A 47,896-nucleotide genomic window follows, 5' to 3' on the forward strand; every position below is an offset into this window, starting at 1 on the left:
GATATACGGTAATGCCAAGCGCGCCATCGGTGTTAAGTTCAACATTTTCAATTTCACCTAAGCGGGTTGAAACGCTTAACCCTGTGGACTTGTTGACCGCGACTTCCGCGGCATCAGCCTTTACTTTAGCGAGTGTAAGCGCTCTTTCTACCGCAGCTTCAAGTTCGGCTCGTTGCTGTGCGACGTGCTGTTTTGCATCCATAGTTGCTGATTTCCCAACTCTACCGCCAGTGATCTACATGACTGGCAAAAAAAATGTTGCGCTTAGAATAGCAAGCTTTTTCCCTACACCCTAGATTTGTTGTTAAAATAGAAACAGACAGCGAAATAAATCACAGAGTACAGATAAAGTTATGGCACGAAAAAACCAGAAAGCTCCTTGGGAAGAAGAGGAAGAGATCATTTGGGTAAGCAAAACCGAATTGAAGCGCGATATGGAAGAGTTGCAAAAGCTAGGTGAAGAGCTGGTCGGTTTAAAGCCGAGCGTACTAGAGAAGTTTCCTATCCCTGAAGATCTTGCTCACGCTATTTCTGATGCTCAACGCTTTAAAAACGAAGCGAGACGTCGCCAGTTGCAATACATTGGCAAAGTGATGCGCAACATCGATATTGAACCGCTACAGGCCGCATTAGATAAATACCGCAACAAGCACTCTCAAGCGTCAGCGGAATTGCATAAACTCGAGCAGCTTCGAGACAGCGTAGTAGAACAAGGTGATGTTGCAATCAATCAAGTCCTAGACTTGTACCCAAGCGCCGATCGTCAACAGCTAAGACAATTGGCACGTCAGGCCAATAAAGAGAAAAAGCAGAGTAAGCCACCGCGCGCGTACCGAGAAATATTCCAAATCCTCAAAGCGCTTCATGAAGGCAGCTAAGTAAACAGCTTAAGAAAAAAGCTAAGCAGTAACAGAAATCAAGGGGAGTCAGTCATTGTAGACTGACTCCTTATTTTTTAGTCGGTACCACCAACTGTCAAACTGTCTAATTTAAGAGTTGGTTGCCCAACGCCTACAGGAACACTTTGACCAGCTTTACCACACACGCCCACACCACGATCGAGCTCTAAGTCGTTGCCGACCATAGACACTTGCTGCATCGCTTCAATACCTGAGCCAATCAAAGTTGCTCCTTTGACTGGTGCGGTAATCTTACCATCTTCAATGAGGTACGCTTCTGATGCAGAAAACACAAACTTTCCAGAAGTAATGTCCACTTGGCCACCAGCAAAATTTGGTGCGTATATACCTTTCTTAACCGACGCAATAATCTCTTCTGATGAGTGTTCTCCCGCCAGCATATAGGTGTTGGTCATTCGAGGCATTGGTAGATGCGCGTATGATTCACGACGCCCGTTGCCAGTAGGCGCTACACCCATTAAGCGAGCATTAAGCTTGTCTTGCATATAGCCTTTAAGCACACCGTTTTCTATTAAAGTGTTGTATTTCCCTTGAACACCTTCATCATCAATATTGAGTGAGCCACGACGGTCCGCCATGGTACCATCATCGACAATGGTGCAGTGTTTTGAGGTCACTTGTTCGCCAACTTTTCCTGAGAATACCGACGAGCCTTTACGGTTAAAGTCACCTTCAAGTCCATGTCCTACCGCTTCGTGCAACAGAACACCTGGCCAACCCGCGCCCAAAACCACAGGCATACTTCCTGCTGGTGCGGCAATAGCTTCTAGGTTTACCAATGCCATACGAATGGCTTCATCGGCGAATTGAGTCGCGACGGTGCCGTTGCCTGCACTCTCTATAAAGTACTCGTAGCCATAACGGCCACCACCACCAGAATTTCCACGCTCGCGGCGCTCACCTTTTTGTGCCAACACACTGATAGACAATCTAACCAGTGGTCGAATGTCTGCAGCATAAGTGCCGTCTGTAGCAGCGACCAGTACTTGTTCGTACACAGCACTTAAGCTGATATTGACTTCTTGCACCAAAGGTTCTTTGGTACGGATGTAGGCATCTAGCTCTTTCAGTAGGCTGATTTTACGAACTTTGTCCAAGCTATCAAAAGGGTTGTCACTCCCATAAGCGGCACCGCTAATGGCTGGTGTTAAGGTCTTAACTCGGCCGTTCTGGCCTTGTTTCGCAATGCCACGCGCAGCAATCGCATTTTGCTTCAACCCATCAACATCAAATTGATCAGAGTAGGCAAATCCGGTTTTCTCACCCGTCACCGCCCGCACACCAACACCACGATCAATATTGAATGAGCCTTCTTTAACTATGCTGTCTTCCAAGACTAACGATTCGTGCCAGCTGCTCTGAAAGTACAAATCGGCATAATCAATATCGCGCTCAGCAATAATGGATAGCGTATTTTCCAGTGCTTGACGATCCAACCCTGTTGGGGCCAATAGTTCTTTTTCTACTTGATCTAAACTCATAATGAGTAACTACTCTTTCAAATTAGTATGAAAACGGGTGTGGTCGAGAAGTGGCATAGCCTGACGAACCTCATCCGTTTTTTGATGGTCTATTGATACCACAAAATGACCTGCAGTATCAGTCAATCTTTCGGCAATTGTGCCCCATGGGTCAATGACCATGGAGTGTCCATAGGTATTTCTGCTGTCACTGTGTGTACCACACTGTGCACTTGCTATGATCCAAGACTGGGTTTCTATAGCTCGAGATTGTAGCAAAGTCTCCCAATGAGCCTTACCGGTGACTTGAGTAAACGCTGCTGCTACGACAATTACATTTGCGCCACTCTCGCGAAGCGATTGGTATAGCGCAGGAAAACGAACGTCATAACATATCGTTATCCCAAGTCGCCCAGCAGGAGTTTTACAAGTCACAACCTCATGGCCCGCTTGATAGGTATCAGATTCTCGGTAACGCTGATGTGCATCCCCAACATCAACATCGAATAGGTGCAGTTTTTTATAGTGTGACGCCAATTCTCCGCTAGGGTTAAACAACAAACTGGTTGTGGAGAGTTTACTTGAGCTCTGCTTAATGGGAAAACTACCAATATGAAGCCAGAGCTTATAGCGTTTGGCTAATTCGGAGAGTCTATTTTGGATAGGTCCACGGTTTAGCTCTTCGGCTGCTTCTTGATAGGCGGTGGTATTTGCGAAAAGCAGCATGTTCTCAGGGGTAAATACCATCGAAACTCTTTGCTCTGAGAGTTCGACAAGTTGCTGCTCAAGAAACTGCAAGTTTAAGTGTAAATCGTCCGTTGAATTCGCTTGTATGACGCCTACGCGCGTTGAGAGCGTGTGCTCAAATATGGATGACTCCACTGCATTCGAATCCATGACTGCGCTCCTTGCGTTACTTGAACACCACTATTTTGACTGTTTACGATACTCTTCTGGAATTTCAAAATCACCTTTTTGTCGAGATTGTTCTTTGATTTGAGGGTCGTTCATCGGACCTTCAATACCGTAGGTCACCTGCGTGATAACCTCGACAACAGGTGCAATAACAGTCGTAACCGCTAACACGTATAGAGCGGTTTGCGGTGTAATCGCAAACGCTGTTAATGCTGGGATCCCAGAGGTTAAATCTGGCTTAAACGTCGCTTGTGCATCGATGATCTCCGTATTCAGGTTAACCAACCCACGAATCGACATGTCGCCCGAAATGGCATCCATTTTCAAATCATTGGTTAAGAAAATACCATTTTCGATTTTGCCTGTCCCTTTGATTGAATCAAAGGCTAAACCTTCATCAAACACATCAGAAAAGTCCAACTGCAAGCGACGAACCAATGAATCAAAGCTAAATAGCCCAAGGAATTTTGCGGCGCCGCCTACTCCTGAGATCACACCACGCCCCATTTCAGACTCAACCTTGCCATTAAGTGTGTCGATTTTCATTCCCCAAGGAGAGCCATCCCAACTCAGTTCTGATTTCATATTGAACGGCGCTCGTTGAATTCCGTTTCTAAACCCGAAGCGAGCCATAATGTCTGAGTTGTTTTCGCTGTCTAGTAACAAGTTAAATGCTGAATGGCTAGTCGCGCCATCTAACGTCCAGGTACCATCAACATTCAATTGCGAGTCCCCACTCACTACGTCTATGCGCTTCCAGTTAAGAGTGTTATCACTCTTAACGACTTCGACGTCGACCTCTCCCACTTTGTAACCTTGCACCCAAAAGTCATCGATACGTATGGTGGTATCTGGTGCTTGTGCAAAAAAGGCACGATCAAAGTCTGAAATTAGTGGCTTGTCCTTATCTAGTTTTGGTACTTCTGGGGTTTTGTCTTCATCAAGTTCAAACTCTGGGAAGTAGATATTCAAACGCTCTAAGTAAACATCCAGTTTGTTGCTGTCTAACCACTCAAGCTTTCCTGTAGATTGCGCGCTTTCAAGCTCGGCGCTCCAGCGATCTGTGCGCTTACGGGCCAAAAACTCGACGTCATTCCACTCAAGTTCACCCGCTTGCAAATTAGGTGTGGAGAGCTGAACTCTAAGTGGTTTAGGGACTTCGGGTGTTTTCATTTCACTTAAAATAGAGACATCGCCAGAAGCTTGGGGCTGGCTAATTACATCTAACCACGCATCGAGATCAAACGCGGGCATTCGCACTGCAGCATGGTGCCCAACAATAGGGCTCACTTTGAAGCCACCATTGCCTAACACCCAGTTCGTAGCTTCTAATACGGGTATCTCTCCCGTTATATCAATCTCGGTTTGAAACTTAAAATCAGGTAACTGTAAACGAGCTGATATCGATTGCTGATCACCGGACGCCTGCATACTGGCTTTGCCTTTTTCCCCAAAGCTATGCGCAAGAGGGGCAGGATATTCGCTCGCGAGAAAAGTAAGATCCGCATTAGTGTCTATCTGATAGGTGAAACCAACATCATTAATCTGAAGATCCACCCCCATGTTCCATGGAACATGTCCTTTTAAGGGCTTGATCCAGGTTTGACCAATATAATCCCCCAAGGGATCCGCATCCCAATCACCGATGACATCGATGTTCACCGCATAACCACGCGGCTGCTGCTCACCGGCAAAATCGAGTGAAATCGGCTGGCCAAGTAATTCAGCAATCAACCCTGTCGATGACACCACGTCGTTATCAAACTTGATGGTACCAATCGCATTTTTGAGGTGCATTTCTGGGGTATTAATAACGATGTCATTGCCCAAAAGCTTTGCATAACCCCAGGCTCGAGACTCTTTATTGGTACCAAAGGGGATGTCTAACTGGAATTGAGCATTAACGCGACTATCGATATCAATAGTGGTTAACGTTGCCCCAACCGAGTCGACCAATGGCGTTGCCAACATGTAGTCACGCACTTTGCGGCCATTAGCCGTCGCCGCTGCCAATATTTCAATATGGCCGTCAGAGCTCAACTCAGGGATCTTGCCCTGAATTAGCGTGGCGTCCACATCCATCAAATCGGCTTGTCGAGAGTCGAGGTACATGGCATCATTTTCAAACAGCAAATCCAGTTGCAGCTGTGTGATAGCAGGCCAATCCGTACTGAAACTAAATTGCGCTTGTTGCAAAGGAACCCATGCTTGAAAGACCCCGTCATTTTGGGCATACGGGAAATCACTTAGCTGACCATACCAAAGTAGTTTTGAGGTTTTAACCTTCCCACCTTGAATAGCAGCAGAAAGGTAATCGGTCAGGCTGCGACCTAACGCGAGCGTGGGTAAGTAGCGCCAGGTTTCTCCTGCGTTTTGCAGGTCAGCTTCGCCATAGAATGACAAGAAAGCGGGTTTATCTGTAGGAAAGTCTAAGCGAAATGCACCCAACACCTGCAGCTCAGGCGTCGCCGCAGTTACTTTTTCCGACCATAAGCGCCAACCGTGTTGATCTTGCTGCCACACGACATCGGCAAAGCCGTGACGAATGTTTAATGGCGCTTGAAAGACGTCCCCATAAGGTAAAACATCGTCAATAAATGTGAGTTTAGCTCTAGCGAAATCAGCCGTACCTGCAAGTTCTGCGGAGAGGCTAGAAAACCCAGGTAGCAACTCCCACTGATTCATTGAGGCGTTCTTTAAGGAAGCCGAGTAACGAAGCGAGTCAATCCCATCAGACATTGATACTCGAATATCCTCAACCTCCCCTTTAGGGGCGAGTGCATTAAGCGTTGCTTGTAACTCTTCACTTTGCGGAATTAATTTAACCAATGGCGTCAGTGATTCTAGAGAAACCGACGAAAGGTTTAGGGTAAAGAGCTCTGGCTGCCAATTAAATGCCGCATCTAATCCTGACCATTCCACACTATTGGTACGAGCAACAAAATCACTGGCGGACACTTTAAGACCTTGAGTTAAAGGCTCGAGTTTCAATGTGCCTGTTTCGATGACTAGGCTGTTTTCTTGTAGCGCTGTCGACCAGCTCAGTTCGGAAGGCTGCATATCGATGTAGGCATCGACTGGCTGATTGTTTTCAAGCCTCAACCAACCATTTGCAGAAACGACGGCCTCTTCGACCTCAATATTCTCAGCTACATAGGGCGCTATAAAATGGTCTAGCTGCAAAGAATGTAACGACAGATAGAAATCGCCCGTCATATCACGAAGACCATGCTGACTTTCAAAATCAGCCAATATCTCTACGCTGCGTGCGTCAACTTCCGAGGTACTCAAAATACCTTGAACTTGGTGTCTGTCGCCTGTATTTCGCCACTTTACCTGTTCAATTTGAACTTGCTGATCGCTGCCATCAATACCTGAGAAATAAACAACGGAATCGGTTAGTGAAAACTCGTGCAGGCGACGGAAAAATAGCGACTCCAGCCCATCGACACCGGGCTGTGATTCTGCTTCCTCGGTGCTTGCTTCGTCGACTTGTCCAAGGTTTCGAATATCGAACTCTACATCCGCTATGGTGAGTTCGGACAGCTGAGGTTGAAAGGTAAGAATCGATTTTACAATGTCCAGCCGAATAACGACTTGCCCTATATAGAAGTCGTCAACTTGTTGATCTTGCTGTACAGAGATATCTTCTAACGATAGCGATGGAAAGGTGTTTTTCCAATAACCACTCACTCGCCCAATATCGACGTTCATCCCCGAGTAGTCCGAGATAAACGCTTCAATTTCAGGTTGGAATTGGTCTATTTTTGGTAATGCGATGCGTAAAGACGTTACCGCCACAGCCAGTGTGACGGTAAAAAAGACAACGATCCATAATATAAAACGCCCAAAGCGCACCGCAAAAGGGGTCACTCAACCACTCCTAGAACCAATTACATCATCACAACATCAAACTGCTCTTGCACATACAGTGGTTCGCAGTTGATAGTCACTTGCTTTCCGATAAAGACTTCTAATTCTGCCAATGCATGAGATTCTTCACCCAGTAGAGTATCGGCCACTCTAGGTGCTGCGTAGACCACAAATTTGTCCGCATCATACGCCCTGTTAACTCGGGTGATTTCGCGCAATATTTCGTAGCAAACGGTCTCGACCGTTTTCACCGAGCCACGACCTTCACAAGTTGGACAACCAGAGCACAGCACATGTTCAATACTTTCTCGTGTGCGCTTGCGAGTCATCTCAACCAAGCCGAGCTGAGTAAAGCCATTAATATTAGTCTTCACGCGATCGCGATCGAGCGCGACTTCTAAAGAGCGAAGTACTCGGTCTCGATGCTCATCGTGCAACATGTCGATAAAATCAATGATGATAATGCCACCAAGATTTCGCAAACGTAATTGACGCGCAATGGCTTCAGTTGCTTCTAGGTTAGTATTAAAAATAGTTTCTTCTAAGTTTCGTCGGCCAACAAAGGCACCTGTATTGATATCGATGGTGGTCATTGCTTCAGTCTGATCAATAATCAGATACCCACCAGACTTCAACTCGACTTTACGCTCTAGGGAACGCTGTATTTCGTTCTCTGTGTCGTACATATCAAATATAGGTTTGTGACCTTCATATAACTCTAGCTTGTCCGTAAGTTCTGGAACAAACTCGGCCACAAACTCTTGCAACGTGTCATATACAATGCGTGAATCGACGGTAACTTGAGAAATTTCAGTGCCGACAAAATCGCGCAAAATTCGCTGCGCCAAACCAAGCTCTCCATAAAGCATAGATTTGGTTTTGTAGCGGCTACGTCGCTCGATCACTTTTTGCCATAATCGCTTCAAAAAAGCCGCGTCTTGAGATAGCTCATGATCGTCTGCGCCTTCTGCCGCCGTTCGAATAATGAATCCACCTAACTCATCGCAAAAAGGACTCACTAGTTGTTTTAAGCGGTTGCGCTCGTCTTCGCTTTCAATACGTTGTGACACGCCCACATGGCTTGCACCAGGCATAAATACTAGATAGCGAGATGGCAAAGTGATGTCGGTCGTCAATCGAGCGCCTTTAGTGCCTAAAGGATCCTTAACCACCTGCACCACGATATCCTGACCTTGGCGAACCAGTTCAGAGATATCTCTTACCTGAAACTGCTGCTTTTCGTTTTCAGCAACACATTCTGTATGGGGAACAATATCTGAGGCGTGCAAGAAAGCCGCTTTATCTAGCCCAATATCGACAAAAGCAGCCTGCATGCCCGGTAAAACCCGGCTCACTTTGCCTTTGTAAATATTGCCAACAATCCCTCGTTTAGCTTCACGTTCAATGTGAACCTCTTGCAGCATGCCACCTTCGATCATCGCTACACGCGTTTCACTTGGGGTAATGTTTAAGAGTAATTCTGCACTCATTGGCGCACCTCGTTAAATGTCTGTAAAATTCTGCAAGAGTTGTTCGGTTTCAAAAAGAGGCAGCCCCACCACCGCGTGGTAGCTCCCTTCAATTTTTTTGACAAACTTACCGCCAACCCCTTGTATAGCATAACTACCAGCTTTGTCTTTAGGCTCACCCGTTTGCCAGTAATGCTCAATATCTTGACCCGTCAGTTCTGTAAACCAGACAGACGTTACGACGAGTTCTGTGTGACTTGTGGCAATAACGCCCTGCTTTACAGCTACGGCACTGATCGCCGTCATGACTTGATGTTTCTGGTTTGACAGTCGCGTTAGCATCGCTCGACTATGGTCCAGATCTTGGGGTTTTTCAAAGACGATTCCGTCTAACACCACCACCGTATCTGAGCCTAAGAACACCTGATGTTCACAAGCTAACGACTCTTCGGCATGTCGTTGTATCGAAATGTCTGCAGCAGCCAGTGCTTTTTGATACGCCAGTCTGCGTACGTAACTTTCTGGACTCTCGTTGGGTTGTTGCTGCTCTTCGATGTCGGGCACCAGAATATCAAAGCTATACCCCAATTGAGTGAGCAGCTCTTGACGTCTAGGCGATCCAGAAGCGAGCACCAGTTCCATGGTTGTTACCTTATATCAATGCAGAGTTAGCGTACATGCCACATTCGACGCACTCGGCGCAGAAGTAAAAATACCCATGGCCACAATATACCATTGACTAGGCCTGCCCACAGCGAGATTGGATTGAAATACACGTCTTTAATGAGAAACTCACCAAAAAACTCCAGCACAAAGCCTAGAATAGTCAAAATACCCACTAATACGGCTTGCTGCCACAGGGCCATATTTCTGAGTACCAGAAAGTTCATTGCGACCACATAAATCACAATGGACATAACCATTCCGTGAATGCCCAAGGTTGAGCCTAAAAGTAGATCCCAAAGTAGACCCAGTACAAAAGCGGTACCAACATTCACTCGGTGCGGCAGCGCCATTACCCAATAGATTGCCACTAAAATGATCCAAGAAGGTCGAAGCAAATCGAGTGTTCCTGGCCACGGTATGATCTGCAACGTCAATGCAACTAGGAATGTGCACCAGATAACCCAACGGCCGCGGCTAAGGCTACTCGCCATCGTTCACCTCATTCTCTTCCGTAGTCGGTTGCTGTTCTTCAACGGCACCTTCTTGCTCTAGTGCAGTTACTTGTTGCGCGGTTTCTTGGGTCAGTTCCTGCTGCTCATTGTCCAATTGCAGCTCAGCTTTAATCGCTTCTGTTGGCCAAATGAGGAGTAAGTAACGAAGACGGTCAAAATCTACTGTTGGCTCTGCGGAAATCAACGCAAACTCTTTATGGGAGTCGTTAATGACTTCTGAAATGTACGCAACTGGATACCCTTCGGGGTAAACACCGCCCAATCCCGAGCTCACTAGCAAATCGCCTTGGATAATATCGGTGTTACTTGGAATATGCTGCAGTTGAATACTTTTTGCTTCTCCAGATCCAGAGGCAATAACCCGAATGTCATTACGGATCACTTGAACTGGGATCGCTGCATTTGGATCGGTGATCAGTAGCACTCGGCTGTTGTGAGCAGACACTGTCACCACTTGGCCAACGATGCCTTTCTCGTTAATCACCGGCTGCCCAACGTATACGCCGTCAACTCGCCCTTTATCAATCACAACTTGGTCTTGATAAGTGGATGAATCAACCGCCATCACTTCGGTCACAACCTTGCGCTCATCACGAACAAACGGAGAACCAAGCAGCTTACGTAGCCGCTCATTTTCCTCTTTGTACTGATCCAGCAGCGCATTATCACTTTCGAGTAGGAGTAACTTACTGCGAAGCGCTTTGTTTGTATTGAGAAGGGATTGCTTGGCACTGAAACGCTCGTAAACCCCATCAAACATGGTTCTTGGCATATTAGCCAAATATTGAATAGGGGCCACACTGCTGTTGAGTAAATAACGTACAGAAGCAAAAGCGTCTAAACGACTATCAGCCAACATTAAGCTGGCTGATAGGAGTAACGCTGTAAAGAGGCGAAATTGTAGAGAAGGGCCTCTACCAAATATCGGATTCATGGTGGGGTTCTATCGCTAAGACTTAGTCTTCGCTAAATAGATCGCCACCGTGCATGTCGATCATTTCAAGCGCTTTACCGCCGCCTCTTGCTACACAGGTAAGCGGCTCTTCCGCCACAACAACAGGAATGCCTGTCTCTTCAGTAAGTAAACGGTCAAGATCACGAAGCAGTGCACCACCGCCTGTTAGTACCATACCGTTTTCTGAAATGTCTGACGCAAGCTCTGGAGGACATTGCTCAAGTGCAACCATCACTGCCGAGACAATACCAGTAAGCGGCTCTTGCAGTGCTTCTAGAATTTCGTTGGAGTTTAGGCTGAAACTGCGAGGCACACCTTCTGCTAGGTTGCGACCACGTACTTCAATTTCTTGAACTTCATCGCCAGGGTAAGCAGAACCGATCACGTGTTTGATTTTTTCTGCCGTGGCTTCACCAATTAAGCTGCCGTAATTACGACGAACATAGTTGATGATGGCTTCATCAAAGCGGTCACCACCAATACGTACTGACGATGAGTAAACCACACCATTAAGTGAGATAACGGCAACTTCTGTTGTACCGCCACCAATATCAACCACCATTGAACCGGTAGGCTCAGAAACTCGCAGACCAGCACCAATCGCCGCAGCCATTGGCTCATCAATGAGATACACTTCGCGCGCACCTGCACCGTGTGCAGACTCACGAATTGCACGACGCTCAACCTGAGTAGAGCCACAAGGGACACACACCAGAACGCGAGGGCTTGGTTTTAATATGCTGTTGTCGTGCACTTGCTTGATAAAGTGTTGCAACATTTTTTCTGTCACGTAGAAATCGGCAATAACGCCATCTTTCATCGGACGAATTGCGGAAATATTACCAGGTGTACGACCTAGCATTTGCTTAGCATCATGACCAACGGCAGCCACACTTTTGGCTGATCCAACTCGATCTTGACGAATAGCGACAACTGACGGCTCATCCAGGACAATACCCTGGCCCTTAACATAAATAAGGGTGTTGGCGGTCCCTAAATCGATCGACAGATCGTTAGAGAACATACCACGGATCTTTTTAAACATAATTCTTAGCTCTTTTGGCTAGTATGGCGACAAAAAATTGCACTAAATGTACCAATGCCACGCTTATTGGGCAAGGCATTGACACACAAACTTGGGGTAAATCTCGCTTTTTGTCGAAGAAGACTGAGATAAGCCGGAAAAAAAGAATTTTCTTAGGTCTAATTTCCGGTTAATCCGCGCTCTCCTCGGTAAATTACACGATCATTTCCTCGGAAGGTTCCAAAGGTAATCACGGCAGATGGATCTTCATCACCAATGTTTCGCCAATTGTATCGAAGCCACGGGCGGTTAGTATAATTATTTACCGGACAATTAATCTCTGGATCGATACTAGCTACCTTTTGAGGCTCCTGGCTACCTATTCGAAGCCACATTCGTATTTGCTCCCGAACTGACGAGTCGCTATGAGAACCATATAACAGAGAAGACGAAGGAATAGATTGCTCACTCGCTTCTCCGTTGATCACTCCGCCAATCCCATTGAAGGAAGCAACACTTGCTCCACTGTCTAACCAGATTTGTTGAACGCAGTGATACTCGCCATTGTAAGTAGAACCTACCGCTAATGTAGAACCATCGCTACTGTTTTGAATAAACCTATCACCATTCCAATATTCAACCCTTAATGGAATGATCAATGCTGATCCTGTTAGCCCTTGTCCACTATTACCTGCGACATCATCTAGCACCATACGCCCATATCGAAAATCGTACGCTGACTGCAAGGCGACGAATTGCGTGATCTCATCGGTTAGTTCAATCGCCGTTTGCCATGAAGCGCCGTCAAATACACGACTCACATCCAATCCGAAATCGGTATTTGAGTCGGTATAAGGACCGTCGGTAAACGTCGTTTCAGCGAGGATAGGAGTGCGCATAAAGGAAAATGCATCGAAATTGACGGCTAATTGAGAGTAAGGCTTTTCGCCATCGCTAGGCGTGGTTTTAACCCAATTGTTGACTGGGTAAATAGTCGGTATAGCACTGCCATCATCAAACAACCTATCAACGAGATCCACTGCAGAACTTGTCTGAGCAATATATTGAATTTCCGACGCATAGCTAGGCGAAAATAGATGATAGTTTTGGACCTTTGTGCCATCAACCGCATGCGCAAATACACTAAACTGGTGTTGCAATGGCTGATTCATATACGCGAAACTGCTGTGCTCCGTGGGGTGATCGACATTATCTTCAGCACTTAGGTATTTTGGATAGAACCGTCCTATCGCTCTTACACCTGGCTTAATATCCCCTAAGAAAGCACCGCTTGCCGATACAACCAAGCTTCCTACGTCATTCCAGCTTAAATCGTTTAACACAATATTTGTTTGATCTTCATTAGTCATCTCTGTTGTGCCTAGGATACCGTCGCCAATCTCCCCTCCCGTTGGAGAGTCGATTGCGGTAGACTCCAATTTCGCGCTACCTAGGGGGGCATCAAAGCCGAAGAAGTTTTGTGTCTCTGCTTCACCACATAGTGTAGTCACATCAATAGTGGCGGAATCTGTGGCACCTGTAATGTACCTCAGAGGGTGTAAATTAAGGGTGAAAAATTCCCCCGCTGCCGCAAAAGCATCGATATCCAAGTCGCCACTGCTTGACGTTCCTGTCAGTGACTTTTCGTCGTGACATATCGCGAATGTCCAAGGGCGAGCATCAAGTTGCTGGATGCCAACAATGTCCTCACACTCTTGTTCATTGTCATCGTTGGTGATGCACACTTGATCCGTTAAGGTATAACTCACGCTACCAGCTTCAGGGTAAATCACCTCTGTTTCTGCACTAGCAGAACTGTTAAACCGCAATTCCAATGCACTGTTTGGAGCGGCTATCCAGTTATCACTTCTATCCTTCACTGAAATGACTTCTGCAACATTAAGGTCAAGAGTCGTTGGTGCTTCATAAGAAGTAATGGACAATTCTAACTCTTTGTCTCCACTATATAAATCATCAGAGATTGGAGCAGGGTTACCACTTTCGTCACATTGAAGCGCTTGAATCGTAATGGTCGTCGCCTGATTGGCGATAACAGATTGAACAGAGTCGCTAATCTCGAAACGATTGGGCACAAAGTCGTACTCGCCACGTTGCAAAGTACCCGATTCACTTCCTTCAATATAAGCTTCAACCATGACAGTACCAACCGTGTTGTCACTTAGGTCAATTTGCAGTAGCCCTTGAGTGTTCGTCTTGTAGCTATTGCCACCATTTGAACTGCCTTGTTTTACGGTTGTCACATAGGTCGAACTGTTTGAAAAGTTAGCGATTATGTTCCCCGTAAAGCTACCATCTGGTTGGTTAGATGCATTCAGCACTTGAAAGTCGAGTGTTTCTCCCGCTTCACAGGTTAGATTAACGGCTCGTTTTGGCGTCAAAAGCAACAGTCGTACACTTGGGTTGGGCGGTGAACATCCGGGTATCCCTTGCGGTTGGATAAAGCTGGTATCGCGCGCTTCAAAGTCAATATACGGAGCGGTAATCGCACCTTTCATTTGAAAACGAGCGGTATTTTCAACCTTAAAGCCTACAGTACTTTGCGAAGATACGTATACGCTAGCGCTCACTTTTATGTCTGAGCCACCAACGGGATGCCATTTCGAATCTGCCCCATGGCCAATAAAAGTCAAGTCTGTGTGTTCAAAGCCATCTAAACTGCTTGCAGCGTTCAAATACATTCGATCTCTTTGACTAAAGCTGATGGTGTTGTAGTGAATGACAACAGGCCCATCGACCAAAAGCGAGGCGTCATTTTCATTGAAGGATAACGAGCCTACCCAATATTCACCTGCAGCTAAAGTAATGCTACTTCTATTCCGACCAAACGAGAATGAGGTGTAACTGCCCGGGCTAAGATCGACATTGCCACTTTCTGGAGCCACAATATCAGGCCCCGAGGCGACAAAAGCATCAAGATCGGGCACACCATCCGGGAAATAATTAAGCGCATTACTGACCGTACAAGCCCCACCATCATTTTCACCATCTTGATATTGACAGCCGTTGTTCGAAGTAGACGCTCGGGAGACCGAAGAGCTCACAAACGCTAGCGCGTCAGTGGTGTTTTTATCATCAAAAATAATCTTATTACCACCGCCATTTCCACCAGAAATATTGAGGTATCCATCAATAGGTTCCCATACGCTGCTGCCTTGTTGATACCGATTGGATTGAATGCTATCTGGAAAATAAGGACAAATATCGGGAAGGGTAGTGTCAGGTGGGGTGACAGGTTCGTTATTACAATCTAACGACTGAATCTCAAGACCTTCTCCATTCAAGTTACCGGTTTTTAGTGGCGTATTCTTCTCTTCAATGAATCTATAATCTGCATCGCCGGGCCCTTTTAAGTAGTAATACTCTTTACCGCTGCTGCGTTGGTAATCGATTCGAACTTGGTAAGTCTCCCCCGTTATTAGAGACTGTTCATTAAATATGTAGTCAGCATCCGCAACTTCATTTTGAGTGTACCAAAGCGTTTGTTCTCGTTTGCTGCCCTGCGTGAAATAGACTTCTTGGAGAGTATCACTAGCCAGTACGTCAAAAGTTGTAATAAAGTCGTGCGAACCATTGACGTTACATGTTTGTAAAGGCTCTTGCTCTGGTAACACGGTGGTCATTTCAGCATCGCCGTAGAGCTTTATTTCATCAGCGGTCAATGTTCCCTGAAAGTCCATTCCTTGCAGGTCGATATAATTCTCAGCGACTATGTGCCCAACGAAAGAATTATCGTCTTCGTTACCCGTGATAGTGACAATACCGTCACCCACGCTGCTATCTATAGGTGAGACTAAAACAAAGTTATTTGGATCATCATTGACGACGGTAATCGTTGACTTGTCAAAGTTAAACAGTGGTGCAAAGAGCGTTACATTTTCTCCAACACTTAACCCATTACTACTGGTGAATTTTGCCTCTTTATTTGTGTAGTAAATGGTATTAGATGCTAAAGTGACTGTGCCACTTTGATCGTTGAGATTAACCAAAGTTGCATCTGCTGGAATTTGCCAATTTGGCGCTGTGGTTAACACAAGAGCTGAATTGGCCTCGCAATTTTTATTACTATTAGTTCCGCAAGGCTTATTTGGCTGCTCGATATTGTTGGATTCGGTGTAACCTAAATCAGTCGAGTCAACCGCTCCAGATATAGAATAATTATCTAATATCGATATTGTGCCGTCTGCGTCCGACCAAGTCTGAGCCGCTGTTGCTGGGAGTGATTGACTAGGCAATGGCCAGTAAGGGGCACCTTGTGCAAGGCAGGATACAAATATCAGTGCGTAAAGCCATCTAATCCAAAGATTAAGCATCGCTGTCTCCTTTCAACCAAACCTCTTGCACTCGCTCGACTTCAAACTTACTGCCATCACTACAGCGTGCTCGAGACGTCACTTTAATAAATTGAAGTTCTTCTGGAATGTAACTTGCATCTAAGTCTTGAGGAATTGCGCGGCAACTTATTATTGGGGCAGTGCAGGCTAGATCATTATTACTCACCATGTCTTCAGTTGCTGTTGAGCCGTCGATACCTTCACATAGCTCAGCGACAGTACTAGTCGAAGCCGTTAAAGGGTACAACTGCGTCATTGCCCATTCATTGGAAGAGTGCGCCAAAAACCAAGCTTGTGTGCCTAATACTTCGCGGGTCAATGTGTCTTGATTCGACCAATTCATTCGGGTGAGATTAGCGGCCAACAGCGCCAAAACCAAAATCACAAACAGTGCGACAATTAGCACACTGCCTTGTTGAGGTCTATGTGTCTGGTTTTTATTGAACATTCATCACCTGCACATCATGTTGATATTCACTTACCTCGTCGCCCAAATTGAACACGAAGTTCATATGAATGAGGCCGCCACGTTGCAATGAGGCTTGTTCATACGCAAAACTACTGTCCGTCGAATTTACGTATTCGGCTACTGTCACTGTACCCTCTGAACTGGTTTCTCTTGTTAGCAGTGAGCCGCTAATACAATAGGTGACTTTATTGTCTTCATTGAACACAAAATGTCGTCGTCCTATCGAGTGACTTTCTACTGTAGAGAGCACCTCCCCCGTACTATCTATGGCTATAGATTCGTCTTTCAAACTCAAGCGTTGGGGGCTACCACTTTCTAAGTCCTCGATCCGGCTTGGGTTGATGACCATAAAATCTTTATCATCAAAGGTTAATGGATAGCTAATTCCATCATTACCCAGCACAAACTCAAGCGTTAATATCGGATTTTCTGGATCATCTAAGTCGAGTTGCTCAATATAAAACCCCGTATATTTGATCGGGTAAAATGATAAGCATTTATTCAAGCTGGTCGTTTCAAAGCTGTTGGGGACGGCATGACGAAATTCACGCGTCATCTTTTCTAAAGCAAATCGAGCTTGATTTTGTAGCCTCTGACGATCTGCCGAATCGACATATCCACGGGCACCAAACTCTACAAACCCAGCAATAGCTAAAAATAGTACAGAAACAACGGTAATGGTGATGATCATCTCAATGAGAGTAAAACCGTTTCTTCTCATTAGTAGTTCCCTCGGTAACCAATCATCGAAACGGAGCCGTACGTGTTGTTTAATACTTCGACTGTGACTTTCTTCATTTCTGTTCCGTCGATACTTTCATATTCCACCTCAACAAAGACAGCGAAATTGGGGTAAGCGGAAACAATGCTATCACCTAAGATATCGCGTAACGCTTTAGGATCATCGCTACATAGTGATTCACTCGCCGCATTAGTTGTCCAACACCCAATGTAATCGTCAACGTCGTTGTAAAGCTTAGGGTTATTGATTTCATCACTACTATCTGGACCAAACGGCTCGGTACACGCAGGTTGGCCTGATTCACCACAGCGCAGCAATCCTCCATTGGTATCACTGTTGTCTGCATAGCCGCGAGCTAAGACTTCGGTCATAAAGCTTTGTGCAAGCGCTGAAGCCCGCACTTCGTAATGAGGTTTACCCGATTGGGCGATTTCTGGAAAAAGAAAGCTCGACAATGTCACCATGGCGATCGCAAACACGACTATAGCGACAATGCTCTCGATAAGTGTGAAACCTTTTTGAGCATACTTAGCAATCATACACATACCCCTGACTATTAATGCACACTGGGTATTTATCACCAAATTGATTAGTAATATCGATGGTAATTGGCATAGTGCAGCTGCCACTGCAAGTAGGGTTGCCTAGCAAATCAAAACTGACCTGAATGGAAGGAGAAAATGAGAGTTCAGTATTGTCTAAAAAGACTTTATCGCTAAATTGCTCACCACTGGAACTGCACGCAGCGACTGAACCTAAGCATTGGTTGGTGACCGATAATTGATAGTGCTTACAGGCAGTGCACGAAGGATCATTAATATCTTCGATGTTGGATTGCATTCGGCCAAGTTGAATTTGTCGAATAACATTGATGCTTTGATCTTGAGCTGCGTAGCCAGAGAATTCGCCTACACCTATGAACTTACTTGCCGCATAAACCGCAACAATGGCTAATAATATGACGACCACAATCAGTTCAATAAGAGTGAAACCCAGTTGCTGCTTAAGATGTGGAAAAGGCTTTATAGTCACAAGTACATCTCTAATCACTAAGTGATTATAATTATACAAGAAATACAAACTACTGCATGAATTTCGTGCAAAAGAAAGGCTAGCAAATGCTAGCCTTTATACAGTTTTACAAGCCAAAGTGACATATCAATATAGTTAGTAAGATACAGTTTAGCTTTACTCTGCACATTTACTTATTGTTATGAACTTACTAAATAGCTATATACATTGTTACCCGTTTTAGCTGCTGTAGTTACTGAGGGCATAGCACCTGACTGAACACTTTCATAGGTTGCAACGTAATCATCAATAACTATCCGATGACACAACAGCTATGTAATAATTAGCTATATTAAAATAGACAGCAATAACGAAACTGGCTTAAATAGCATAACTAAATTAGAGAACTACTATTGTTTTAGTTAATTACTAAGACTAAAAACCAGTTTAACAACCGCTAGCATCTGCTGCAGATATTGTAGGAACCCCACCCTCTACAGACGGTGCTGTATAAGAAACTACACAACTTGTGCCGTCTGAACTATCAGCAAATCTGTATACGATCTCATCACCAGTACCTGTCCCAGCACTGCCCTGAGTTGTATCAACTACCCAATCGTCGCCTGTTGTAAGTCCTTCAACGGCTCTTCCGATACCACTTTCATCTGCTGCTGGGTAACCATAAACAGTAATAATGTCGTCACCACCAGCTATTCCAGTTGGAACTGCACCAGACTCTGACCGTTCCTGACCTTCGATAGCCGACTTACCATATACAATAGAACCTGCCCCTGCCATCGCACCTTTAAGCCCTTGCAACGAGGATGCACGAGCATCAGATTGAAGATTCAAAAAACGAGGTGCTGCTGTAACAGCCAAAATACCCAAAATAACGATAACAACCACTAACTCAATAAGAGTGAAACCTTTTTGATTTTTCATAATTCAATTCTCTTGGTCTAATTAAAATTCTAGTCTTCTAGTGTAACGGTGACACTACCTTTTGTAACATCGTACTCGAAGTAATGCCCAGAATCTGTGCTTCCCTCTAACTGTGTATAACGGCAGACATTTGCATCAATACGATCCGCACGGTATTTATAGGTAGAGTCGGCCTCAACTTCAGTTGGAACGCCTACTTTAGGTGGGTTTTGCAACATAAAGTCCATTAAGTCACGACAGGTAGCATTGTTTGTAATTGATGTCGGTGAACTTCCTGTTGGTACATCCTCACCCACGTATGCTATAGGGTAACCATCCCGAAATCCATCATTGGTTGCACTTGTCAGCCAAAAGTAATCACCGTCATAATTTACATAGTTGGTGTTAGTCGCATCCAAATTAGGGCGAACTTCCGCTTCCCATTGCGCTCGTGCTGAGAGAACGGCAGTTGCATAACCGCCAGCAACGCCTTCAATACTGGCTTGCTTAGCTTGATCGGTTACATCCAAGAATCGTGGTAGTGCAGCAACAGCCAAAAGGCCTAAAACTACAATTACAATCACGAGCTCTACTAATGAGAAACCACTTTGTCTTTTCATAAACACATCACTCTTAAGTTAACGTTATTTGTACCAATCATGTACAAACTTTGTACTAAAGTTGTTTGGGCGCGCAATAATACACACCTGGTAACACTTAATCTAGCGAAACTCTGACTCTGACAGAAAATTGACTGTTGTCGATCATTAAATTTAATTGTTGCCCTGTTTTGTATTGATATTGGCACTCTATTTTGCCCGATTCATTCAGCTGAGTTATAGATGGTGAGTCATTACCAAACACAGCAATCGTCGGATGTAATATTGTTAGCCAATGCAAACAGTTAACATCATTATCTAAAGTAGGCAGCACCCACCCCTTATCATTAAAGGCAATACGCATACCTTCGGCTTCAATGTCGCTTGGTTGACCATTAACAATCCAGTACTGTTTATACTTGTTCGCCACATCTAAAATTCGCGAACCTGTCACCATTAAGGCCGTATGTTCTGCCTCTTCTTCGACACTCAATAAATTGTAAAGCAATGTTGCTGTCAAAGCTAATATTACAATTAACCAAACACTTAACCGACTTACACGTACTGTTCTGTGCGGTTCTACCATGGCAAAATACCTACCTATTTACCTTGAATGGCATCTAACATGCCCCACATAGGTAAGAAGATACCTAGCGCTAAAATAAGCACCATTCCGGCGACAATCACCAGTAATATTGGCTCGATTCGAGCGGTTAGAGTTTTTAGGTCGTAATCCACTTCACGGTCATAAAAGTCAGCGACTTCTAACAGTAACTCATCAATACGCCCCGTTTCTTCACCAACGGTGATCATCTGAACCACCAAGGGAGTAAACACACCACTATTTACCGCAGTCGCGGAAATCGCGCCCCCAGCCTCAATAGACGCTTTCATTTCGAGAAGGCGAGCCTCTAAGTATTTGTTGCCTAATGACTCTGCACTGAGCGCTATGGATTGATTTAACGGAACTCCCGACTGAAGCATCAACGAAAATGTACGAGAAAACCGAGACATCTGTGCTCGATTGACAATATTGCCAACAATAGGGAACCGCAATCGCAATTTATCCCAAGTTTCTCGACCGTCAGCAGTGTTAAGCCAGGTGCGAAACGCAAAGGCTAATGCCACAGAGACACCAATGATAAAGTGCCAGTAATTCACAAAGAAATTCGAAGTGCCTATTAATATTCTCGTTGGCAGCGGCAGCTCTACACTAAACCGCGAAAACATTGAGGCAAACTGTGGGATGACCCAAATGTTAAGCACAAACATTGCAATAACGATAAAACCAATGACGAGAGCCGGATAACGCATCGCTGTTTTAATGCGTTTACGTGTTTCTACCTCTTGTTCAAAGTGATTACTGAGTTGCAGTAACACCTGATCCAAACGACCGGTATTCTCACCCACAGCGATCATAGACACAAACAACGGGCTAAATGCCGCTGGGTGTTTTTGCATTGAAGTAGACAAGTTTCGACCATTAGTTAAGTCGGCACTGACCTCTGTGAGCGCTTGTTTTAGTTGCTTGTTGGTCGTATTAGCGGTTAGTCCACGTATTGCTCGCAGCAATGGCACGCCCGCTTTAGTCAAACTGTACATTTGACGACAAAAAATCACTAAGACTTCCAACGGTATTGCAGGGGTGAATAATTCGGATAAATCGAAACTCGAGCCACCTTTTGACTTACCAACCGTCAACGAAGTAGGAGTCACCCCTTTATTCATTAATGACTCAATAGCCAGGTCTTCAGTCGCAGCATCGACTAGCCCGCTGACCTTTTTACCGTCTAATCCTCGTCCTTGGTATCGATAAGTCGCCATAGTGCCCCGCTACAAGTAAACCGGCTCAGCGGAGCCACCGTTATCACCTTCACCAAGCGCCATGACTTCATCTAAACTCACCACGCCTTGCACAGCCAACTCCATAGCAGACGTTAGCAACGGTTTGTAATGTGAAGTCGCACGTGCTGTTCGAGCAAACCCAACCGCGTCATTGGCTCTTAAGGCATCCATAAGAGCGTTATCTAATTCAAGTAACTCAAACACACCAATTCGGCCGCGATAGCCCGTTAGGTTACAGTTTTGGCAGCCCTTTCCTCGAGAGAATCGATGAGAAACCTGATTCGGGAATCTTGATTCTAACCAAATACGCTTAGCTTCATCCGCTTCTTCTTCATGCGAGCAATCGGTACACACTCGTCGAACGAGTCGCTGTGCCAATACGGCTCGAACGGAACTGGCAACCAAATACCCAGGAGCCCCCATGTCCATCATACGAAGTGCACTGTCAACGGCATCGTTAGTATGTAAGGTGCTGAGTACAAGGTGACCGGTTAACGCGGCGCGCAAACCTATCTCAACCGTTTCTTGATCACGCATCTCACCCACTAGGATAATGTCGGGGTCTTGACGGAGAAAAGTTCTTAATACCGTCGAAAAATCTAAGTTAATTTTAGGGTTAACTTGCACTTGATTCACTCGGGGCAATCGATACTCAACCGGATCTTCAGCGGTGATGATTTTTTTACCTGGTGAGTTAAGCTCAGACAGCGCTCCATACAAGGTTGTCGTTTTACCTGAGCCTGTCGGCCCAGTGACCAAGATCATTCCGTGTGGACGCTGCAATTGCTTGCGGATCCTTGCCAATATGTCTGCTGGTAATCCTGAGTCTTCGAGTTTAAGAATACCCGCAGTTTGATTGAGTAAACGCATGACCACTGATTCGCCATATTGCACAGGCATGGTCGACATACGAATATCGACAGACTGACCTTTACTGCGAATATTAAAACGTCCATCTTGAGGCAGGCGCTTCTCTGAAATATCGAGATTCGCCATCAGTTTTAAGCGCAACACTAGCGCCGAAGCAATGTTTACTTCGTTAAGCAGCGTTTCGTGCAATACGCCATCGATACGCTGGCGTAATCGCAAAACGTTGGCGTCAGGCTCAATATGAATATCGGACGCACCGACCTGTATAGCATCTTCAAACAGCGAGTTAATAAGTTTAACAACCGTGACTTCTTCACTGTCAGCTTCGTCCTGAATCTGAAAACTAAACTCATTGGTGTCTTGGTGTTCGGCGTCGAGCTGCTCGGCAAAGGATGCGATTTCCTTTGTACGACGGTAGTAACGATCAAAGCCATCAACTAGCTGATGCTCAGCAGCAATAACAAACTGTAGGTTATAAGCGGACAGTTGGGTCGCTATAGATTCTTGAGCGAACAAGTCAGCAGGATCACTCATCGCTACATTTAAGGTGTCTGCTGATTGCCCTATTACCAGGGCCCGTAGTCGGCGTGCATGAACTTCAGGTAGCAGTTGTACAGCTTCTACATCCACCTGAAATCGGCTTAAATCAATTAACGGCAGATCAAGTTGTTGAGACAGAAACTCGAGCATTTGGTGCTCAGATAGAAACCCTAGTTGGATCAGTGTATCTCCAAGCTTACGACCGGTTTGCTGTTGTGCCGACAATGCTTGAGTGACTTGTTCCTCAGTGATGATACCTTCTTCGACTAAGAGGTCGCCGAGGCGTTTACGAAGCTTAATTGCCATCGCTACTCTCCTGCATCGACGTAAGCAATGCGATTCGTTGTCGAATGAAGTCTTGAGAGCTATTTGACACACCAACCTTGCCCAGTGCACTTTGGTAGGATGCCATTGCCAATTCAAACTCTAGTGAACGCTCTTGTTGAATGGCAAGTCCTAACCACCAACGACCATTTTGTGGCTCTCGTTCTGCCAGCATCGAATAACTTTGCTTCGCAATATCGACGTTCTTAATCTGCTGTGCCACGCCCGCACGCAATGCTAAGTAATCATTGCTTGCGTTATTGGGTAAGTAAGCCAAGGGGGAAAGTGCCGCCTCTGTTTGCTTCTCTTTAAGGAGCAACTTAGCCAGGGCTATCCTAAGAGGCTCGCCATCTTGATTAATTTGAATGCCTTGTTGCAACAAGTCCATCGCTTTACGTGTTTGACGTTTCCCATAATAAAGAGCAGCAAGGCGCTGCCTAGTTGCCTCATCTGTTGGCACAAAGCGAAGGGCTTTGGTGTATTCACTAATGGCTGTGTCCGCATCATTGGATTCAACGGCTTTTTGAGCGCGAGAAATAGCTTGCTTTGCTAAATCTTGAGGCGTCAAGTCAACCTGCTCAATGGTCATACTCTCGGTTTGCACAACCTGAGTTGCTTTCGCAATCAATATAGGTTTTTCGATAGGTTTGGCTGCAGGTGCGGGGGCCTTGGCAACCGTTTGAGGTGCGACAACTTTAGCGTTTTTTTCGGCGCTACTTTTCTTGGGTGGTACTGTATTTTTTGGTGCCACTGCTGCCGTGTTAACAACCGCTGCTTTTGTCGTGTTTTGTAGAGGAGGAGCTGTTGAGGCGCTTTTTGTCTCAACCGTTGACATAACAGGCGCTGTTGCTGTCGCGTTATTGTCTGAGGAGGTTGCTGATGCTGCTAACGAATAAACTGTAACAACGTCGGTATCCAAGGCCGTTTTCTGCGTTGGCGCTGTCGTGACTTCAACAATAGGATCGCTGTTTACTACAAGTGGCTCGACTTCAACAATAACCTTTTGCGTTTCATTCGGTTGTGAAGCGACGAGTACCTCGCTTGCAGGGCTTGATTGATTTGCTGTCATCGCCCAACTTCCAATCGCTAAGCTGACACATACGCCAATTCCAACCCAGATGAAAGGGGATACACCGCGTTTTACCGCAGGGATCTCGGCTTTCTCAATCGATTGAGGAGTTGCACCGTTTTGTTCTGATATTTTTGATAGTGCGTTATTCACTACACTCATGCTTCACTCCAGCCCCATAAAAATGGGGTTTTGTACTTTGGTTTTTGTACGACATAGGTGTCTTTCATCGCATCGTACAAACTTTCATTTTGAACACTTTGTTTATTCGCACTAAATGCCAGCAGCAGTGATTTATGACACAACTGATTTATGATCCTAGGAATGCCACCCGCGGCCTTCCAGATTGCTTTCTTTTGAGATAGAGAAAATAGATCTGGACTCCCACCACACTGCGTGATCCTATGATCTATATAGGCGATGCTTTCTTCGACACTCAACGGCCGAAGCTCGGCACTAAAAGTAATGCGCTGCCTAAACTGTCTTAGATGATGCATATTAAGTCGCTCATCAAGCTCTGGCTGTCCCAATAGAATTATTTGTAAAAGCTTTTTGTCGGTCGTTTCTAAATTGCCAAATAGGCGTAAGGTTTCAAGCGCTTCATCACTCAATGCCTGTGCTTCATCAATCAACGCTACAACTTGTTTATCTTGTTGACTCAGCGTCAATAAACGAGACTGAATTTTATCCACCAGCAACCGAGAGTCGGGCTCGTCGATTCCTAGCTCTCTAGCAATCGCAACGCGCAGCTCTAAACCGTCCAAAACAGGATTAGGCAGATAGATTAGAGCGCACTTATCTTGTAACTGCTCTATCAGCATCCGGCAGAGCATGGTTTTGCCAGTCCCAACCTCACCCACTAACTTTATAACACCCTCGCCCATCTCAACCGCTGACAGCACGGTATGAATCGCTTCATAGTGCGGTGGGAGTGCATGAAACAGCGCTGTATTGGGTGTTAGCCCAAAAGGTTGCTGATTGAAGCCATAACGGGTGTAGTACATTATTCGCCTTCAGGGAACCATTCATTAAGTAAGCTGCGCGAGCGTTCAAGCTCTTGCTGCCAAGTGTTTACGCCTACAACGGTTGGTTTTAGTAAGATAACCAGTTCCGTTTTTTCTGTTTGCTGAACGGTATTTCTAAATAGATGCCCTAGACCAGGAATATCACCAAAAAACGGAACTTTGGAAACAGCTTCTGTGTTTGAAGACTTCATCAAGCCGCCAATAACAACAACATCTCCATCGGCTGCACGAATAACTGAGTCTGATTCTCGTATTGAACTTTTGGCAAGAGGAAGTTCAAGCACGCCCAATGCATCGCCAAGATCAATCTGTTTGTTTTCGGTTTCAACTTCAATTACGGCTGGGTGCACGTGCAGTAACACATGCCCGCTATCATCAATTTGTGGCGTTACGTCTAATGAAATACCAGAGAAAAATGGCGTCAGTTCTACTTCTGGTGAGACATTGGCGTTGTCGCCAGATCCTACAACGCTGGAGACATCGGTAACAAAGTACTCATCGGTACCCACTTTAATGACGGCTTTTTGGTTGTTTGCCGCGGTCACTCGTGGGCTCGATAGAACATTAAGATCGCCCTGAGTACCCATAAAGCTCAGCACCGCTTCAAAGTTACCATCACTCACGGTGATGTTGGTTTGTCCACCCAGTGCGGCTGCTGCGCCATCCAATCCTAGTATTGATGCGGCTGCATCAACACCTCGATTAATTACAATGTCTGTTCCGCCCAACGAGGCTGTCATATTGGACCAATTGATCCCTTGCTGATACCCATCACTCAAGGTTACTTCTAAGATCTTGGCTTCTAATATCACCTGACGTTGTAAACGCTTATGTGAAATACCTAAGAAGGTTCTGATTTCTCGAATTTCGTCTGGATAAGCTCGTACAGTGACCACACTCGATTGCGGTGAAACAACCACACTTCGACCGTCGGCCGTTCCGACCATCGTTGAGATTGCTTGTTGTAGCTGAAGCCAGAAATCACTTTCACTGGAGGTTTCAATTTCTACGCCACCGGTAGGTACCGAGTTTGAAGAGCTAGACCTAGACGACGAGCTTGATGAGCTTGATGAGGAATTACTGGACGAATTACTTGAGTTGTTGTCATCTTTACTGCTTACTGAGCCATTAGTAATCGAAGTCAATGAACGACCAACACGCTTAAACTGCAAATAGTCAACGGGGATAGTTTCTGTGCGTAGACCTGCTGGATAAACTTGAATCACTTTGCCCGAGCGAACTATCTCGTACCCATACATATCACGAACAACGTTCAATACTTCGTCCATTGTGACATCGCTAAGGTTAACCGTAATTTCACCTGAGACATTAGGGTGAATGGCCGCACTGTATTCTGTACCTTTAACGATACTGGCAAAAAAAGCTTTAGCCGCTACGCCATTTGCTTGTACGCGAAATCGTCGTAGCGTATTTTGATTGCTCACAACGACGCCATCAATATCAGGCATTAAATCTGCTTGTACAGAGTTAGGTAAGTTATCGAGATCACGGCTGTTGTTCTCATTGATCGCTTCGTTCAGCGCGGCTTTCTGCTCTACGGGATCACTATGTCCCATAGAACACCCTGCTATCGTCACTGCGACCAAAATTATTAGTATATTGCGCATATTCCCACGGTACCTTATTGCTTAATGGTTGAGTCGAAGAGCTCGAGTACCCAACGCTTTCCTTGTCTCACCAAAACCACGTATTCATTATCTATTTTTTGTACTTGGTAACCTGACACCCAGTCCCCTTGCTCAACCAGCCTATCGTTTAATATCACTGAGCATTCAACGCCCCCTAAACACACAATGCTTGTCAACTTAGGGACGGGGTAATAGGTTTTCTTCTTTTCTGTCTTAACTTGTTTAGGTGCTGTCCACGATAGCGGTGCTGTCGGATCACTCGCACTGCTGTCGTCTTCTGTGTATGCGCTAGCCGTAACACTAGCGAAGCAAATAAACAGAAGAGAAAGTCCTAATTGATAGAATAACTTAACCACCGATAAACTCCTGTCTAGAGCTCAATGTATACACTTCCATGACTAATCGAGCTTCAGGATACTCCTCTACGGTATACTGATAACTGCGCCAAAAATACTGCATAGGCATAGACTCGAGCAGTTGTAGATACTCTAAAATATCGAAGTACTTTCCAGTTAACTCAATGCGCACTGGATGCAGATAAAAACCATCGGTATCTTCACCGTTCACGTTGCTCTTTGCCACCAATGTTTCTGGCGTTTGTGAATTGAGAGATACGAGCGTCAACTTAGTACTGTTTTGCAAAACATCTTCAAGTAAATGGGCCATTTGACTGGGGGCAATTAAGCTATTCACCATTGTGGACAGCTCTTCACTTAGCGCCAAACTCTCGTCCATCAATTGCTCGAGTTTTCGGTCAATTTCCCTATCTGGGTCGCGTTTTAGTTGAGCTTCCAAAGCGATGTTTTCATTTTCTAATCGACTGACTGACCTTACATCGGCGTCAAAGCGAGATTTGCTGGCGTCGTACTGCTTCATTGCTGGTTCAATAAAAAGTGTTAATCCCAACAGAAAAATACCTACCGCACTGCAAATCACAATCAGCCATTTTTCTCGCTCGGAAAGTTGAGTAAACTTTTCACTCCATTGCTGCCAACGTTCTGCCATTTATTTACTTCCTGCTTTTGAGTCGACTTTAAACGTAACAACGCCTTCTTCATTGCGTCCAATATTTAGCGACTCGAAACTACGCCCCACTAAATTGACTTCTTGTTTAAATTCTTTGAGCCAGCTTGGGACGCTGGTTGGATCTTTAGCCAAACCTTCAAAGCTGAGCTTATCTGCGCTGATATAAATAGATCCAAGCGCTATATCATCGCGATCAATATTGGCCAAGGCTGACATGACACCTGAAAAGCCAGTGCGTTGTGTTTCATCGAATCGACCGACAGCGCTCAGTGAGACTCGCTTAGCTTCGATGTCTTTTTCTATGCGTTCAGCCGCATCAAGCTTGCTTTTTGTCGCGACATGCTGCGATAGCTTTTGCTGCAACCTCGCTTGCTCTGACGTTAATTCACTAACTTGGTTTTTAACCGAAACCCACTGTTTTTGGATTTGAGTGTTTTGATAACTATAGTAAGCCGTTGTCGCTGCAATTGCCGCGCTCAGTACCCCTAAACAGATAAGTGTTGTTGCTAGAGTAAACACCTCTTTTTGAGGGTGTAAGTGTTCTGGGTATAAGTTAACAGCAAACTGATTTAGCAGTGCAGTCTTTGTTAACACAGCTCCTACGCTCTCCCACTCTTGCGGAAGAGTGGCAACATTAACACTTAATCTCGAGTTCAGTTCTTCCAATAACTGGGGAGTATCTTCTTCATCACAGACAACAAACAGGTGATTGAAGTGGACCTGCTTAAAGCTTGCCGACAGATAATCAACCGAGCGTTGAACCTCGAGTGCAAGACTATCAAATTGAAGCCCACCCGCAGGTGATGACGTCAAAGGTGCCACTACGCCTCGGATCCCTCGTTGAAACACGGTATGGCCATCATTGATTGCCGCAACTGAGAAGTTTTCTTTCTGCGCACGATGCAGCAATAAAAAATTATCCTGTTGAGTCGCGACTTTTGCCCACACTTCATTTTCCGGGATGACCTGCGCAAGATCGAGCCCTTGACTCTCACAGGCAGATTTTAATAGCTCTAGCTGTGTTTTCTTATACACATAAGCTTGGCTTTTTCCTTTAGTCGGTAACTCAACGGCATCAACGACAACGTCTGAAATTCGCTCTGCAATAACATCTTTTAACAAAAAAGGGAGTGCAACTGGCCACTCTTCTTTGGGAATTTTTGGGGTGTCAATTTGATAAGCTTGGTAAAATTCTGAGCCTAACACAACAATGCAGGAGAGACCTTTAACCTCGATACTTTCCAAAACGTTATGCAGCGCTTGCCCCCAATCACCGCCGTCTACAGGAACCTGATTGTGGCTGAATTGCTGGTCCTGTTGTTGGGTGAAATAGAGAACATGTTTACTGACAAAAAACGTCACGCCACCTTGGGTAGCGCTCGACTTACTCAATCGTTTGAAGAGTTTCAGTTGGCTAAATGTCTTGGACATAAGGATTGATACAATTCCCTTTCTATTAAGTCTTTAATAATACTACACTTTGAATTAGTTGAGCTATTTTTTACGCCAGCGATTACGTCGACCCACTTGCACCTTAGTGTTGTGTACAATTTTTTCAGCCTGGGTGCCCTTAAGATGTTCTTGGTCGTACAAGCGCCCTTGAACACCTTTAACACCTAGCTGTCTTAAAAAGTCCAACTCTCTTTCTTTCTCAACGCCTACCGCAATAATCTCAGTGTTACTGTCACTGCAAGCCCCTAATAAACTGCGAACAATGAGTTGATTTTCAGGGCGACGGTCAATCTCTCGAACAATGCCTCGATGCAGTTTTAAGAACGTAATGTCAAACTCTTTTAGGTAATAAGTGCTTACAATTGTTCTGCCAACTTGTTGAACAATAACGCTCGAGCCTACGGCTGAAATCAACTTCAATACGGGACGCATAAAGTCTAAGTGCGTCACCAGCTCACTTTCTACAAACTCAAAGCTCAAGCGTTGGCGCTGGCTGGGCGGCATTGTGAGTAAGTAGTCTCTAAATCGATGTTGATGACTGCGCTGTCTAAATGGCAACGTAGATAAGTTTACCGAATAACGTCCAGAATCACTATTCACTAATTTCTTAACTTTCTGTAGGACTTCACTGTCAAACTGAGCTTCATACCCAACTTGAGTCAATGCATTATAAAACTGCGATGCTTTTAACAGTTGATTGTTTTCATCAAAGATCCTAGCAAACAGCTCCTGGTGGATCTCTTCACGTAGATTTCCATCTTCCACAAAGCAGCGCTGCGCGTAAAACTGAATGGACTCTTTTCGAGCTTGCTTATCAAACAGCTGGCGCCAGCGAACACTGCCCCTTAGAGCCTGTTCTTCATGTTGTTTGTCAAACCGGCTCCAGTTATTCGATGATTGTAATTGAGCACTTTTAAGGGCGGTCGTTGCCTCTTCCAATAATCGACCGCGGCTTTCACCATGACGGTACATGGTTAACCCAAAGTGAACCCAGTTTTCTTGATTAACGATGGAAGATAACGATAACTTCTCTAAAGTATTGAGCAATTGATTTAACAGCTGCGCACACTCTTTTGCCCCTACACGTGGTAATAACAATGCAAAGCTATTATCGAAGTATCGAGCGATAAGAAGTTCATCGTAGCGTGAAAAAACGCTTTTAATCGATTCGTCGAGTTGAAGTAAGAGACGCTCTTGCTCGTCACTTGATAAGTTATCTTTGAGCTCTTCCCACTCATAGATCTCTATTAACGCTATCGCACCACTGGATCCACTTTCCATAAGACTAGACTGCAGTTTACTGTCAAACATGACCCGATTCGCAGAGCCCGTTAGCTTATCTAAGAATGTGTTTTCACGTAGGAAAGTGTCAAATCGACTGCGCTCGCGCCGAGCATCACTAAGCTCTTGAATACACTGGTCTAATGCCTCACTAGCTGTATAAGGCCATTCTCTAGCATCCCCTTTTGCATACTCTTCTACTCGCCCAGCCAATAACATCTTGCCGCGCTCTTCTAACAGTTCTGTGCCCAACAGTTGCTGTTGCAACCATTTCACGCCTTGATACAAGCAAAAAATGATCAAAATAATCGCAAAGGTAAACGAAGATAGAGCTCCAATAGAGTAGCTGTACCCTACATAGGGAGGAACCAATTTTATCTCGAGGACGTAGTCTGGATGACTCATTAAGGCGAACTCATCGCCATACAGCATCGCTGTATCCCACTTTTGGGATGTGTCTCGATAGTCAAAAATGGTGCCGGTGTTGGTCGAACGAATCTCTAGCTCAATGACACTGCTGGCTTTAAGCAATTTTGGGATCCAGCGACGAAGCTCTTCCGGGTCATGCTCCTTAGATAGCTCTTCATCCACGACTTGTACAATGCTTCTCAACGTTTGATGCATATACTCATCGCCGAGTTTTTTGATCGAAAAGCTACCGCCAACAAACAGCAGGAATATGGTGGTCACAACAATCATGGTCACAACTGTAACCATTCTGGTGCTTAGTTTTAATGTGGAGGTGTATCTCATCTAGAAATCGATCCTTGATTTCGTTAAGTGGCTATTTGGGGTGCCAAGTTAACCACCAAGATAGCGTGATATTAAGCGGATCGCACGAGCATTTTGCTTCGCAGCATCATAACTGTGGCAAAGATTAAACATCCAACAGCCGCATTGGGCATAATGGCTAAACTAACCTAATCCGGAAACGATATAGTAGAAGATCCCATTCAGCGTTTAACCTATTCTGATGGCATAAAAAAACCCAGCAAAGCCGGGTTTTTAAGTATCTAAACAATGAGCTAAAACTTAAAACGGAATATCGTCGTCGAAGTCCATTGGCGGCTCATTATACTGAGGCTTTGGCTGCTGCTGTTGTGGAGCAGGTTTAGCTTGCTGAGGAACCGCATTACCAGGATGGCTCATTTGTGGCTGTTGAGGTTCGCCCCAACCACCTTGTTGCTGCTGTTGCTGCTGTTGTCCACCACCCTGCTGGCCTTGCTGGCGAGAGCCAAGTAGTTGCATTTGACCTGTTGGCCACTGAACCGCTACTTCTGTAGTGTAACGGTCTTGGCCGCTTTGGTCTTGCCACTTACGAGTCTGTAGTTGACCTTCAACATAAACTTGAGAGCCTTTGCGCAAGTACTCACCGGCAATTTCCGCGGTTTTGCCAAACAACACAACACGGTGCCACTCAGTTTTTTCACGTTGTTCACCAGAGGCTTTGTCACGCCACGTCTCTGAAGTTGCGATTGTAATGTTTGCGATCGCGTTGCCATTTGCCGCAAAACGCACTTCTGGGTCGCCACCAAGATTGCCCATCAGGATGACTTTATTTACACCACGGCTTGCCATGTACTGCTCCGTAATTCGTCTGTTTTTCAAAAAGGGGACAAGCATAACACTATCTCTGCTCGTCTCAAGGTTTGATTCTTCAAAGTCTAGCTTACACCGCGTCTTTTAAAAGATTAATCCTCGTTAATGTGTCCAGTTTAAAGACTTCGCGCGACGTCAAAACTCTCTGTCCTTTGCTTCATAATTTGCATTTTTATTTGTGAATTAGGCAGTAAAGATTTTCCATCCAACATTCATAGACATTGAGTTTCTATTAGGTTCATTTCGATGCCACGCGATCGCTAAAATAGGACACTTGGAGGAAGTATGGACAGTCAAAATCGACACACAGTTCTTTATTATCACCCGTCAGTTAGCCAGCAGCTTGTTGATGGGATTGACGACTTAGACGTAAAAAGTTTGCCACTACACAATGCCTTTTCTTGTTCACTAAAACAGACACCAATCATTGTAGTGACTTTTTCGGCAAGGCACTCTTTGCAGCAAAGCTTGTCTCGATATCAGTGGGCAAACGCCCCAAGAATTGTATTGGTTGATGCGCCTGATAACATTTCAATCCGTGAGGTCATCCACTTTGGCCGAGTACAAGGCGTTTTCTACAAAGAGGTCACTTTGTTAGAACTAACTCGCGGATTGGCGCAAATCATTCAAGGTGAAGTGTGGTTCAACCGAGAGCTGAGTAATCAGCTGCTTCGATACTTTCATTCGATAATTGTTCGTTATATTCCACCGCATAAAGTTCAACTGACTCATCGCGAAATACAAGTTTTGAACCTACTTAAAAGTGGATCCAGTAATTCAATATTGGCCGATACACTGTGTATTAGTGAGCACACGATTAAGTCCCACTTATACCGAATTTTTAGGAAGTTAGATGTCGATAACCGACATCAAGCTGCTGCTTGGGCGCACCACTATTTGGAAGATCGGATGTAGCTGGTCTCAATTGTGAACAATTATTCTGTAAAAGAATCCACTAAGGTTTTTATTTAAGCAGTGCCAATGATACATTTGCACGCGAATTCCCCAAGAATTGACTAAGACACAGGACACAATAATGATTAAAAAGTGCTTATTCCCTGCCGCTGGCTACGGCACGCGCTTTCTTCCGGCCACAAAGTCTATGCCGAAAGAAATGATGCCCGTTGTTAACAAACCACTCATAGAGTATGGCGTCGACGAAGCCATACAAGCGGGTATGACCAGTATGTGCATTGTTACTGGCCGTGGTAAACACTCCATCATGGATCACTTTGACAAGAACTACGAACTAGAGCATCAAATCAACGGTACTAACAAGGAAGAGTTACTGGTCGATATTCGAGAAATCATTGACTCTGCAAACTTCACCTATATTCGTCAACGTGAAATGAAAGGGCTTGGGCACGCCATTTTAACGGGTAAAGACCTTATTGGTGACGAACCCTTTGCCGTCGTATTGGCCGATGACTTGTGTGTCAATGAAGAACAAGGTGTATTGGCGCAAATGGCTGCACTGTATCGTCAGTTCCGTTGCTCAATCGTTGCGGTACAAGAAGTGCCAGAAAATGAAACGCACAAATATGGTGTGATCTCTGGCGAGATGATCAAAGACGATCTTTACCGCGTCGACGATATGGTAGAAAAGCCTGAAGCAGGCACCGCGCCTAGTAATCTTGCCATCATTGGTCGCTACATTCTGACACCTGATATTTTTGATTTAATCGAACAAACTGAGCCGGGAAAAGGTGGCGAAATTCAAATTACTGATGCGTTGCTTAAACAAGCAAAAGCGGGATGTGTTTTAGCCTATAAATTTAAAGGCACACGTTTTGACTGCGGTAGTGTTGAAGGTTATATCGAAGCCACCAACTTCTGCTTTGAAAATATGTATCTAAAAGATAAGAAGAAAACCGAACTAGACAAACATTCAACTAAGAAAAATTTATAGTTGAATGTGTGACTGAGTAAAGGCCCCAACTGGGGCCTTTACTGTTTTTTTATCCAGTTAAATCTTTGCACCTTTCATACTCTATGTAATACTTGAGCAATTCGGACTGAAATTCAGCTAGAGAAGCTCAAATGGAAACCATTGACGTACGCGGCGCCCGCACGCATAACCTTAAAAACATTAACATTACCATCCCGCGCGATAAGCTTGTAGTTATCACGGGACTATCGGGGTCAGGTAAATCTTCGTTGGCGTTTGACACGTTATACGCTGAAGGGCAACGACGATACGTTGAGTCGTTATCCGCTTATGCACGTCAATTTTTATCGCTAATGGAAAAACCCGACGTTGACCATATTGAGGGGTTGTCTCCAGCCATTTCTATTGAGCAAAAATCGACGTCACATAACCCACGCTCAACGGTTGGTACCATTACCGAAATCTACGATTACTTACGCTTGCTCTACGCCCGTATTGGGGAGCCACGTTGTCCTGATCATAAAGTTCCACTGACCGCGCAAACCATTAGTCAAATGGTAGATAAGGTTCTAGAAGAGCCAGAAGGAAGCAAGTTGATGCTATTTGCTCCTGTGGTTCAGGAAAGAAAAGGTGAGCACGTAAAGACCCTAGAAAATCTTGCCGCTCAAGGTTTTATCCGAGCTCGAATTGATGGTGAGGTGTGTGACCTATCGGATCCACCAACCTTAGAACTTCATAAAAAGCACACCATTGAAGTGGTCGTCGACCGTTTCAAAGTGAGAAGTGACTTACAGCAACGATTGGCTGAATCGTTTGAGACTGCATTGGAGCTTTCAGGTGGCGTTGCCTCTATCGGCTGGATGGATGAGCCAAATAAAGATGAAATTGTCTTTTCTGCCAACTTTGCGTGCCCACATTGTGGCTATAGCATGCAAGAGCTTGAGCCTAGATTGTTCTCCTTCAATAACCCTGCGGGAGCATGCCACACGTGTGACGGGTTAGGCGTACAGCAATATTTTGATGAGTCTAGGGTAATTCTGGATGAGGGCCTTAGCCTTGCCGATGGTGCGATAAAGGGCTGGGACCGAAAAAACTATTATTACTTCCAAATGCTAACCTCTTTGTCCGAACACTATGGTTTTGACTTAACCAAACCGTATAAATCTCTACCAAAGAAGGTAAGAGACATTTTAATGAATGGCTCTGGTCGTACTCAAGTTGAGTTTAAATACATTAATGACCGTGGCGATATTCGTGTAAAGACCCATCCATTTGAAGGCATACTGAATACGCTTGAGCGCCGCTACAGAGACACGGAGTCCAATGCCGTACGAGAGGACCTGATTAAGTACATCTCTACGAAGTCGTGTAACAGCTGTGGTGGTACGAGGCTACGTACTGAAGCCAGAAATGTTTTCGTCGACGATACACGACTGCCCGATATTGTCGAAATGAGCATTATTGAAGCTGTCACGTTTTTTGACTCTTTGTCTCTTGAAGGGCAAAAGGCAAAAATTGCCGACAAAATCTTAAAAGAAATCAATGACCGCCTGCACTTTTTGGTCAACGTTGGACTCAATTATCTCAACCTTTCACGCAGCGCTGAAACTTTGTCGGGAGGTGAGGCACAACGTATTCGTCTTGCTAGCCAAATCGGTGCCGGCCTTGTTGGGGTGATGTATGTTCTCGATGAACCGTCAATTGGCTTACATCAAAGAGACAATGAACGACTACTAAAAACACTTACCCATCTTCGAGACTTAGGAAATACTGTATTGGTGGTTGAACACGATGAAGATGCCATTCGAACCGCTGATCACGTCATCGATATCGGTCCAGGTGCGGGCGTCCATGGTGGTAATGTCGTCGCAGAAGGGACCATGCTAGAAATAATGGACAACCCAAACTCGTTGACGGGGCAGTACTTGAGTGGTGCAAAAGAAATTGAAATACCCAAGCAGCGGACCAAAATGGACCCTAAAAAGGTTGTAAAACTTAATGGTGCATCAGGAAATAATTTAAATAACGTCAATCTTGAGCTTCCTGTTGGCTTGTTTACTTGTGTGACAGGAGTATCGGGGTCGGGTAAATCTACGTTGATCAACGACACGTTCTTTAAGATTGCGCATACCGAACTTAACGGTGCGACAACAGCGGTTCCATCGCCGTACAAGAAAATTACCGGTCTTGAACATTTCGATAAAGTTATCGACATTGATCAAAGCCCAATTGGACGAACGCCTCGCTCGAATCCAGCAACTTATACAGGTATTTTCACGCCTATTCGCGAGTTGTTTGCAGGCACCCAAGAGTCTCGTTCAAGGGGTTATAAACTCGGTCGATTTAGCTTTAACGTTAGGGGTGGACGCTGTGAAGCTTGCCAAGGTGACGGTGTATTAAAGGTAGAAATGCACTTTTTGCCAGACGTGTATGTGCCATGTGACTCCTGTAAAGGCAAGCGTTACAACCGCGAAACTCTAGAAGTGAAGTACAAAGGAAAATCTATCCATGAAGTTCTAGAGATGACGGTTGAAGATGCGCATAAGTTCTTTGAACCTGTTCCTGTGATGGCGCGTAAACTTCAAACGCTTATGGACGTCGGCTTGTCTTATGTACGATTAGGGCAAGCTGCGACAACACTATCTGGTGGCGAAGCGCAACGAGTGAAGCTTGCGCGTGAATTATCTAAACGCGATACAGGTAAAACACTGTATATCTTAGATGAACCAACAACAGGGCTTCACTTCCATGATATCCAATTGCTGTTAACCGTTCTGCACCGTCTACGTGACCATGGCAACACCGTTGTGGTCATTGAGCATAATCTGGATGTGATCAAAACCGCTGACTGGATTGTCGACCTCGGCCCCGAAGGCGGCAGTGGTGGTGGTGAGATCATCGCTCAAGGCACGCCTGAGAAAGTTTCTAAAGTGAAAGGTTCTCACACTGCGACTTTCCTTAAACCTATGTTATCTCGCTAATATCTATTACTATAGTGCATTCCACCGTTAGGGATGCACTATAGGAAAGTAATGGCCACACTGATCACTCAAGGTACACAGCTAGACAGAAAGCCCGTTACCCTGCCGCTAAATAATCGCTTCCTATTCTATATCGGCCTTACCTTTATATTGGGTATGCATTACTTCATGCGTAACCCAGGTGGCTCTGGCCTAATGCTTTCATTTAACCCTGCAACATGGATTTGCATGTCAGGGGCATTCGGAGTTGGGTTGTATCAAATAGCGCGTAGTGGCTATGTTCGTTATACCAAGCTAACCCTAATATTACTGGTCGGCTGTATTCTGCTAACAGTTCCAGCTCTATACTCGTTAGAGTCGGGCTTTAACGCGACAAGCCGCTTGATCGGTTTATGGGCAGGTTTTCTGCTGTTCTTATTGTTTCAACAATTTAGGTTCTCGAACGCACAACGCCAGCGCCTATTGTGGTTTATCGTGATCGCAGCCTTTATTGAAAGCATTTTTGGTGTGATTCAATATTTGGTCTTAGAGCCTGGGAATCTGTTCGGCTACAACACTCTCAAAAATAGACCCTATGGTATCTTTCAGCAGCCTAATGTAATGGCTAGCTTTCTTGCAACTGGACTGATCGTATCCGGATATCTGTTAGCAAGGCAACCTCAAAAAAAGTATGACTCACGATTGCGTAAAACGTTATTTCTCTACTCCATACCTATCATTTCGGTGCCATTGATTGTAGTTCTTGCATCAAGAACAGGTTGGATAGCTGCATCTATCGGGGTGGTTTTGATCATCCCCTATTTAGTTCGTTTTTCTACCAAACGACGCGTTACCTTTTGGCTATCAGCATTGGCAATTGGGCTAGCACTGGGATCGGTGTTACTCAGTAATGGCGGGCAAAGTGACTTTGTGGAAGATAAGCTCAGCCTAAAAGGTGCACGAAACATCACCTTTCCACAAACCATAGATATGATGATAGAAAAACCCATCAGTGGATATGGTTATGGACAATTCGAGTCGCAATATATTCTATATACGGCCCGACAACATCAACTCAATAACGATTATCCACCGGGTATTCCATCACTGGATCACCCGCACAACGAAATAATGTTTTGGGGGGTTGAAGGCGGTATCTTGCCGATTATCGCTATCTTGTTGGTGACCCTGATTACGCTTCAACGCATCATGTCATTACGGCACGGTACTAGGTTGGCCATTTTTGCGTTATTACTGCCTATCGCTTTTCACGCTCAGTTGGAGTATCCGTTTTACCACTCAGCGATCCATTGGATTACATTTATCGTTTTACTTTATTGGGTTGACCAAAAGTCAGGGCGATATAAGACCGCGACCATAAGCTCATTTAGTAGCTCTGCATGCAAAATATCCAGTCTTGTGTTACCGATAGTCATCGTCGTATTTATGGCGACAACGCTTCAATCGAACCATATATTAAGAAAATTCGAATACGCCCAAAAACCGGTTCCTCAACTTCTTGACCAAGTAACCAACCCCATCGTGTGGCAGCTTCGTTTGGACTGGGACATTCATGCACACTTACTCAGTATTGGGCTTAAAACGGGAAACCACGACTTGCTGCAACGCTTTGTCGATTGGTCACTTGAGCAAGTTAAACTAACTCCACGCCCTGCTTTCTACGCAAACATGGTTATGGCTTATGAAGGTCTTGATCAACCTACGAATGCTCAGAGAATTCGTGAGGAATCAAAGTACCTGTTTCCAAACTATGATATTGATGAAGTGATCAGCAAATTCAACGCTATTAACAGCGCAGCAGAGTCTGCTGCCGTGAACTCTATGGCAGAGCAACAGTAAAAAGGAGCCATAATGGGCCCCTCAATAGTCTTTATCTGGGTAATACCAACCAAAGCAATTACCTGATCATACTTGCTCGTTAAAATCACTGATAACGGCGTTAAAGATTTTGTAGGTAGACTAACTACCTACAGCAATTTTTGCCTTATTCTCAGCGATTTCTCCGTCACAAATTTCGGACCAATTAATTACTTCGATTGGGATAAGACTTCGCGCAAAGCTTGTATGCACAATGCAATATTCTCTTCTCGAGCGCCATAACCCATTAGGCCAATCCGCCATGCATTGCCGGAAAACTTTCCAAGACCAGCGCCCACTTCTAAGTTAAATTGCTGCAGCAACTGGTTTCTTACTTGAGCGTCATCGACACCAGCAGGGATCTTTACTGTATTGAGTTGAGGCAAGCGGTGCTCTTCATTCACGACAAACTCAATACCGAGAGATTCAAGCTCCTTCTTAAGCTTTTCATGCATATCGCTGTGTCTTTGCCACGCACTTTCTAAACCTTCAGTGTGCAATAGCACTAACGCTTCATGCAGCGCATAAAGGCTATTAACAGGCGCAGTATGGTGATAGCTACGTTTACCTTCCCCACTCCAGTAAGCTAAGACTAAACTTTGGTCTAAAAACCAACTTTGCACTGGAGATTTTCTTTGACTCATAACCTCTACAGCTTTAGGGGAGAAAGTGACAGGTGACAAGCCCGGCACACAAGATAAGCATTTTTGGCTGCCGGAATAGACAGCATCTAGCCCCCACTCGTCGACCAAAAGCGATACGCCACCTAAAGACGTTACCGCATCAACAATGCTCAATGCGCCAAATTGCTGCGCAATAGCAGCGATGGATTTGGCATCACTGAGTGCCCCGGTAGAGGTTTCGGCATGAACAAAGGCTACGGCTTTTACTCCAGGATTGTTTTGTAGTGCCTTCTCAACGGCATGTGGGTCAACTGGTTCGCCCCACTCGTTGTCGACAAGGATCGCTTCCGCGCCAACTCGAACTACATTTTCACGCATCCTTTCGCCAAACACCCCATTACGACAAACTATTACTTTGTCACCTGGCTCTATCAAATTGACAAAGCAGGTCTCCATCCCTGCACTCCCAGGTGCAGAAACAGCTATAGTAAATTCGTTTTTAGTTTGAAAGGCATACTGCAGTAACGACTTCACTTCATCCATCATCTTTATAAACAGGGGATCAAGGTGTCCCACAGTTGGACGACTTAAGGATTGAAGTACTCGAGGGGATATGTCTGATGGTCCTGGGCCCATAAGGGTGCGCTTAGGTGGGTAGAAGCTCTCTATGTGCATAACTTTTCCTGTTTCACGTTGGGTAGATTAAGGGTAAAAAGTTGGTCGCTGAATTTATATACGACTCTAGTAGTGGTCCTACCACATCATATTTTTAATTTATTTGCAAATTCAAGCTAATCAGCATTGACATAACTATGCTGAGCAAGTTCAATGAAGACATCAAATGCAGAAGAGGAGCATTGCCCAGGTAGGTAGTTTGTGGAGCCCCACTCCAAAACAAATTACTCAGGGGGAGCAGTGCCGAGGTGTTGATTTTGGGGAAAGTCGATATCGGGTGTTTAGGTTGAATCCTAGCAACTGTCGCTCAATCCAAAGAGCGATGAGCTTCTAAGAATTTACGTGACTCCCACGCTCCTTTTCTCTGCATCTACATTATTTTGCCATGTCTAAAGGAATTAGGAGATTCGCGTGAGCGCATTCAATGTCGCTAAATTCGGTGGTACCAGTGTCGCCGACTTTACAGCAATGAGCCGTTGTGCAGCCATTGTCAAAAACAACCCCTATACAAAACTTGTCGTCAGCAGCGCTTGCTCTGGTGTAACTAATCTTCTCGTTGAACTTGCCAATGGCGTTGCTGATCCTAACGAGCGAAGCAGCATTATTGAAAAAATTCGAGGCATTCATGTAGCCGTGATCGATCAGCTGCAACAGCCGAGTGAAGTTACTGAGGCAATAGACGAGATCATCGTCAGTATCACTCAAGCGGCTGAATCCGCTTCTTTGCAGCCCAACTTAAAACTGACGGATCATTTAGTCTCTTGCGGTGAGTTAATGTCTACTCACCTTCTCACACAAGTCTTTGTTGAGCATGGTGTCGAGTCACTTCGATTTGATATTCGAGACGTATTGAAAACCAACTCACTGTTTGGCAGTGCAGAGCCAGACCTTGAGCAAACCCGCGAGCAGGCTCAAAAGCTACTTTCGCCATTGTGCGAGCAATCCGTCGTTATTACACAAGGGTTTATTGGCTCGGACTCAGAAGGGTCTACAACAACACTAGGCCGCGGTGGCAGTGATTACAGTGCTGCGCTGATTGCTGAGGCCATTAATGCCGCTGGTCTGGAAATATGGACCGACGTCCCTGGTATTTACACCACCGATCCACGAATTGCACCAGCTGCGAAGCCGATACCAGAAATCAGCTTTAGTGAAGCGTCTGAGGCCGCTAACTTTGGTGCCAAAATATTGCACCCTTCAACGCTTTTGCCTGCACTTCGCCACCATATTCCGGTATTTGTAGGTTCATCCAAAGCGCCAGAACAAGGTGGAACTTGGATCCGTGATCGCGTTGCTAGCGCACCGCTATTTAGAGCGTTGACCTTACGCGGAAACCAAACAATGGTTACGCTCAAAAGCATCAATATGTATCAAGCCTACGGTTTTTTGGCCGAGGTCTTTCAAATATTGGCAAAACATAAAGTATCGGTGGATTTAATTACGACGTCAGAAGTGAGCGTCTCTCTCACTTTGGATCAAACCAACACCGCTGGTGGTGCACCACAGTTACCTATAGCCGCACAAGCTGAGCTTGAGCAACTATGCTCGGTTAAGGTCGAACAAAATCTTAGCTTAGTTGCGCTTATAGGGAACAATATGGGCCAAGCACGCGGTACCGCTAAGCAGATCTTCAGCACCTTAGAAGAGTACAATTTACGAATGATTTGCTACGGAGCAAGTAATCACAACTTGTGTTTTCTAATGGCGGAGTCCGATGCACGATTGGCGGTTCAGCAGCTGCATCAAGAGCTATTTGAGTAGCGCTCAAAACTCTAACGTTCGAACTAAAAAGAGCAGGTAATCACCTGCTCTTTTTTCAATTACAGGTTAGGGCCTAGCCACCTTTCAGCTTCGACAAGATCCCACCCTTTACGCTCAGCATAACTTTCCAGTTGGTCTTGTTGAATTTGAGCTACCGCGAAGTAACGACTGTCTGGGTGTGAGAAGTACCAGCCAGAGACCGATGCACCCGGCCACATTGCGTAGCTCGACGTCAACTCCATACCGATGGTTTGCTCAACATTCATCAGCTCCCATAAGCTCCCTTTCTCAGTGTGCTCAGGATTAGCTGGATAGCCAGGTGCTGGTCGAATGCCCTGGTATTTTTCACGGATAAGGTCATCGTTACTCAGATTTTCATCCGCGGCATAACCCCAATGCTTAATTCTTACTTGCTGATGTAAGTACTCCGCAAACGCTTCTGCTAGTCGGTCAGCAACCGCTTGAACCATAATGGCATTGTAATCGTCACCTTGTGCTTTGTAGCTGTCGGCTAATTCACGCTCGCCAATGCCACCCGTCACCGCAAACGCGCCAATATAGTCAGCAACACCCGATGATTTAGGGGCTACGTAATCACTGATGCAATAGTTCGCCCCTTTTTTCTTCTCTGTTTGCTGTCGAAGGTTAAACAGGGTCTTGGCGACAACGGTACGAGTTTCGTCTGTGTAAACCTCTATGTCATCATCCACACGGTTCGCGGGGAACAATTGACACATACCACTGGCTTTAAGCAACCCTTCTTTCTCGATTTTATCTAACCAGTCATTTGCATCTTTGAACAAGCGCTTTGCTTCTTCGCCAACTTCTTCGTGGTTTAAGATCGCTGGATATTTACCCATTAAACTCCAGGTCATGAAGAACGGAGTCCAGTCGATATACTCACGCAGTATTGTGATGTCGATATTTTCAATAACTACGGGCTCTAAAGTATTTGGAACCGGTGGTTTATAGCTTTGCCAATCGATGTCGACTGCATTTTGGCGCGCGACATCAAGGGTAACGGGTTTCGATTTAGGTCTCTTTCTGGCGTGCTGATCGCGCACTCGGTCATAATCAAGTGCTAGCTTTTCGACAAATTCAGGCTTACGTTCGCTCGATAGCAAAGACGAACACACGCCTACGGCCCGTGAAGCGTTATTCACGTATACCACAGGCTGTGAGTAGTTTTGCTCTATCTTAACAGCTGTATGGGCTTTAGAGGTTGTTGCACCACCAATTAACAGCGGTAAATCAAAACCTTGACGCTCCATCTCTTTGGCGACATGCACCATCTCATCCAAAGATGGGGTGATTAACCCCGAAAGTCCGATGATGTCGACGTTTTCTTCTTTCGCGACTTTGAGTATTTTTTCACAAGATACCATGACGCCAAGATCGATGATTTCGTAGTTATTACACTGAAGCACTACGCCGACAATGTTCTTGCCGATATCGTGAACATCACCTTTGACTGTCGCGAGCAAAATCTTGCCGTTAGTTTGCCCAGCTTGTTTTTCGGCATCAATGTATGGTTCGAGGTAGGCAACAGCCTGCTTCATTACTCGCGCAGATTTTACCACTTGAGGTAAGAACATTTTGCCTTCGCCAAATAAGTCGCCGACCACATTCATACCGTCCATTAACGGACCTTCGATCACTTCAAGTGGTTTGCTTGCTTTAGCACGCGCTTCTTCTGTATCCTCGACAATAAACTCGGTGATCCCTTTAACAAGTGCATGCTCTAGGCGTTTTTCAACTTCCCAACCACGCCACTCTAATGCGCTGGCATCATCTTCTTTACCTACACCTTTACCGGCGTATTCTGCCGCAATATCTAATAGACGCTCTGTACCATCATCACGTCGATTAAGCACAACATCTTCAACCGCTTCGCGCAGTTTATCAGGGACATTGTCATAGATTTCTAATTGCCCTGCGTTAACGATCCCCATGTCCATACCATTTTTAAAACAGTGGTATAAGAACACGGCATGGATGGCTTCACGGACATAGTTATTGCCCCTAAACGAAAATGACACATTGGACACGCCACCTGAAATCATCGCATGGGGTAGGTCTCGCTTAATGTCTGCAACCGCTTCAATGAAATCGACGGCGTAATTGTTATGCTCATCAATACCTGTCGCAACCGCAAAAATGTTAGGGTCAAAAATAATATCTTCTGGAGGAAAACCAACCTCATCAACTAAAACTCGGTAGGCCTCAGTACAGATTTCTAGTTTTCGCTCTCTGGTGTCAGCTTGCCCGACTTCGTCGAACGCCATTACAATCACTGCAGCGCCGTAGCGGCGGATCAGCTTGGCTTGCTCAACGAACTTCTGTTTGCCTTCTTTGAGAGAAATTGAGTTAACAATGCCCTTGCCCTGAATACACTTCAAGCCGGCTTCGATAACTTCCCACTTAGAAGAGTCAACCATAATTGGGACTTTTGAAATTTCAGGCTCAGACGCACATAAGTTTAGGAAACGTACCATACAGGCTTCAGCGTCCAACATGCCTTCATCCATGTTGATATCGATGATCTGAGCACCGTTCTCGACCTGCTGCCTAGCGACTTCTAACGCCTCATCGTACAGCTCTTCTTTGATTAAACGCTTAAAACGTGCAGAGCCTGTTACATTGGTTCTTTCGCCAACATTCACAAACAGTGATTCTTTGGCAATACTCAGTGGTTCAAGACCCGATAATCGGCATTCAACTTTTATGTCTGGAAGGGCTCGAGGTGTGACTTGTTCTACCGCGATGCACATCTGTCGTATATGCTCAGGTGTGGTACCACAACAGCCACCCACTAAGTTTAAGAATCCAGCTTCAGCCCACTCCTTGATGTGAGAAGCCATCTCTTCCGCTTCTAGGTCATATTCACCGAAGGCATTAGGCAGACCCGCATTAGGGTGCGCAGAAACAAAGGTTTCACTGATCCTAGAAAGCTCTTCTACATATTGACGCAGTTCATCTGGCCCTAGAGCACAGTTTAGACCGAACGAAATAGGCTCAACGTGTCTTAAGGCATTATAGAAAGCTTCTGTAGTTTGCCCTGACAAGGTTCGTCCTGAAGCATCGGTAATGGTTCCCGAAATCATGACAGGGAGTTTTCGACCAATTTCTTCAAACACTGAGTCAACGGCGAAAGCACAAGCTTTTGCATTTAACGTATCGAAGATAGTCTCAATAAGAATTAGGTCTGAACCTCCTTCAATGAGCGCTCTGGTTGATTCGCTATAAGCTTCAACTAACTCATCAAAGGAAACATTACGATAGCCTGGATCATTTACATCTGGAGAGATGGAGCAGGTGCGGTTGGTCGGACCTAATACACCGGCAACATAACGTGGCTTATGCGGTGTTTTAGCTGTCCATTCATCCGCTGCTTCACGAGCTAATCTTGCTGCTGCGATGTTTATCTCTGCACTCAACGATTCCATGTCGTAATCGGCCATGGCAATGGTTGTGGCATTAAACGTGTTGGTTTCAAGAATATCGGCACCCGCTTCTAGGTACTGATTGTGAATAGATTTAATGATCTGCGGTTGTGTTAACACCAGCAGATCATTATTCCCTTTTAAGTCACTGTGCCAATCAGAAAAGCGTTCGCCACGATAGTCCTCTTCTTCTAGGGAGTATCCTTGAATCATTGTCCCCATACCACCGTCAATGATATGAATGCGCTTTTTTAATTCGGCTTCTAATATAGAACGTTCTAACACTGTACTGCTTATCCTTGAAGTCATCATGTCTGTCTGTAGTCGCGAATACTGATCTTGGTGATCATCATTATAGTTTTGCGTGTTATTGCTTCGCGACTATTCGTCTTTCGTAAAGTTCTCTTCCGAGAAATGGTCCAAATCGTAAGGTGTTTGCTGATAAACACAATAGTTAAGCCAGTTACTGAACAATAGGTGCCCATGACTTCTCCAACTTGCTCGTGGAGATTGTTCGGGATCATTGTTTGGATAATAGTTCACTGGGACATCCGGCTCCATACCTTCACCGACATCACGTACATACTCATGATGTAAGGTATGTGATTCATATTCTGGGTGACCAGTAACAAAGACATTGCGCTTGTCCTTAGTTGATGCCAAGTAGACGCCTGCTTGCTCCGAGGTTGCCAGTATATCGAGGTCAGTTTGTTCGCTCAAAAACTCTGGTGAAAAGTCCGCATACCTGGAATGAGGAGCCAAGAACTCATCATCAAAACCTCGTAAAAGTGAGTGGTGCGGGTCGTGAATTTGATGATGATACACGCCAGATAGTTTTTGCTTTCGTGTACGTTTTGGCAAATCAAACAGCAATTTAAGGCCGGCCTGAGCTGCCCAACATACATAGAGTGTTGAGGTTACATGATCTTTAGCCCAATCCATTATGCTTTGGAGGTGATCCCAGTAAATGACATCTTCAAACTGAACCAAGCCCAAAGGTGCTCCAGTGATAATCAATCCATCAAAGTTGCGCTGCTTCACTGCTTCAAACTGACGATAAAACGTATCTAAATGCTCTTCTGGTGTGTTCTTGCTAGGTCGATTGTCTATACGAAGCAGTTCAACATCGACTTGCAAAGGACTATTGGATAGCAAGCGAAGAAATTGCGTTTCTGTTTCGATCTTCTTTGGCATCAAGTTTAAGATCAGAACTCTTAGTGGACGTATTTCCTGTGTCGATGCGCGAGACTCGCTCATAACAAAGATATTTTCTTCTTGTAGCGTTTCTGCTGCGGGCAATTTGTCTGGAATTCGAATCGGCATGCTCTTCCTATAAGCGTTTAGACGTCTATACTTCCAATCTATATGATCAAGGTATTAATGTCGAGCCGTAATTTAGTAGAAGTTACTGGTAGAAAGAGGGCTTGGTTGAATGACATATTGTGTTGTAAAAATCTTTTACCGTGAGAATGAGATAATGAAGTATTGGGGCAGTCCATTTTGCTACCGGTACGTTTGCACGTGCGCAAACGGGCCGGTATCGACCTGATTCCGCTGATACCGTCCCATTTCGCGACAGCGGAATGTAACGGTAGTAAGTCGTAAGCAGTTGATTAAATGAGCAAATGATAAATAGCAAAAAACCCAGCACGTTCGTACTGGGTTTTTCTAATGGTGGCGGAGTGGACGGGACTCGAACCCGCGACCCCCGGCGTGACAGGCCGGTATTCTAACCAACTGAACTACCACTCCGCAGTGGTATTACTCGCCTAAGCAAGTATCACTTTAATTTAAAGCCTGGCGATGTCCTACTCTCACATGGGGAAACCCCACACTACCATCGGCGCTATTGCGTTTCACTTCTGAGTTCGGCATGGGTTCAGGTGGGTCCACAACGCTATGGTCGCCAAGCAAAATTTTAAAATTCGGAAAGCTGCTTCTCTATAACAGAGAGTAAAAGTTATCACACATTCAATATTCTTATTTGAGTCCATCAAAACCCTTTGGGTGTTGTATGGTTAAGCCTCACGGGCAATTAGTACAGGTTAGCTCAATGCCTCGCAGCACTTACACACCCTGCCTATCAACGTTCTAGTCTCG

36 protein-coding genes, 1 tRNA gene, 2 rRNA genes and 1 riboswitch (1 of these 40 running past the window's edge) are annotated in these 47,896 nt (G+C 45.2%); of the genes, 6 read left to right on the forward strand and 33 right to left on the reverse strand.

The window, feature by feature from the left end; all coding sequences use genetic code 11:
• A protein-coding gene (pmbA, locus tag JQC93_RS16585) for a metalloprotease PmbA (RefSeq protein ID WP_205159497.1) crosses the window boundary here: on the reverse strand, positions 1 to 202 show its 5' end (the start). 1,142 nt of this gene lie to the left of the window's left edge; only the first 202 of its 1,344 coding nucleotides appear in the window; it begins with the start codon at positions 200 to 202; the stop codon falls past the left edge of the window.
• Between the two features lie 151 nt (positions 203 to 353).
• Here pmbA and yjgA point away from each other — a divergent pair, with 151 nt between their 5' ends.
• Positions 354 to 878 (forward strand): ribosome biogenesis factor YjgA, encoded by a 525-nt coding sequence (gene yjgA / locus JQC93_RS16590; RefSeq protein ID WP_084883759.1) that lies wholly within the window; start codon positions 354 to 356, stop codon positions 876 to 878.
• A 77-nt stretch (positions 879 to 955) separates the two neighbouring features.
• Here yjgA and tldD read toward each other — a convergent pair whose 3' ends face one another.
• The 26 genes from tldD to JQC93_RS16720 all read right to left on the reverse strand — a co-directional run bounded on the left by tldD (position 956) and on the right by JQC93_RS16720 (position 32,547).
• Complete coding sequence (gene tldD / locus JQC93_RS16595) at positions 956 to 2,401, reverse strand: metalloprotease TldD (RefSeq protein WP_205159498.1); 1,446 nt, start codon at positions 2,399 to 2,401, stop codon at positions 956 to 958.
• 9 nt (positions 2,402 to 2,410) lie between these two features.
• Positions 2,411 to 3,277, reverse strand: coding sequence for a carbon-nitrogen hydrolase family protein (locus tag JQC93_RS16600; protein WP_205159499.1), 867 nt, complete (start codon positions 3,275 to 3,277; stop codon positions 2,411 to 2,413).
• 30 nt (positions 3,278 to 3,307) lie between these two features.
• Positions 3,308 to 7,168 carry a YhdP family protein gene (locus JQC93_RS16605; protein ID WP_205159500.1) on the reverse strand — a complete coding sequence of 1,287 codons (3,861 nt, stop codon included), beginning with the start codon at positions 7,166 to 7,168 and terminating at the stop codon, positions 3,308 to 3,310.
• A gap of 20 nt (positions 7,169 to 7,188) precedes the next feature.
• On the reverse strand, positions 7,189 to 8,658 hold the full coding sequence (rng, locus tag JQC93_RS16610; RefSeq protein WP_205159501.1) for a ribonuclease G: 1,470 nt from the start codon (positions 8,656 to 8,658) through the stop codon (positions 7,189 to 7,191).
• A 12-nt stretch (positions 8,659 to 8,670) separates the two neighbouring features.
• Positions 8,671 to 9,279: a Maf family protein gene (locus JQC93_RS16615; protein ID WP_205159502.1), complete on the reverse strand. Its 609-nt coding sequence runs from the start codon at positions 9,277 to 9,279 to the stop codon at positions 8,671 to 8,673.
• 26 nt (positions 9,280 to 9,305) lie between these two features.
• A complete protein-coding gene (mreD, locus tag JQC93_RS16620; RefSeq protein WP_205159503.1) occupies positions 9,306 to 9,794 on the reverse strand; it encodes a rod shape-determining protein MreD in 489 nt (162 codons plus the stop codon).
• On the reverse strand, positions 9,784 to 10,749 hold the full coding sequence (mreC, locus tag JQC93_RS16625; RefSeq protein WP_205159504.1) for a rod shape-determining protein MreC: 966 nt from the start codon (positions 10,747 to 10,749) through the stop codon (positions 9,784 to 9,786). The genes mreD and mreC overlap by 11 nt, the downstream gene beginning before the upstream one ends.
• A gap of 22 nt (positions 10,750 to 10,771) precedes the next feature.
• Positions 10,772 to 11,815 carry a rod shape-determining protein gene (locus tag JQC93_RS16630; protein WP_084883749.1) on the reverse strand — a complete coding sequence of 348 codons (1,044 nt, stop codon included), beginning with the start codon at positions 11,813 to 11,815 and terminating at the stop codon, positions 10,772 to 10,774.
• A 158-nt stretch (positions 11,816 to 11,973) separates the two neighbouring features.
• The gene (locus JQC93_RS16635; protein ID WP_205159505.1) at positions 11,974 to 16,125 is read right to left on the reverse strand and encodes a DUF6701 domain-containing protein; all 4,152 of its coding nucleotides are present in this window, start codon (positions 16,123 to 16,125) and stop codon (positions 11,974 to 11,976) included.
• On the reverse strand, positions 16,118 to 16,594 hold the full coding sequence (locus tag JQC93_RS16640; RefSeq protein ID WP_205159506.1) for a hypothetical protein: 477 nt from the start codon (positions 16,592 to 16,594) through the stop codon (positions 16,118 to 16,120). The genes JQC93_RS16635 and JQC93_RS16640 overlap by 8 nt, the downstream gene beginning before the upstream one ends.
• Positions 16,584 to 17,336 carry a PilW family protein gene (locus tag JQC93_RS16645; RefSeq protein WP_205159507.1) on the reverse strand — a complete coding sequence of 251 codons (753 nt, stop codon included), beginning with the start codon at positions 17,334 to 17,336 and terminating at the stop codon, positions 16,584 to 16,586. Before JQC93_RS16645 ends, JQC93_RS16640 begins: the two co-directional genes overlap by 11 nt.
• On the reverse strand, positions 17,336 to 17,896 hold the full coding sequence (locus tag JQC93_RS16650; RefSeq protein WP_205159508.1) for a type IV pilus modification PilV family protein: 561 nt from the start codon (positions 17,894 to 17,896) through the stop codon (positions 17,336 to 17,338). Before JQC93_RS16650 ends, JQC93_RS16645 begins: the two co-directional genes overlap by 1 nt.
• On the reverse strand, positions 17,886 to 18,389 hold the full coding sequence (locus JQC93_RS16655) for a type II secretion system protein (protein WP_328836988.1): 504 nt from the start codon (positions 18,387 to 18,389) through the stop codon (positions 17,886 to 17,888). Before JQC93_RS16655 ends, JQC93_RS16650 begins: the two co-directional genes overlap by 11 nt.
• A 426-nt stretch (positions 18,390 to 18,815) precedes the next feature.
• Positions 18,816 to 19,310 (reverse strand): type II secretion system protein, encoded by a 495-nt coding sequence (locus JQC93_RS16660; RefSeq protein ID WP_205159509.1) that lies wholly within the window; start codon positions 19,308 to 19,310, stop codon positions 18,816 to 18,818.
• A gap of 29 nt (positions 19,311 to 19,339) precedes the next feature.
• Positions 19,340 to 19,909, reverse strand: a complete 570-nt coding sequence (locus tag JQC93_RS16665; protein WP_205159510.1) for a prepilin-type N-terminal cleavage/methylation domain-containing protein — start codon at positions 19,907 to 19,909, stop codon at positions 19,340 to 19,342.
• 97 nt (positions 19,910 to 20,006) lie between these two features.
• Positions 20,007 to 20,474, reverse strand: a complete 468-nt coding sequence (locus JQC93_RS16670; protein WP_205159511.1) for a hypothetical protein — start codon at positions 20,472 to 20,474, stop codon at positions 20,007 to 20,009.
• 14 nt (positions 20,475 to 20,488) lie between these two features.
• Positions 20,489 to 21,712 (reverse strand): type II secretion system F family protein, encoded by a 1,224-nt coding sequence (locus JQC93_RS16675; protein WP_205159512.1) that lies wholly within the window; start codon positions 21,710 to 21,712, stop codon positions 20,489 to 20,491.
• A 9-nt stretch (positions 21,713 to 21,721) separates the two neighbouring features.
• A complete protein-coding gene (locus tag JQC93_RS16680) occupies positions 21,722 to 23,449 on the reverse strand; it encodes a GspE/PulE family protein (RefSeq protein ID WP_205159513.1) in 1,728 nt (575 codons plus the stop codon).
• Positions 23,439 to 24,698 carry a tetratricopeptide repeat protein gene (locus JQC93_RS16685; RefSeq protein ID WP_205159514.1) on the reverse strand — a complete coding sequence of 420 codons (1,260 nt, stop codon included), beginning with the start codon at positions 24,696 to 24,698 and terminating at the stop codon, positions 23,439 to 23,441. The genes JQC93_RS16680 and JQC93_RS16685 overlap by 11 nt, the downstream gene beginning before the upstream one ends.
• Positions 24,695 to 25,540 (reverse strand): ExeA family protein, encoded by an 846-nt coding sequence (locus tag JQC93_RS16690; protein ID WP_205159515.1) that lies wholly within the window; start codon positions 25,538 to 25,540, stop codon positions 24,695 to 24,697. The genes JQC93_RS16685 and JQC93_RS16690 overlap by 4 nt, the downstream gene beginning before the upstream one ends.
• Positions 25,540 to 27,189 (reverse strand): pilus (MSHA type) biogenesis protein MshL, encoded by a 1,650-nt coding sequence (mshL, locus tag JQC93_RS16695; RefSeq protein WP_205159516.1) that lies wholly within the window; start codon positions 27,187 to 27,189, stop codon positions 25,540 to 25,542. Before mshL ends, JQC93_RS16690 begins: the two co-directional genes overlap by 1 nt.
• 14 nt (positions 27,190 to 27,203) lie before the next feature.
• Positions 27,204 to 27,566, reverse strand: coding sequence for an MSHA biogenesis protein MshK (locus JQC93_RS16700; protein WP_328836992.1), 363 nt, complete (start codon positions 27,564 to 27,566; stop codon positions 27,204 to 27,206).
• Entirely contained in the window at positions 27,559 to 28,215 is a 657-nt protein-coding gene (locus JQC93_RS16705; RefSeq protein WP_205159517.1) for a type 4a pilus biogenesis protein PilO, read from the reverse strand. Before JQC93_RS16705 ends, JQC93_RS16700 begins: the two co-directional genes overlap by 8 nt.
• Positions 28,216 to 29,667 carry a hypothetical protein gene (locus tag JQC93_RS16710; protein ID WP_205159518.1) on the reverse strand — a complete coding sequence of 484 codons (1,452 nt, stop codon included), beginning with the start codon at positions 29,665 to 29,667 and terminating at the stop codon, positions 28,216 to 28,218.
• A gap of 63 nt (positions 29,668 to 29,730) precedes the next feature.
• Positions 29,731 to 31,722, reverse strand: a complete 1,992-nt coding sequence (gene csrD / locus JQC93_RS16715; protein ID WP_205159519.1) for an RNase E specificity factor CsrD — start codon at positions 31,720 to 31,722, stop codon at positions 29,731 to 29,733.
• Positions 31,723 to 32,001: 279 nt separating this feature from the next.
• Positions 32,002 to 32,547: a single-stranded DNA-binding protein gene (locus tag JQC93_RS16720; RefSeq protein ID WP_205159520.1), complete on the reverse strand. Its 546-nt coding sequence runs from the start codon at positions 32,545 to 32,547 to the stop codon at positions 32,002 to 32,004.
• A 306-nt stretch (positions 32,548 to 32,853) separates the two neighbouring features.
• Here JQC93_RS16720 and JQC93_RS16725 point away from each other — a divergent pair, with 306 nt between their 5' ends.
• The 4 genes from JQC93_RS16725 to JQC93_RS16740 all read left to right on the forward strand — a co-directional run bounded on the left by JQC93_RS16725 (position 32,854) and on the right by JQC93_RS16740 (position 39,276).
• On the forward strand, positions 32,854 to 33,483 hold the full coding sequence (locus tag JQC93_RS16725; protein ID WP_205159521.1) for a LuxR C-terminal-related transcriptional regulator: 630 nt from the start codon (positions 32,854 to 32,856) through the stop codon (positions 33,481 to 33,483).
• Between the two features lie 121 nt (positions 33,484 to 33,604).
• Positions 33,605 to 34,477 carry a UTP--glucose-1-phosphate uridylyltransferase GalU gene (gene galU / locus JQC93_RS16730; RefSeq protein WP_205159522.1) on the forward strand — a complete coding sequence of 291 codons (873 nt, stop codon included), beginning with the start codon at positions 33,605 to 33,607 and terminating at the stop codon, positions 34,475 to 34,477.
• A gap of 131 nt (positions 34,478 to 34,608) precedes the next feature.
• Positions 34,609 to 37,437, forward strand: coding sequence for an excinuclease ABC subunit UvrA (gene uvrA, locus JQC93_RS16735; protein ID WP_205159523.1), 2,829 nt, complete (start codon positions 34,609 to 34,611; stop codon positions 37,435 to 37,437).
• A gap of 51 nt (positions 37,438 to 37,488) precedes the next feature.
• Positions 37,489 to 39,276: a PglL family O-oligosaccharyltransferase gene (locus JQC93_RS16740; protein ID WP_205159524.1), complete on the forward strand. Its 1,788-nt coding sequence runs from the start codon at positions 37,489 to 37,491 to the stop codon at positions 39,274 to 39,276.
• A 188-nt stretch (positions 39,277 to 39,464) separates the two neighbouring features.
• Here JQC93_RS16740 and JQC93_RS16745 read toward each other — a convergent pair whose 3' ends face one another.
• Positions 39,465 to 40,592: a pyridoxal-phosphate-dependent aminotransferase family protein gene (locus JQC93_RS16745; protein WP_205159525.1), complete on the reverse strand. Its 1,128-nt coding sequence runs from the start codon at positions 40,590 to 40,592 to the stop codon at positions 39,465 to 39,467.
• A 164-nt stretch (positions 40,593 to 40,756) separates the two neighbouring features.
• A riboswitch (Lysine riboswitch) is annotated at positions 40,757 to 40,930 on the forward strand.
• Between the two features lie 73 nt (positions 40,931 to 41,003).
• On the opposite strand from JQC93_RS16745, the gene lysC reads away from it, so the two are divergent.
• Entirely contained in the window at positions 41,004 to 42,353 is a 1,350-nt protein-coding gene (lysC, locus tag JQC93_RS16750; protein ID WP_205159526.1) for a lysine-sensitive aspartokinase 3, read from the forward strand.
• Positions 42,354 to 42,412: 59 nt separating this feature from the next.
• On the opposite strand, the gene metH is transcribed toward lysC, so the two are convergent.
• The 5 genes from metH to JQC93_RS16775 form a co-directional block, all read right to left on the reverse strand.
• Complete coding sequence (gene metH / locus JQC93_RS16755) at positions 42,413 to 46,081, reverse strand: methionine synthase (RefSeq protein ID WP_328836997.1); 3,669 nt, start codon at positions 46,079 to 46,081, stop codon at positions 42,413 to 42,415.
• A 96-nt stretch (positions 46,082 to 46,177) separates the two neighbouring features.
• Positions 46,178 to 47,119, reverse strand: a complete 942-nt coding sequence (gene metA / locus JQC93_RS16760; protein WP_205159528.1) for a homoserine O-acetyltransferase MetA — start codon at positions 47,117 to 47,119, stop codon at positions 46,178 to 46,180.
• Between the two features lie 352 nt (positions 47,120 to 47,471).
• Positions 47,472 to 47,548, reverse strand: a tRNA-Asp gene (locus JQC93_RS16765).
• Positions 47,549 to 47,591: 43 nt separating this feature from the next.
• Positions 47,592 to 47,707, reverse strand: a 5S ribosomal RNA gene (rrf, locus tag JQC93_RS16770).
• 103 nt (positions 47,708 to 47,810) lie between these two features.
• Positions 47,811 to 47,896, reverse strand: a 23S ribosomal RNA gene (locus tag JQC93_RS16775); the annotation flags it as partial.

It is taken from the genome of Vibrio ulleungensis, assembly GCF_016900875.1.
Taxonomy (GTDB): Bacteria; Pseudomonadota; Gammaproteobacteria; order Enterobacterales; family Vibrionaceae; genus Vibrio; species Vibrio ulleungensis.

What these genes read in the sequence shown, in the direction of transcription:
- JQC93_RS16745 (WP_205159525.1), bottom strand. Translation starts at nt 40,592, where the DNA reads ATGCACATAGAGAGCTTCTACCCACCTAAGCGCACCCTTATGGGCCCA.
- JQC93_RS16685 (WP_205159514.1), bottom strand. Translation starts at nt 24,698, where the DNA reads ATGAGTGTAGTGAATAACGCACTATCAAAAATATCAGAACAAAACGGT.
- mreD (WP_205159503.1), bottom strand. Translation starts at nt 9,794, where the DNA reads ATGGCGAGTAGCCTTAGCCGCGGCCGTTGGGTTATCTGGTGCACATTC.
- JQC93_RS16690 (WP_205159515.1), bottom strand. Translation starts at nt 25,540, where the DNA reads ATGTACTACACCCGTTATGGCTTCAATCAGCAACCTTTTGGGCTAACA.
- JQC93_RS16740 (WP_205159524.1), top strand. Translation starts at nt 37,489, where the DNA reads ATGGCCACACTGATCACTCAAGGTACACAGCTAGACAGAAAGCCCGTT.
- JQC93_RS16670 (WP_205159511.1), bottom strand. Translation starts at nt 20,474, where the DNA reads ATGGTAGAACCGCACAGAACAGTACGTGTAAGTCGGTTAAGTGTTTGG.
- JQC93_RS16635 (WP_205159505.1), bottom strand. Translation starts at nt 16,125, where the DNA reads ATGCTTAATCTTTGGATTAGATGGCTTTACGCACTGATATTTGTATCC.
- JQC93_RS16640 (WP_205159506.1), bottom strand. Translation starts at nt 16,594, where the DNA reads ATGTTCAATAAAAACCAGACACATAGACCTCAACAAGGCAGTGTGCTA.
- mshL (WP_205159516.1), bottom strand. Translation starts at nt 27,189, where the DNA reads ATGCGCAATATACTAATAATTTTGGTCGCAGTGACGATAGCAGGGTGT.
- mreC (WP_205159504.1), bottom strand. Translation starts at nt 10,749, where the DNA reads ATGAATCCGATATTTGGTAGAGGCCCTTCTCTACAATTTCGCCTCTTT.
- rng (WP_205159501.1), bottom strand. Translation starts at nt 8,658, where the DNA reads ATGAGTGCAGAATTACTCTTAAACATTACCCCAAGTGAAACGCGTGTA.
- JQC93_RS16650 (WP_205159508.1), bottom strand. Translation starts at nt 17,896, where the DNA reads ATGATTGCTAAGTATGCTCAAAAAGGTTTCACACTTATCGAGAGCATT.
- JQC93_RS16725 (WP_205159521.1), top strand. Translation starts at nt 32,854, where the DNA reads ATGGACAGTCAAAATCGACACACAGTTCTTTATTATCACCCGTCAGTT.
- JQC93_RS16720 (WP_205159520.1), bottom strand. Translation starts at nt 32,547, where the DNA reads ATGGCAAGCCGTGGTGTAAATAAAGTCATCCTGATGGGCAATCTTGGT.
- JQC93_RS16705 (WP_205159517.1), bottom strand. Translation starts at nt 28,215, where the DNA reads ATGGCAGAACGTTGGCAGCAATGGAGTGAAAAGTTTACTCAACTTTCC.
- galU (WP_205159522.1), top strand. Translation starts at nt 33,605, where the DNA reads ATGATTAAAAAGTGCTTATTCCCTGCCGCTGGCTACGGCACGCGCTTT.
- JQC93_RS16675 (WP_205159512.1), bottom strand. Translation starts at nt 21,712, where the DNA reads ATGGCGACTTATCGATACCAAGGACGAGGATTAGACGGTAAAAAGGTC.
- uvrA (WP_205159523.1), top strand. Translation starts at nt 34,609, where the DNA reads ATGGAAACCATTGACGTACGCGGCGCCCGCACGCATAACCTTAAAAAC.
- JQC93_RS16615 (WP_205159502.1), bottom strand. Translation starts at nt 9,279, where the DNA reads ATGGAACTGGTGCTCGCTTCTGGATCGCCTAGACGTCAAGAGCTGCTC.
- JQC93_RS16645 (WP_205159507.1), bottom strand. Translation starts at nt 17,336, where the DNA reads ATGAGAAGAAACGGTTTTACTCTCATTGAGATGATCATCACCATTACC.
- yjgA (WP_084883759.1), top strand. Translation starts at nt 354, where the DNA reads ATGGCACGAAAAAACCAGAAAGCTCCTTGGGAAGAAGAGGAAGAGATC.
- JQC93_RS16710 (WP_205159518.1), bottom strand. Translation starts at nt 29,667, where the DNA reads ATGTCCAAGACATTTAGCCAACTGAAACTCTTCAAACGATTGAGTAAG.
- JQC93_RS16665 (WP_205159510.1), bottom strand. Translation starts at nt 19,909, where the DNA reads ATGAAAAGACAAAGTGGTTTCTCATTAGTAGAGCTCGTGATTGTAATT.
- tldD (WP_205159498.1), bottom strand. Translation starts at nt 2,401, where the DNA reads ATGAGTTTAGATCAAGTAGAAAAAGAACTATTGGCCCCAACAGGGTTG.
- JQC93_RS16600 (WP_205159499.1), bottom strand. Translation starts at nt 3,277, where the DNA reads ATGGATTCGAATGCAGTGGAGTCATCCATATTTGAGCACACGCTCTCA.
- JQC93_RS16630 (WP_084883749.1), bottom strand. Translation starts at nt 11,815, where the DNA reads ATGTTTAAAAAGATCCGTGGTATGTTCTCTAACGATCTGTCGATCGAT.
- csrD (WP_205159519.1), bottom strand. Translation starts at nt 31,722, where the DNA reads ATGAGATACACCTCCACATTAAAACTAAGCACCAGAATGGTTACAGTT.
- JQC93_RS16680 (WP_205159513.1), bottom strand. Translation starts at nt 23,449, where the DNA reads ATGGCAATTAAGCTTCGTAAACGCCTCGGCGACCTCTTAGTCGAAGAA.
- JQC93_RS16660 (WP_205159509.1), bottom strand. Translation starts at nt 19,310, where the DNA reads ATGAAAAATCAAAAAGGTTTCACTCTTATTGAGTTAGTGGTTGTTATC.
- metA (WP_205159528.1), bottom strand. Translation starts at nt 47,119, where the DNA reads ATGCCGATTCGAATTCCAGACAAATTGCCCGCAGCAGAAACGCTACAA.